A 51,938-nucleotide genomic window follows, 5' to 3' on the forward strand; every position below is an offset into this window, starting at 1 on the left:
CTGTTATTTATGGAGATGCTTTAGAAACAGGGGATCAAGTAAAGGAATATGGCACATTTGATGTTATTTTTATTGATGCAGCAAAAGGACAATATCGCCGCTTTTTTGATATCTATGAGCCGTTATTAAATCCTGGCGGTGTCATTATTTCAGATAATGTACTATATCACGGCCTTGTGACGACAAAGGAACACATTGAAAATAGACGTACACGCGGTTTAATTAGACGAATTAAAACGTATAACGAGTGGCTCATGAATCATGAAGGGTATGATACAACCATTTTCCCAATTGGTGACGGAGTAGCAGTGAGTAAAAAGAGAGGGTGACAGGCAATGAAAAAACCTGAATTGTTAGTAACGCCAAAAACAGTGGCAGATATCGAACCACTTGCAAAAGCAGGCGCAGATGCAGTGATGATTGGTGAGCAAGAGTTTGGCTTACGTTTAGCAGGCGAATTTTCTCGCGAAGATGTAAAAGAAGCGGTAGCAATTGCACATGAAAACAATATGAAAGTATATGTCGCAATGAATGCGCTGTTCCACAATGAGAAAGTAGAGGCTTTAAAAGATTACGTTTCATTTTTACAAGAAGTAAACGTAGATGCCGTTGTATTTGGAGACCCAGCTGTATTAATGACGGTGCGTGAAGTTGCCCCAAATATGAAAATGCATTGGAATACAGAAACAACAGCAACGAACTGGTTTACATGTAATTACTGGGGACGTAAAGGTGCAAAACGTGCTGTGTTAGCTCGTGAATTAAGCTTAGATGCAATTGTTGAGCTAAAAGAACATGCAGAAGTAGAAATAGAAGTACAAATTCACGGTATGACATGTATGTTCCAGTCGAAGCGTTCTTTAGTAGGAAACTACTTCGAGTATCAAGGTCGTGAAATGGAAATCGAGAAGAAGAAATACGAAGAAAACATGTTCTTGCATGATGCAGAGCGTAACAATAAATACCCAATTTATGAAGATGAAAACGGTACGCACATTATGAGCCCAAATGACATTTGCTTCATCGACGAGTTAGAAGAGTTAATTGATGCAGAAATTGATAGTTTAAAAATTGAGGGTGTATTAAAAAGCTCTGAGTATATCATTGAAGTGACAAAGAAATATCGTAAGGCGATTGATTTATGTGTAGAAAATCGCGACGCATATTACGATGTGAAAGACGACTTATATAAAGAGATTGAGGAATTACAACCAGTAAATCGTCCGTTAGATACAGGGTTCTTCTTTAAAGAAACGGTTTATTAAAATAGGAGGTAACGCATATGAGTTTTCAAGAAATTTCACGCGTCATTGACGGAAAGCGTGTTATTGTAAAAAAACCTGAGCTATTAATGCCCGCAGGAAACCTAGAAAAATTAAAAATAGCTATTCATTACGGCGCAGATGCTGTATTTTTAGGAGGACAAGAATTTGGTCTTCGTTCGAATGCAGGAAACTTCACGTTAGAAGACATGGCTGAAGGCGTTGAATTTGCAAAGAAATATGGTGCGAAAATATATGTAACAACAAATATCTTTGCTCATAATGAAAACATGGATGGGCTAGAAGAATATTTAAGAGGGATTGAAAAAGCAGGTGTAACAGGTATAATCGTTGCAGACCCTCTTATCATCGAAACATGTAAGCGCGTAGCTCCTTCTGTGGAAATTCATTTAAGTACACAGCAATCATTATCAAACTGGAAAGCGTCCCAGTATTGGAAAGAAGAAGGATTGCACCGCCTTGTACTTGCTCGTGAAGTAAGCTATGAAGAAATGAAAGAAATTAAAGAAAAAGTTGATATTGAAATTGAAGCATTTATTCATGGTGCGATGTGCATTGCTTATTCTGGAAGATGTACATTAAGTAATCATATGACAGCGCGTGACTCCAACCGCGGTGGTTGCTGTCAGTCCTGCCGCTGGGACTATGATTTAATTCAAACAGTATCGCAACATAAAGAAGCGCAAGAACTTTCTCTTTTCCAGGAAGAGGATGCTCCGTTTGCAATGAGTCCAAAAGACTTAAACCTTATCTTATCAATTCCGAAGATGATTGAAATCGGAATTGACAGCTTGAAAGTTGAAGGGCGCATGAAATCTATTCACTATATTGCAACTGTAGCAACTGTATACCGTAAAGTAATTGATACGTACTGTGCAGATCCAGATAACTTTGAATTTAAGCAAGAATGGTTAGAAGAGCTTGATAAATGCGCGAATCGTGATACAGCTCCTGCATTCTTCGAGGGAGTTCCAGGGCACTTAGAACAAATGTATGGAAATCATAGTAAGAAAACAACGTATGATTTTGCTGGTTTAGTGTTAGATTATAATGAAGAAACAGGCATTGCGACAGTAGAGCAACGTAACTATTTCAAGCCAGGTCAGGAAGTTGAGTTCTTTGGACCGGAAATTGAAAACTTTACACAAACGGTGGAAAAAATTTGGGATGAGGATGGAAACGAATTAGATGCAGCGAGACATCCGTTGCAAATCGTGAAATTCAAAGTGGATCGACCAGTGTATGTGAACAACATGATGCGAAAAAGCATAATTCAATAAGAAAGAGTGGTAGTTGAATGGGGACGAACAAGCCTGTTGTAATTGGAATTGCTGGTGGTTCAGGATCAGGTAAAACAAGTGTAACAAAAGCAATTTTTGATCAATTTCAAGGTCATTCCATTTTAATTTTGGAGCAAGATTATTATTACAAAGATCAAAGCCATTTGCCAATGGAAGAGCGTTTAAAAACAAATTATGATCATCCATTAGCATTTGATAATGACTTACTAATTGAGCATTTACATCAGTTGCTTTCATATAAGGCGGTTGAAAAACCTGTATATGATTATACATTGCATACACGCTCAGAAGAAATTATTCCAGTAGAGCCGAAAGATGTAATTATTTTAGAAGGGATTCTAATTTTAGAAGACCCGCGTCTTTGTGATTTAATGGACATTAAAGTGTTTGTTGATACAGATGCTGACCTTCGCATCTTACGTCGTATGCAGCGTGACATTAAAGAACGTGGTCGTACGATGGACTCTGTTATTGAACAATATGTAAATGTTGTGCGTCCAATGCACAATCAATTTATTGAGCCTTCTAAGAAATTTGCGGATATTATTATCCCAGAAGGTGGACAAAATCATGTTGCAATCGATATTATGGTCACAAAAATCGCGACAATTCTTGAAGAAAAAGTGAATTTGTAATAGCATAGTAAAAGATGTTCGATAGGAAGGGATTTTCTCCCTTTTTATCGAATACAATGAAACATGCAAACCTCACCCATATCTAGGTGAGGGCATATTTATATTAGCTTTCCATACATATCTTTTTGATATAAGGAAGAATTAAGGAAATACGGGGTTGTATGTGACAACTCCGCTAGTGCTGCCTGTACTAGAAACCTCCGCTATTTTATAGGGCGGGGGAGTTTTCATATGGAACTCCTCTTTTTTTCGGGGGATCGGTATATAAAAGGAGTGGAAAACATGGCAACAGAAAAAACATACCCTATGACACTTGAGGGAAAACAAAAATTAGAACATGAGCTTGAGCAATTAAAAACAGTAAGACGTAAAGAAGTTGTAGAACGTATTAAAATTGCGCGCAGTTTTGGTGATCTTTCTGAGAACTCTGAGTACGATGCAGCAAAAGATGAGCAAGCATTTGTAGAAGGGCGTATTACACAACTTGAAAATATGATTCGCAATGCAGTTATTATTGAAGATAACGGTGAAGAATCTACAGTTGTAACGTTAGGTAAAACTGTAATATTTAAGGAATTACCAGATGGAGAAGAAGAAGCATATACAATCGTTGGTAGCGCAGAAGCAGATCCATTTGAAGGTAGAATTTCTAACGATTCTCCAATCGCAAAAAGCTTACTAGGAAAGCAAATTGGCGAAAAAGTTGCAATTCAAACACCAGGTGGAGAAATGCAAGTAGAGATCGTCTCTGTAAAATAATAAAAAAGGTTCGCTCTTTTGAGTGAACCTTTTTTATTTTCCCCACATTAACGGTCCCACATTTCAAGATTCACAGTGTCAAGTCTTATATCAAATTGTCCATAATAGTGTGTGTAGTCAATAAAGTGAAACTTTAATCAGTGGGGGTTTTCTTCATCCCCTACCTATCTTCTTCGCTTCTCTTCTCTCTCAATCTTGAGGTGGAGGTCTTACTGCTCACGAATAGCAGGATAAAAACTATACAAGAAAAATTTAAACTCTAATAATAGTTTGTTTTGTATAAAAGGAATGACACCTCGTCTAAACTGAAAAGACGAGGTGTTTTTTATGAAAATCAAGCGGAGAATAATTATCATCTTATTATTTTTTATGTCCATTATATTATTACTAATTGGTAGGTTAGTGCAAATACAGCTTATAGCTACTGAGTCATTTACAAATAGACATATTAATTTAATAGAACAGAGTGTTAAGCAACGTACCCAAGCAGTCACAGTGGACGATGGCAGGGGACATTTTATTGATCGAAATGGAGAAAGTATTGGAGAAGAAAGATATCCAGTTTTACTTGTCTTTCCATTTTTACAAATAAGCAATGATATGTTAGAGAAAATAGCCCATATAATTGGTGTAACTCGCAAAGATATTCAAGTACAGATGAAAAGTAGAAGTAAACCATTTATATTTCAAAAAGATGATCGTCCATTTCCATTAACAAAAGAGCAAATGGAAATGGTGAACCGTACTAGTATGTTAGGTATGGTAGCAACTGAAGTAAGAATGCAACGAAGCCGAGAAGCAGAGCACTTGATAGGTGTAGTCGGAGAAAATGAGAAAGAATATAAAAAGCGCTATGAGAAATTAAAAAAGTTATCTAGCGAAACCCCAATCGGTATTTCTGGATTACAGCAGTCATTTGATGAGTTTTTAATGACTGACGGTGAAACGAAAGTGCTGTATCAAATAGATGGACAAGGGGAGCCGATTTTGGGAGAACGTGCGAAATATACAGCGCCTGGAAACCCCTTTTATCCAGTTACGGTTCAAACAACATTAGACAAATGGTTGCAGCTAAAAGCAGAAGAGCTTGTGAAAAAGCATGGATTACAAAAGGGTGGAATAGTATTATTGGATGTCCAAACGAGTGAAATTGTAGCAATGGTGAGTAAACCATCATTACATACAAATAGCAAGGAAGCTTATAAGCGGGGGGCGAGTAATCAAATGCTTATCCCTCATTTTCCTGGATCTGTTTTTAAAACAGTTATTGCAGCAGCTGCTATTGAAGAAGAAATACTTACAGCAAAGCGAAGGTTCGATTGTAATATGGACCTTTATGGAGAAGGAGAAGCCGACCGATTGATGGGAAAGCTATCGTTTACAGAGAGCTTTGTGCGCAGTTGTAATCGTACGTTTGCAGAGCTTGGACGCGAATTGTTACAAAAAGATAAAATGGTGATTGAGAAGTATGTCGAAGCGTTAGGAGCGTCTAAAAGTGTTGGATGGGAAGGAAATGTTTTTCATACGACTTCATTTCGACAGCTTGTAGAGGAGAAAGAGGGAACGATTTGGCGTGATGAAAGAGATAAAAGCGTCCGAAAAGCAATTGCACAGACGGCAATCGGTCAAAAGGACGTTCGCTTATCACCGCTAGCTGTTGCGAATATGATGGCAACCATTGCAAGGGGCGGTGGAAAGAAAGAGGTTAAAGCTGTTCGGGACATTACATATAAAAATGGAACGAAAGTATTTCGTTTTGAAGATCATGTATTACATGGGAAAACACTGAAAAGAAATACGATTAAGAAAGTACAGCAATTGTTAAGAAGTGTTGTAACGGCACCGAATGGTACAGGATATGTGTATCAATCATTACCATTTACAATAGCGGGAAAATCAGGAACTGCACAAACAGGGAAAGGGAATGATGAAAATCGTTGGTTTGCTGGTTATTTTCCGTATGAAAATCCTCGGTATGCGTTAGTTGTCGTGGATTTAGAAACGAATAGGAAAGACAATGTGGTAACACGCATTTTTACTGATTATGTGAAGGCGATTGCTAAGAGGGAACAATAGCGAAAGTGATAAGAAATATTTTCATTTTGAGAAAAAGTGGTCCTACTCCTTCAACCTTTGGGCATTTGATGTTACAATAACAAGTATGAAAATTGTCATGGAGGTTTGAATAATGGCAGGAACTAGATTTCAACAAAAACAACAAAGGCGTCGCCAAAATGGTATATTGAATATTGCAATTGGTATCGTGTTATTAGCGGTAGTAATTGTAGCATATCAACTATTCTTTACTTCTGATAATACAGAGCAGGCTGCTTCTAGTGATAAAAAAGTAACGCAGCAAACTGAAAAAGAAAAAGAAGCCGTGAAAAAGAAAGAGAAAGAAGAAGCAAAAGCAGCGGAACAAAAGAAAAAAGAAGAAGAAGCTAAGAAGAAAGAGGAAGAAGAAGCGAAAGCAAAAGAGAACGAAAAAGTATCCGCAGAGAAAACAATTCCACAAGCGAAAGAAGCATATACAAAACCAGCTTGGAAACCAGTTGGTACTGAGCAGGGGCAATCACCTGCAATGACATTCCAGAAAGGAAGCGTTGACTGGAATGAGATGAATAAAGCGATTGCTTATGCAATTGATATCCCAGTGGAACAGTTGGTAATTCAACGTATTGGAAATAACGGAAAACAGAAAGCATACGGCAGAGTAACAGATAAACAAACAGGAAACAAATATAATGTAAATATTGATTGGGTAGAGAATGAGGGCTGGAAACCAACGCTTGTTCAAACCCTGAACTAAAAAGGAGAGAGGTGATAAAGCCTCTCTCTTTTTTTAGCGTGATTTTTTCAATTTAAAGTGAACAACAGCGCTATAATATGGTCGTTTGCTTTCAGGATCCATCATCATTTGATACGAAACGTGATGCACCTCTAACATCAGTGCCTTATTATTATCAACTTGTTCATTAACTTTCTTTTCTAGCAATGCTAAGCTAGCTGCCTCAAAAAACTCAACTTTATCTTCTATCATTTCGAATGTAAACGACATGAAGAACACCTCTTTCTGCATGTTCATAGTATAGTTTATCAAAGAAAACTAAGAAATACCATGTGCATTTTTGTTGACTTTTTGACGGATCAGGAATATTATACTGATAAATCCGATAAGAAAAAGGGGGATTTTCTATGGGGACAGAATTTAATGAACTATTTGATCAATGGGCTCATACGTACGATTCTTTCGTACAGGGCGAAGATATACAATATAAAGAAGTTTTCGCTCATTATGAGGAGATTTTAGAGGATGTTGTAAATAAATCTTTTGGTAATGTTTTAGAGTTTGGTGTTGGTACCGGCAACTTAACAAATAGATTATTAGCTGCTGGTCGCACCGTTTACGGGATAGAGCCATCAAAAGAAATGCGTACGATTGCCAAGCAGAAGCTTCCGAAAGAAGTATCGATTACAGAAGGTGATTTTTTGAACTTTGTCACTCCTTCGCATGTGGATACAATCGTCAGCACATATGCGTTTCACCACTTGCTTGATGAAGAAAAAAATGTAGCAATTGCGAAGTATAGTCAATTGCTAAACAAAGGTGGTAAAATAGTGTTTGCTGACACGATATTTGTAGATCAGGAAGCATATGATAAAACTATTGAGGTTGCACAGCAGCGAGGGTTTTATGAGCTAGCAAATGATCTACAAACGGAATATTATACGCGTATTCCAGTCATGCAATCTATTTTTGAAAACAATGGCTTTCATGTCTCATTTACTCGCATGAATCATTATGTTTGGGTAATGGAGGCAACGAAGCAATAGAAAGAGGGATTAGATTGAGAATTGCTGTAATTGGAGCAATGGAAGAAGAAGTACGTATTTTACGTGACAAGTTAGAACAAGCGGAAACAGAAACAGTTGCGGGTTGTGAATTTACGAAAGGTACATTAGCAGGACATGAAGTAATCTTGTTGAAATCTGGTATTGGTAAAGTAAATGCAGCGATGTCCACGACGATTTTATTAGAACGTTATCAGCCGGAAAAAATTATTAATACAGGTTCAGCTGGTGGATTCCATCATTCTTTAAACGTAGGCGATGTTGTCATTTCAACAGAAGTTCGTCATCATGACGTAGATGTAACAGCATTTAACTATGAATACGGTCAAGTACCAGGAATGCCAGCAGGATTTCCAGCCGATGAAGAACTTGTTGCATTAGCTGAAAAATGTATGCAAACAGCAGAAGGAATTCAAGTTGTTAAAGGTATGATCGCAACAGGTGATTCTTTCATGAGCGATCCAAACCGCGTTTCATTTATTCGTGAGAAGTTTACTGATCTGTATGCAGTAGAAATGGAAGCTGCGGCAGTTGCACAAGTATGTTATCAATATCAAGTGCCATTTGTTATCATTCGTGCACTTTCTGATATTGCTGGTAAAGAATCAGATGTTTCGTTCGAGCAGTTTTTAGATCAAGCAGCTCTTCATTCTACAAACTTTATCGTAAAGGTATTAGAAGAATTAAAGTAATGTAGCAAAAAGGCAACTGTTTCATATAAAGAAAATACATACAGTTGCCTTTTTCTTTTGAGGGGTTAGGTAAGGAGGAAATACGATGAAAGTGTATCGCAGTATTCACGACCTAATCGGACATACACCACTCGTTGAGATTACGCGCTTTTTACTTCCAGAAGGTGTTCGGATTTTTGCAAAGCTTGAATTTTTCAATCCAGGCGGCAGTGTGAAAGATCGATTAGGGCGAGAATTAATTGAGGATGCTCTTGCCAAAGGGCTTGTAAAGCCAGGGGGAACCATTATTGAACCGACTGCTGGCAATACAGGAATCGGACTGGCACTGGCAGCACTTGAGCATGATTTACAGGTTATCGTTTGCGTTCCAAAAAAATTTAGTATTGAAAAACAAGAACTTATGAAGGCTCTTGGTGCAACAATTGTTCATACACCAACGTCACAAGGAATGACAGGTGCTATTGCAAAAGCAGAAGAACTTCTAAAAGAAATTCCAAATTCGTATTCTCCATGTCAATTTGCAAATGAAGCAAATCCACGTGCATACTATAAAACATTAGGGCCTGAACTGTGGGAGGCACTAGATGGGCATATTGATATATTTGTCGCTGGTGCTGGAACCGGCGGAACATTTATGGGAACAGCATCATATTTGAAAGAGCAAAATCAACAAATTAAAACAGTCATTGTTGAACCAGAAGGCTCTATTTTAAATGGGGGCGAAGCCGGTTCTCATGAGACAGAAGGAATTGGGCTTGAGTTTATACCACCATTTCTTATTCCAACATATTTTGATGCCATTCATACGATTTCAGATCGTGATGCGTTTTCACTTGTGAAACAACTGGCGCAAAAGGAAGGGCTCCTCGTTGGCAGTTCTTCGGGAGCAGCACTACATGCAAGCTTATTAGAAGCTGAGAAAGCAAAGCCAGGAACAAATATCGTAACCATTTTTCCAGATAGCAGCGAACGTTATTTGAGTAAGAACATATACAAAGGATGGGAATAAAATGAGAACAAAAGCAAAGTTAATTCAAGGTATTCACATCGGATAACGTAACTAAGACAGGAACAAATATTGTAACCATTTTTCCAGATAGCAGTGAATGCTATTTGAGTAAGGATATATACAAAGGATGGGAATAAAATGAGAACAAAAACAAAATTAATTCATGGTATTCATATCGGAGAACCTTCAACTGGAGCTGTAACCGTACCGATTTATCAAACGAGTACGTACAAACAAGAAGGTGTAGGAAATCATAAGGGATATGAATATTCACGTACAGGAAATCCAACTCGTTCAGCTCTTGAAGAAACAATTGCTGTTCTTGAAAATGGTTATGCGGGATTTGCATTCGGATCAGGCATGGCAGCAATTACAGCAGTAATGATGCTTTTCTCTAAAGGAGATCACGTTGTTTTAACTGATGATGTGTACGGTGGAACGTACCGCGTCATGTCAAAAGTATTAAATCGCTTTGGGATTGCACATACATTTGCTGATACAACAAACTTAGAAGAAGTAAAAGCAGCGCTTCTTCCAAACACAAAAGCAATTTATGTTGAAACACCGACAAACCCGCTTTTAAAAATTACGGATATTAAACAAATTGCAGCACTTGCTAAAGAACAAGGTTTATTAACAATTGTTGATAATACATTTATGACACCGTATTGGCAAACACCAATCTCTCTTGGTGCAGACGTTGTACTTCATAGTGCAACAAAATATTTAGGCGGTCATAGCGATGTTGTTGCTGGGGTAGTAGCTGTAAATAGTGCAGAGTTAGCAGAAGATCTTCACTTTGTACAAAATTCAACAGGTGGTATTTTAGGACCACAGGATAGCTTTTTATTACTACGGGGCTTAAAAACATTAGGAGTGCGTATGGAAGAGCATGAAGTAAATGCGCGTGCAATTGCTGAGTTTTTACAAAATCATCCGAAAGTAAATAAAGTGTATTATCCAGGGCTTAGCACTCACCATAACCACAACTTAGCGGCAGAACAAGCGAAGGGATTCGGTGCAATTATTTCATTTGATGTGGATAGTCAAGAAACATTAAACACTGTACTTGAGAAGGTACAATACTTTACACTTGCTGAAAGCTTAGGAGCAGTAGAAAGCTTAATTTCTATTCCTTCGCAAATGACGCACGCTTCTATTCCAGCAGAACGCCGTGCAGAGCTAGGAATTACAGATACATTAATTCGTATTTCAGTGGGAATTGAGGACGGGGAAGATTTAATTGAAGATTTAGCACGAGCGTTATCATAAGGGAACAAGCACTACGAAATAAAGTAGTGCTTGTGCTATATAATTTCAAATAAAAAAACAATATAAAACTATTTTTTTAGATGGTCGAGAGCATCTGGTCATGCATAGAAGCGGTTAGGGCCTTTTTCTGCTACATGCGCAGTTAAAACCAAAGAGAGCAAGTGAGTGCAGTTTCCTTTTTTCTGCATAACAGCAAATTATATCTTGAAAGACGAACATATATAATTTGTGAAACATTTCACAAATTGGACACACACATATATAAATATCTGGTGTATAGTAAAACACAGGAAGCGAGATGCTTCGCATAAAATTATGTGAAATATTTCACAAACAATGAGATTCATGTAGAAAAGGTAGTTCTATTTTTTTAAGCTAACAGGGACATATTTAGACCCCTAGGGACTTTAAAAGTCCAACAGCAGAATAGGAGGAAATTACATGGTAGTCAAAGAGAAAGTTGTAAATGAAATGCAAGAAGTAACAGACATGATTGAAGCGTTAGCAAAGAACGGTCAAAAGGCTTTACAAGCATTAGAAGGGTTTACACAAGAACAAATTGACAACATTGTACATCAAATGGCACTTGCGGGTGTGGATCAACATATGCCACTTGCAAAAATGGCTGTTGAAGAAACGGGCCGCGGTGTATATGAGGATAAATGTATTAAAAATATTTTCGCAACTGAATATATTTGGAATAGTATAAAAAATGATAAAACAGTGGGGATTATTCGTGAGGATCCACATGAGGAAGTAATAGAAATTGCAGAACCAGTCGGTGTAGTTGCTGGGGTAACGCCAGTAACAAATCCAACTTCAACAACGATGTTTAAAGCGATCATTGCGATAAAAACGAGAAACCCAATTATTTTTGCATTCCACCCTTCAGCGCAAAAATGTTCTATCGCAGCTGCAAAAACAGTACGCGATGCTGCAGTAAAAGCTGGTGCACCAGAGAATTGTATTCAATGGATTGAAAAGCCTTCTGTGGAGGCAACAAAACAATTAATGAATCATGAAGGGATAGCACTTGTTCTAGCGACGGGAGGAGCTGGAATGGTAAAATCAGCATATTCTACTGGTAAACCAGCCTTAGGGGTAGGTCCAGGTAACGTTCCATGCTATATGGAAAAATCAGCGAATGTAAAACGCTCTGTAAATGATGTGATTTTATCAAAAACGTTTGACAACGGTATGATTTGTGCTTCTGAACAGGCAATTATTGTAGATAAAGAAATCTATAATGATGTGAAACAAGAAATGATTGCAAATAATTGTTACTTTGTAACAGAAGAGGAACGAAAAAAATTAGAGAAGCTTGTTATTAATGAGAATACATGTGCAGTAAATAGTGATATTGTTGGAAAATCCGCACATTACATTGCAGCATTAGCAGGGATTACAGTGCCTGAAGACACAAAGATGCTTGTAGCTGAAATTAAAGGAGTCGGTGCAGCTTATCCGTTATCTCGTGAAAAATTAAGTCCAGTATTAGCTTGTCTAAAAGCGAATTCATTAGAAGAAGGATTACAGCATTGTGAAAATATGTTAGAGCTTGGCGGGTTAGGACATTCTGCTGTAATTCATTCTACAAATAAAGAAGTACAAAAACAGTTTGGATTACGTATGAAAGCATGTCGTCTTATTATAAATGCTCCGTCAGCACAAGGTGGAATTGGTGATATATATAACGCTTTCATTCCATCGCTTACACTTGGATGCGGATCATACGGAAAGAACTCTGTTTCTCAAAACGTAACGGCAACACATTTAATGAACGTAAAGAGACTTGCAAATAGAAAAAAGAATATGCAGTGGTTCAAGTTGCCACCAAAAATTTATTTTGAAAAACACGCTACGCAATATTTAGCAAGTATGCCGAACATTTCACGCGCATTCATTGTAACAGATCCTGGAATGGTGCAGCTTGGGTATATTGATGTAGTGACGCAATATTTAGCTCAACATAGAAATGATGTAAAAGTAGAAATATTCTCTGAAGTAGAACCAGATCCGTCAGATGAAACTGTATTTAAAGGTGCAGAAATGATGAGAAGCTTCAAACCAGACGTGATTATTGCTCTTGGTGGCGGATCGGCGATGGATGCAGCGAAAGGAATGTGGCTCTTTTATGAGCACCCAGAAACAGAATTCTTTGGTATAAAACAAAAGTTTTTAGATATTAGAAAACGTACATGTAAATATCCAAAACTAGGAGACAAGGCGCAGTTTGTTGCGATTCCGACAACATCTGGAACAGGTTCAGAAGTGACACCATTTGCGGTTATTACAGATAAAAAGAACAATATCAAATATCCGCTCGCTGATTATGAATTAACACCAGATGTTGCCATTGTGGATCCGCAGTTTGTTATGACAGTACCGCCGCATATCACTGCTGACACAGGAATGGATGTTTTAACACATGCAATTGAAGCGTATGTATCGATTATGGCAAATGATTATACAGATGGATTAGCCTTAAAAGCAATGGAGCTTGTGTTTAAATATTTACCACGTGCATATAAAGATGGCAATGATGAAGAGGCTCGTGAAAAAATGCACAATGCATCAGCAATGGCTGGTATGGCATTTGCAAATGCATTTCTTGGTATTAACCACAGCTTAGCACATAAATTAGGACCGGAATTCCATATTCCGCACGGACGTGCCAATGCCATTTTAATGCCGCATGTTATTCGCTATAATGCAATCAAACCAAGAAAACATGCACTATTCCCAAAATACGAGTACTTTGTTGCAGATGAGCGCTATGCACATATTGCAAGAATGCTTGGACTTCCAGCGCGTACAGTGGAAGAAGGCGTAGAATCATTAGTACAAGCTATTATCGCCCTTGGAAAAGAATTAAATATTAATATGAGCATCGCTGGCCAAGGTGTTGAAAAAGAAGCATTTGAAGCAGTTGTGGATGTACTTTCTGAACGAGCATTTGAAGATCAATGTACAACAGCAAATCCAAAATTACCGCTTATTTCAGAATTAAAAGAAGTGTATATGCAAGCATATAAAGGTGTGTAAGTTAGAAAGAGCCGTACTATTACGGCTCTTTTTCTTTTCAACATTTAAGCCACTGCTATACAGAACAAAAAGTGACTTGTACTCGCTTTCTTTGTCTTCATATGGCACGTGGCAGGAAAAGGAATTGACCGCTTCTCTGCATGGCTAGATACTCTCGCCCCTTAAAAAGAAAAGGTTTTTATCCCTTTTTTCAATTTGTATTCATGGAAAACTTCCCCCTCATTGGCTGTATTTACTTGCCTACGAAACGATGAAAATATGATACAGTGAAAAGGAGGAGTGAGTGAAGAATGAAAGAATTACAGCAAAAAATTGCTGATTATATTCGTTTCGGTCAAGTCATGTTAGCACTAAGTGGATTTTTAATGCTCGGTTTAATACTCCCAAATGGACAAAGAGAAGCGGTGCAAATGTTTGCTATGATGGGTGTGATTGCTGCTTTTTTAGGCGGCTCATTTTATTTTTTCTACCGCGTGAAAGAGCTGCGTGACAAGTTAGAGGAGAACGAGCATGAACAGCCACTATAAATAGAAACGTTACTTAAAGAGTGTCTTTGAGTAACGTTTTTTTAGTTAACACTTGAATGTCGGCGTAAGATGTAATGATAAAATCAGCATACGGTGTTAACTCTTCTATTGCATGTTTGTGATTTGCAATCCCTACAGCAATACTCCCCGCCTCTTTGGCCATTTTTACATCTACAACAGTATCCCCAATCATAATAAGTTCATTTGTCTCAATGCCAAGTTGTGTACATGTTTTTATAATCATCTCTGGGTTCGGTTTTCCGCATGTTACATCTTCTGGAGTAAGGAGAAAATGCAGAGATGGCACGTCAAGAAGTTCAATACACTTTTTTGTTCGTAATTTATTATCTGATGTTAAAATGCCTGTATAAATTCCTTCGCTTTGCAAGGAACTTATACAATCAGCTGCTCCTTGAATCGGATGAAAAGCTTTTTCGATACATAACTCTTCATCGCTTTCTTTAAAAATAGCAACGGCAAGTTCTTTACAGCGATGCCATGGATATTTTGTAATTTGATATAACAAGCTCGCGGTAACAATGATTTCATCACTTTCAGGGGCAACTGCTAATAATCCTTTAAAATCAACTTGATCAGGATGTACGAAACCAACTGCTTTTTCCCAAAGCGACTCGTATCCCTCTCCGGCGATTTGTGAAAATTTATGTTTTCTCAGTCTATCAATTTCATACCAAAACGGGATAGCTTGAAATAACGTACCGTCCTTATCAAAAGCAACAGCTTTTGCACGAATAATTTCTCCTGAAATTTGAATTTTTCCCATATTTAAGGTCACTCCATTTATAATAGATATATAACTTACTATATACTGTACATTCTGAAATGCGTTACAGGTCAAGGGGGAGATTCAAAATTTCTACAATTGAAGATATCGCCAAATTAGCTGGGGTTTCGAAAGCGACCGTTTCTCGTGTAATCAATCGTCATCCGTATGTTCGAACAGAATTAAGAGAAAGAGTGCAAGCGATTATTGATGAAAAAAAATATGTCCCTGTAGCGGTAGCAAAAGATTTACGACGCCTTCAAACGAATTTAATCGGTGTAGTAGTACCGAATTTATACCATCCATTCTTTAGTCAATTCATCCAAGAAGTAAGTAATGTTTTAAAAGAAGATTGTTATGACGTTGTGATATTACAATCAAATTATGCACCAGAGAGGGAAAGAGAATTTATCCATTACATAAGAACGAAGAAGCTAGATGGGCTTATTTTTGCGACACTTTCTTTGCCGATAGAGGAGGTCGAATGTGTAAGTACTTCAGGTGCGATTATTATATGTAATGAGCATATAGAAACAGAATTGATATCAACAGTTCAATTTGATGAAGAACGGGCGGGATATTTAGGAACAAAGCATCTTTTAGAAAAAGGATATACACGCATTGGATTTTGTTACGATACATTAAAAAGTAAGGCGCAGCGAAAAAGGTATAAAGGATATAAAAGAGCTTTATGTGAGCATCATCTATCATTGCGACAGGAATGGATATTTCCTAATTGTTATGGATTAAAAGATGGGAAACGGGTGCTACAGATGATGCAATCTATGAAAAATGCCCCCGATGCGATTTTTACAGGTAGTGACGAAATAGCTGCTGGAATGATTATGGAAGCACAGCGAATGGGAATTTGTATTCCGAAAGATTTTGGTGTGATTGGATTTGATAATCAAGAAATTTCGATGATGATGAATCCGAGTATAACAACTATTTCTACCTCGATTGCAAGTATGGCAAGGTATTCTATTATTTTATTGCATAAACAATTACAGGGAAAACATGTGCAACAGATACAATTACCTATTTTAGTTATAGAAAGAGAATCGACAAGAAGGGAGGAAGGATATGTTTCATACAGACCGTGTACAGTTTCGTAAATATACAATGGAAGATTTAGATTTTTACGCTTCTTTATGGGGGAATGATCAAGTAATTCGTTACATCGGGAAAGGGACTCCCAAAACGTATGAACAATGTAAAAAAAGTCTTGAGAGCTGGGTTTTACCAGGATACGAATGTGGAATTGGTTTATTTTTAATGTTACATAGAGAAACGGGAGAACCAATGGGACATGCCGGACTTGTTAAGCAACGCGTTGATGGAAAAGAAGAGATTGAAGTTGGCTATTGGCTTCTTCCAGAGTACTGGGGAAATGGATTTGCGAAAGAAGCGGCAGCAGCTTTTCGCGATTATGGCTTTCAAGTATTAAAGCTTCAGAAACTTATTTCTCTTGTTAATCCGAATCACCCAGCTTCTATTTTTGTAGCAAGAAAGACAGGTATGGTTTATGAGAAGACAGTTGTATTCCATGATATGGATGTTCTCGTATATGCAATGAAACGAGCAGGTGAGTGAAAGAACAACCTGCTCGTTTTATGCTATTTATAAAAAGCGCTGCAAACAAATTTGTTTACAATGCCTCAATATACATGTTTTCGATTTTCAGTATGGCTTGAAATAAGGAGAAGTGCAGCTTCATCACCAATATTACGAACGATATGTGGTACACATGCGCTCCAAGAAAACGAATCTCCTTCTTCAATGATGGCAATGTCCTCTCCATGTTGTACTTCTAATTTTCCGCGCAAGACAAGATGGCATTCTTCACCTTCATGAGCATTCGGTGTGTTTTCTTTCGGAAAGCCGACAGGAATTTCTACTAATGATAAACGTAGTCCGCCTTGCTCGGCTACATGTTCAATTTTTTGTTGATCTTTTCCATAAATACTATATTTCCGTTCTTCTTTTTTTACAATTTTCATCCGATCTTTTTGCTCTAACAATAAATAAGGAAGAGGAACATTTAAAAAATGAGCGATTGTTTCAAGAGTAAGAATAGACGGAGATGTTTTATTGTTTTCCACTTGACTCATAAATCCTTTAGAAAGCCCTGTTCCTTCACATATTTGCGCAATTGTAATTCCTCTGCGCTGGCGAATTTCACGTATTGTCGAACCGATATTCATAAAAACCGTGCTCCTTTTTAATAACAGATATTTGTATCATAGCAAATCTTTTTTATTTTTTCTCAATAAAAATTAATTGACGAATAAAAAAAATTATTGTATGTTTTGTAATGTAAATAAAAGTTTTATATAACGAAACAAAAGGAGAGTAAAGATGAATCAATATATTGGTAATTTAATTATTCGAGTTGTATTAGGAATTATATTTTTTGCTCATGGTTTAAAAAAATTTCAAGCAGGAATCGATAATATTGCAGGTTGGTTTACAAGCATTGGTTTACCAGGTGGTCTTGCATATGGCGTTGCAACAGTCGAGGTAATTGGCGGTGCGCTATTAATTATCGGCTTAGGTGTAAGATACGTAGGATTATTATTTGCACTTATTTTAGTTGGAGCAATTGTAAAAGTGAACGGACCATTTGGCTTATTAGGCGATGGAAAACATCCAGGATATGAATTAGACTTAGCGTTATTAACAATGGGTCTTTATTTATTTGTTGTAAAAGCAGAAGGTTTTGTGGATCGCTACTTAAAAGCTACGATTTTGAAAAAAGACTAATTTAAACTAGAAAATAGTATGAATTTTTGATGTTACCTTAATACAGAAATTTGTAGTGTAATTTGGTCATCATATTCTGTTCATTATGAAATGTAGAAAAGGAAGCCTGAGGTAGGCTTCCTTTTCTACATTCTCTTATCGTACTATCGCTTTTTCATTCTGTAAAAACATCTCATCAAACTGCTTTGCCATTTCAAAATCGAGTGTTGTTAATCCTTTTGCATTCCAGGATGACAATGTGATAATAACTGCTTTATACTGAATTAAGATAAATGGATGGTGATTGCGTTCTTCAGATAGTTTGGCGGCTTCAGAAACAAATTCGACACCTTTTAAGTAGTCGGAGAACATGTATTTTCGTTCAATCCATTTTTCGTCCTTTATTGTCCATTTATCCAACTTCATTAACTCTTCTTGTACTTCTTCATTAGTTAGTCGTTGCATTATTTTTCACATCCTTTATTGGGAGTAAGGCAAGTCCGTTATTAATTAATCGCTGCACCGCTTCATTATTTGTAAAGGAAGAAAGTTGTTGTAATAATGTTGCGCGTTCTGGGATCTCTACTTTATGCCCCGCTAACAACTCTAAAATTTCAAGGCGCAGTAGCCATTCTTGTTTATAAAATCGTTCTAGTGCGTGATAAATCGCTGCAAGCTGTTCTATATGCTGTTCATGTAGTGAACTTTCACCCCGAATGTTGCGAACTGTTTCGTACATGCTTTCTAGTTCTGATTGCATACGCGGTGCGGGTGTTGCTTCTTCTTCGTCATCCACCGGGAAGAATGCTACTGGATCTGCTGCCCCGGGGAATACAGAAGTAATAGCCGAACCAACTGCCATGTCAAATGTACCCCATGATGTATCAAATAATAAGCGGTCTTTCAGCGTTACAGTACAGTTTGTAAACGAAATGACAGCGACTTTTTCTTTATTTCTAATCATATCGCTTACTATTCCTGTGACATGTACACCGCTTTTAAAAATAAGCTCGGCTTTATGACCAATAACGATTCCTAATGCACGTAATTCTTCATCTGTACAAGATTCTAATGCAATATCATGTTGTAATAGTCCAATTGGTGTACCGAAGCCGTCTTGATGTACAGCTGTGGAATGATTTTGTAATTGCGCATGGTGAATTGCTAATGCAGTTGGACTATTTGTTTTCATATAAATTGCTTCGCCGTTTTCATCTTTTACGATTTCAGCGAGCGTTCCTGTAATTTGTAATCCACTGTTTAGCTCGACTGTTGCTGTATTTTCAGAGCGGAGCGCTTTATCTAAACTCTCTGTACCGCCTAGTTTGAATGCCATCGTTTCTGAGAATGCTTCAAGTGAATCAATAAGCTCTTCAAACGACTGACAAACAAAGAGTTGCGGCTGCATTTTCGTTACATCGTAAGTCGTTTGAATGCATGCTTCAATTGAGAAAGGTACTTTTTTGACTGCATCAGTTAAACAATACTTACTTTCACCAACAGAGGAAAGGAGACCGGCGCCGTAAATTTTCGGGTTTTGTAGATCGCCAATTAGCCCGTATTCTACTGTCCACCAAAATAGACGTGAAATTTGTTCTGCTTCTGATAGGCCGGAAATATGTTTTTGTTTTTCTACTACTTCTTTTTCCGCTGCCACAATTTCTTCTTGTGTAGATGTTCTGCTTTCTTTTACAATCGTTAATTGGCGAACTGCTTCAAATAATTCGTGTTCTTCTTTTGTAGAAAAAGCTTTAGCTCCAATCATTCCGAACAATTTCACGTACTTTGCATATGTAGGGTCGAGTAAAATTGGAGCGTGACCAGCTGCTTCATGAACGATATCTGGAGCTGGTGTATACTCAATATTTTCCACTTTACGAATATCTGTCGCGATGGGCAGAAGTCCGTGTCCTTGGAAGTCAAAGAATGCTACACCAGGAATCAATCCGTCAATTGTTACAGCGCCCCAACCACTCGGTGCTAAACAATCATTCATTTCTTCTACTTTTGGAATGGCATCTATGTTAATCCCGGAAGATTGCAATCCATTTACATAAGCTGGATGTGCAACGTCTTTTAAAAAGTTATGATTTTGTCTCATAATGTAGCGCCATACGGCATGATCAACTGGTGTGTATTGATCGTAATGCTGCTTTGATACATACGGTTTTAAATGTGATGGAATTTCTGTTTTTTTTGTCATATATACATCCTCCTTTTAAGTGAAAAAATAAGATGTTACATGTTGTACACGCATCGATCCTTTCAAAATGATGTAAGCGCTTTTAATTTTATCACAAGATTCCGAATTGTTTAACATTTCTTTTGGCGCAAATAAAAAAAATTGTAGTACTAACCCACTTGTGATTTTTTAGGTGAACGTGATAAAGAGTTGTTTTTAATAAATTTTGTATACTCTTCGGTTGAGTAGCGAAATGCTATAAGAAAAAGGTAGGGGATAATTATGGCAATGGAGCAAGAGATAGTATCATTATTAATACACGGGGCAACAATCTTTTTATTGTTATCTTTTGTTATTGCTGCACTGTTATGGTGGAAAACAAAATGTAGTGTATATGGCTGTTTTTTTAGTCATCTTATATTTCTAAGTTTTGGGATTGCAGCTTGGGTACATATTTTACAAGAACCGTCTGTTGGAGAGGGGGGTGAGTCGGAATATAATTCACTTTATATTGGACTTGCCGGCTCATCATGGGGAATTAGTATGCTATTTTTCATAAAAGGAATGCAGAGAATTGCAAAGCTTATAAAGTGAGGTATTCATATGCTTAAGAGTATGTTTCAGTTTTTTATATTTGTTTTTGTTTTCTTTGGCGCGGTTTCAAGTAGTTATGCGGAAAGTGTGCCAGTACAAGTTGCTTTTATTCGTAATCATAATCTTTGGATAAAAATAAACGGAAAAGAAAAGCAGGTAACAAAAGGAGAACATATCGCGAATCCAGAGTGGTCATATGATGGAAAGTGGCTTGCTTATGTAAAAGGAAAAGAAGCAAACCGGCTTGAATTATATCGAATTTCAGATGGGAAAAAGGTGATACCTTTCCAAGCGGATGCAACAAACCATCAATGGTCACCAAAGCAAAATATCATCGCTTTTCAATCTGGTGGTGTTTTGAATATATACGATGTAGAAAAAACACAACAGGGTTTTGAGAATGTATCAGTAGGGGTTGGAGATTATGGCTGGTATCCTGATGGGAAGAAATTTCTCGTTTCTTCTATGTCTCATTTACTACCAACAGGATGGACAGGTGCTGAGTTATTTCAAGTACCACTTAATGCAAATTTAGATCGAAGTAAGGTTAAACACTTTTACACCTTACCGAAAGAATCACCACAATTTTTTGCAATTGTAGCAAGTTTATTCCAATGGTCACCTGATAGAAAATGGATTTCCTTTTTAGCAACACCAACTGCCTCTTGGTCAATGGATAGTAATACTTTATGTATAATCGGAGCAGATGGAAGTCGGTTTGAAGCAGTTGATCACATGTTGATTCAACCAAAATGGTTTCAATGGGCCCCATCAAAAAATATTCTTGCATACATAGAAGGAGAGGGGCGTTTTATCGTCGAAAATAAACATTTAAAATTAAAAGAACTTCCTGCTTTTAAGCAAATTACTTTTACTCCAAAAGGTTATGTTGATTGGGATTTTATTTGGAATAATAATACTTTGATTACAATTTCCAGAGCAAAGGAAGCGAAGTGGTCCAATGATCCAAAAAAACGTCCCAAGCCTTCACTATATCAAATCAATGTTACGAATGCACAGCAACTTCAAATAACAACCCCATCAAAAGGATACGGAGATTATTATCCATACTATATTACACACACAAATCAAATCATATGGATACGCTCTAACGGAGAGCAATCTGATATGTGGATTGCCAATGCAGACGGTTCACGAGCGAGAAAATGGATTCACAATATAGACGAAGCAGCAAATTATTATGAGAAACGAGATTGGGAAAATGTTGTATCGGTACAAGAATAAATATATGCGTTCTCTGTTTGCAGAGACGCATATTAAAAGAGTGTATAGTTTGGCATAGATTTTTCGGCATTTATGCAGCGTTGTATCCATTGAACTTCATATTGTGAATGAGGTAAAATCCGATGCTGTAAATGACCGATATGAAAGATTTTTTCTGATAGACACCAATTTACACATAATTTGTATAAGTCATAATGTAATGGATCATCATCCCAATACACAGGAATCTCTTTTATATTTGCTTGCCAATATAAATATGCACGGGTATGACCATCTGTAAAAATAATTTTATTTTCTAATTTTTTTACGGGTAATGGTGTATGAAAAGCAAATGCCGATGGTGAAAAAGTCTGTTGCAATCTCATGATTTTGTCATTGCTTAGAAACAATTGACTCGGCTGTACTTTACATATATCGATAAAAAAAGAATTCATTTCGCATCACCTAAGTCTATTATAAAATTTTCGCCATATAGTATTCATTTCTCGGCTGTCCATCAACAACTACACCATGCGCAGCTTCACCTTCAATCACAAACCCCATCTTTTTATATAGTGCAATCGCTATCTCGTTATGAGACATGACAGTTAATTCAAGACGCAGTAATTGTTGTGTGCGAGCCCACATTTCAATTTCGTGAAGTAATTGTTTGCCGATTCCTTGACCTGCATACTGCTGGAGCACACCAATGACTAAATATGCAGTGTGTTGCTTTCGCCTTACTGCTCCACCGCGAGCGATTATATATCCAACAAGTTGCTCATCTTTCTCAGCTACTAAAAGTGTTGAATTATATGGAGAGAGAAGAGATTGAATCATAGATTTTTGCTTCTCAATCGTAAAGTTCCGCTCATTCGGCTCAAATAACATAAAATCTGTTTCTTGATCAATGGTTTGACATAGTTTCAAAAAGGGAGCTGCGTCTGCTTCTGTAATTTCGCGAATCATTGTTATCACTCATTTCTATTTTTATGTAACGTATTACATTCGTTGGATAGATGGTAAACTCCTGTGAGAATGGAACGATCTAACTATGTTTCTCCTTTAAATTTATATATACGTTGCTCCTCTCTTTTACATAAAGAGAGGATTTTTTTGTAAAGAGGAGAAGGATAACAGTGAAGAAGGGAGTTCATTTCAATACAAGAAAGGGATTTTAATGTGAATATTATTTTTGTAAGGCACGGAGAAGGAGAGCATACAAACGATCTGCTAGATAGTTTGTGGATAGAGCATCCATCTCTTACGGACAAAGGGAGAGAACAAGCATTAGCACTGCGGGAAAAACTTCCCCTACATGAGAATGATATATTGATTGCAAGTCCCACGTTTCGAACATTGCAGACAGCTACGCTATGGAGTGAGCAAGTTGCTTGTAGGAGGGTTGTTCATCCGTATATTTCCCCTCGTATTTTTCCATATCGAGAAGGAGCAAGAACATTGCCTTGTGACAAGATGTTAAGTCAAAAGAACATTCAACAGTTATTTCCGCAATTTTTATTAGCAGAAGAACGGAATGAAGAGTTATGGGAAAACGGGATTAATACGATTACAGAGGCTGCATTTTGTACAGCTGCTCATAGTTTCATAGAATGGTGTAAAACGTTAAAGTCTTCACGTGTGATAATCGTGTCTCATGATGGAACGATTACAGCATATAGGCAATATGTGATGAAACAAGCATTAACAAGGGAAGACTTTTTAGAGGAAACAGGGATGTATGAAATTCAATTATAGTAGAAGTAAATGTTGCATGAACAAGAGGAGATAACTGTATTTTATATTTGAGTTATCCCTCTCTAGGGGTAGTAAGACCCCCACCTCAAAATAGAAAGAAACAGAAAAAGGTAGGTGAGGGGTAAGTGTTTATAAGATCTTTTTCATGGAATAAGAAAATTTCGCATTGAGAAAATAATTTTTTATAAATAGTAATGAAAATCATTATCGTTTGTGGTATTATAGGTTCAAGTTTTTATTTGCAAATAAAAGTAGTTATATAGCGTACGTTTAAAGTATTTTGTCAAAATTGATAAAAAGCATTCATAATGAATGAACCAAAAACTGGTTACGAATGTTGTTGTATTCATGTAACTTATTTAATTACAAAAATCAGGAGGACTGTATGGTTATTCAGTTTTTAAGAGAGAATAAAGCCGTTTCCTTTTTATTAGCAGTAGTGCGTATTTATGTTGGATATACGTGGCTTATGGCAGGGATGAAAAAGTTAACAGGTGGTGGATTTGACGCAACAGGTTATTTAAAAGGAGCAATTGAAAAAGCATCAGGAGCTCAGCCAGCAGTGCAATCATGGTGGGCATCCTTTTTAAAAGAAGTAGCAATTCCAAATGTAGAGCTATTTAATTTTTTAGTTACATGGGGAGAAATTTTAGTTGGAATAGGGTTAATTGTTGGTTGTTTAACGAAAACAGCTGTATTTTTTGGTCTTGTAATGAACTTTTCCTATATGTTTAGTGGGTCAACGGGTGTGAATCCACAATTAGTAATTTTGTCTATGTTGATTCTAGTTGCAGGTTATAATGCTGGCAAATTTGGTGTAGATGGATTTATTTTATCAAAAATTTTCAATAAAAAATCACGAAATTATAAAAAGCAAGCAGCCTAGTATATAAAAGGGTATCTCATCATGAGATACCCTTTTAACGCGTTTGTGGTGATTTTGCTATAAATAAACTAAGAATGAGCATCGTAATTGCTGATAGAAAGAAAATGATGATTCCTAAAAAGGCTGAACCGAAATAAGAGTCATCGTTTGGAAGACTCATAAAGTAGCCGAAAAAAAAGAGGTTTGGAATTACGCCAATTAAACCGATAATAAACATATTCCAAATCGGCTTGTGGGTAACATATTGGCGGTACTTCTGTAATAATCGAATCCATAATATAAAGTAACCGATCCCTGATAGGAATAAGAAGAGTATTATAATCGGACCAAATAAAAGAGTGAAACTACCTTTTATTTCAATGGAACTAAATATCCAAACAAATCCAATTAATAGAGCACCTGATCCAAGCATATAGCATAAGTTATAAATGCTTAAATACAATCCATTTTTATATGAATTATTTTTAGTGGATCTCAGCAATACATCTCCTCCTTTTTCCCCCGATTGTATCACAAGTTTTCTTTTGTTAGGAATTTTTGTAAAAAATTATAACTTAGTAGGATACTTCGTGAAAAACTCATCAACATACTGTATAAACTCTTTCGGCTGTTGACGAAACGGTGCATGTTCGCCTTCTTCGATAATATGAAATGTACTGTTTTTTAAGAATTGGTGATACGTTTCGCCTTTTTGCCAAGCAACGCTTTGATCATGTCTTCCCCAAATAAGTAACGTTGGTAATTGGATTTCATCTGCGTTAATGCGTAAACGACGCGGCCACATTTTACCGAGTTCATCATGGTGTGCTGTATCGTCACGATTGTTCTTTACTTCTCCTTCGCGAAATTCTTTCGGAGTAGAAACTGTACTTAAATCATTTGATAATTTTGGTTTTGGAGATCCTTTCCCGTGCTGTAAAGTTTCTGCTCCTATTGCATCCGATAAAATAAGGTGAGTTACTGCATCTGGATATAAGTATGTTAAATTTAAAGAAATTTCCCCGCCCATAGAGTGTCCTAATATAGCGAATGTATCATAGCCTAATTTTTTCATTAATTTATAATATAAGTTTGCTTGGTTTGGGAAGGAGTAGCGAAAATCCATCGGTTTTGAAGAATGACCGAAACCTAAAATATCAACAGCGATAACAGTATGATTTTTTCCTAAATCGGGATAAATATCACTAAATCCATTTGATGAACCTCCAAAGCCGTGAAGCATAAGTAAAGGTGGTTTATTTTTACCGATTTGTTTAAAGTAAATAGTTTGTCCATCAATTTCAATCATTTTTTCTTTCGTTTCTAGTTTTGTTTCAATTGTTTCTTTTACTTGTGTTGCTTTTTCTGTTTGTTTTTCGATTGTACTGCAGCTCGTTAATGTTGTGAGGACAAAACAGCTGAGCATGTAAAGCTTCCATCGTTTCAAAATGTTTTCCCCTTTCTAGCATAGCGCTGCATCCAGCATGGCATATATAAAATCTCGCTTACCAGGGAGGGTTTCTCCGTTTTTTATCATGAAAGGAGAGAGCAGCGTTTCTTCAAACTCAAATGGTAACAGTTTATCTCTAAAGCTTTTTTGTATATGTGGAACATCAATGCGAACAGTTCCATTCCATTGGTTACATATGGATAGCAGTAAATGCAAGGCATCCTCTCCGTTGCTAGCGATAAGTGGAGTAACACATAACGTATCTCCTTTTCGGATACATAACGCGAAAGCTTCAAGTCTATCATTTCTTTCGACTTTTAATGAAAGGTGTGCTCTATGTAACAGCTTTGAATATAGATCAGGGCGATAAGCGCCGCTTGCTTCGTAATCGAATTGAATAAGTGTATTAAGGTCCTCACTTGTGATTGTACGAGTAGCAAAGGAACCCGGTTTTGCTGTTGTTCTATTTCGTTCCAATCGATGAATGGAAGTAACTGTGTTAAATCCATATGTATGATATAAAGGCGTACCAGCATCCGTTGCAATGAGTGTAACAGGTTGCAATGGGGGAGCATTTTTTAAACAAATATCTAGTAAAGAACGTCCTAATCCCCTTCGCTGAAAATCCGGATGAACAATAAGCATACCAATAGAAGTAAACCCTGTTTTATATGGAAAAACAGCAATACAAGAGACGAGCCGTCCTTCGTTATCATGACCAAATAAATTACCGACGGAAAGGTACGTCTCGAATTGCCCCTTCATAAATGAAATATTGTGTAACCATCCTACAGCATCGCAAAGAGATAAAAGCTGTGAAATATCAGAGTGATTTAATATTTTTACTTTCATATATCATCCCCCCTTAAATTTCCATATGTTAATCCATTTTAGCATATGAATTCAAAACATTCCGTTTACATGAAAAAATAATGCTAGGCAAAGAAATAAAACGACAAAGAAATGCACATTGTAACGATAATCACCAACAATTAACAAAACATTTACATTTTTCTAATTTCCCCTTAACAGTTTTCCCTTACATTAGGTAATGGGGATTGAATTAACTAATTAGGGGGACTTATAAAGTGAAAAAATTTATGAAGAAAGCATGGCCATTTGCAGTTGTTTCATCGTTAGCACTTACTTCGGTTGTTACATGGAATATGACACGTTCAGAGGTCATTAAAGCAGATGAAAAAGAGAGTGATGCAAAGATTAAAAATGTAATTGTCTTAATAGGAGATGGGATGGGCCCTTCTTATATGACAGCACATCGTTATATGAAAGATAACCCAAAAACATTTGAGATGGAGCAAACGGAATTTGATAAACACCTTGTAGGAACACAGGTTACATATCCAGAAGACGAGCATCAAAATATTACAGACTCAGCTTCTGCTGCTACTGCAATGTCATCAGGGATTAAAACATATAATGCAGCTATAGCAGTGGATAATGACAAAACAAACGTAAAGACAGTACTAGAGCAAGCGAAAGAACGCGGGAAATCTACAGGATTAGTTGCAACTTCTGAAATTACGCATGCAACACCAGCAGCTTTCGGTGCACATGATGTAAGTCGGAAAAACATGGATGCCATTGCAAATGATTACCTCGATGAAAAAATTAATGGTAAGCATAAAGTAGACGTTCTTCTTGGCGGCGGTGTAAATAACTTTGTAAGAAAAGATCGCAATCTTACAGAAGAATTTAAAAAAGATGGTTATAGCTATGTAACGGATCGTCAGCAATTATTAAATGATAAGAGTGACCAAATTCTTGGTTTATTTGCACCAGGCGGTTTTGATAAAATGATTGATCGCAATGATAAAGCGCCTTCTTTAGCAGAAATGACGAACGCAGCGATTGAGCGTTTAAATAAAAACAAAAATGGTTTCTTCTTAATGGTAGAAGGTAGCCAAATTGACTGGGCTGGTCATGATAATGATGTTGTTGCAGCGATGAGTGAAATGGAAGACTTTGAAAGAGCATTTAAGGCAGCGATTGAGTTTGCAAAAAAAGATAAACATACATTAGTTGTAGCAACTGCTGATCATTCTACTGGCGGCTTCTCTCTTGGAACAAAAGGCGAGTACAATTTTGATGTAAAACCAATTAAAGCAGCAAAACGTACACCTGACTTTATGGCGGCTGAAATCGCTAAAGGGGCAAGTGTTGAAGAAACATTGAAAAAGTATATTGATTTAGAATTAACAGCAGAAGAAATTAAATCAGTAAATGATGCTGCAACGTCAAAAGATGCGACAAAAATTGATAATGCAATTGAAGCGATCTTTAACAAGCGCTCTTATACAGGATGGACAACGGATGGTCATACTGGTGAAGATGTTGGTGTCTATGCATTTGGACCAGGAAAATATTTATTTGCTGGCGTTCAAGAAAATACAAACTTAGCAAAACGTGTATTTGATATTATAGGCGGCGGTGACCCAAATAAAGGTCGACGCTAATATGGAGAAAAAGTGGGGCTTCTTTGCCTTGCTTTTTCTTTTTCATTTTGGAGGAGAGAGATGAAACGAATACTAAAGAGATTAGGGATTGTAGGGATCATAAGTCTTCAATTATGCGGATGCAGCTCACAAGAAAAAGTGCAAAAAGATACAATGAAAAAGGAAGAAACGGTTTATAAAGAAGAGAAAAATAAAAAGGTGACAACGCCTATACCGGAAAAAGAAGAACAAGCAATTAAAAAGTTAATAGATTCCTATATTCAAACAATAAATGAGAAAGATTTTGAAGGACATATGGCACTCTTTTCAACGAAATCATTAGGATTAGAAGATACAAAAGCACAAAAACAAGCAGAGTTTAAAAATAAGAATAAAAAAATTGACCTATTGGATTTTAATGTAGAAAACTTTGAAGGAGAGTATGCTGTTATAAAAACAAAAGAGAAAGAAGAATCCATTCAAAGGAAATTGCGTTACACCGTAGGAAAAGAAAATGATGTATGGAAGATAGAAGATGTTCGTGTGATGGGGGAAGGGTAAAGTGAAACTTCCATCAGTGGGGGATCTTACTGCCCACGAATAGCGGGATAAAAAGAAGTTCTCCAAATAGAGAACTTCTTTTACACAGGTAATAAAATGCGCTCGGAACACGCTTCAATTTCATCGATATCTTGACGGATAGATGCCATCTTATTATCAAGTTCTTCAGCTTTCATAGCAGCATCATGTAATTCGTTTTTTAAATACTCAGGGATATTTCCTTCATATTTATAGTACATTTTATGTTCTAAACTTGCCCAGAAATCCATTGCTAGCGTACGTAATTGAATTTCTGCAAAAACATCTTGTGTTCCAGAATTTAATGCTAATGGATACTTAATAATCATATGGAGACTTTTATAGCCATTTGGTTTTGGTGTATTAATATAATCTTTAACTTCTACGATTTCCATATCTGTTCGTTTTTCAATCAATTTTTTTAAATAATAAATATCTTCCACGAAACAACATGTAATTCGAATGCCAATGATATCGAATAAATGCTGTTGAGCGTTTTCAACAGTTGGTGTTAAGTGTTTTCGTTCTAGCTTTTTAATAATACTTTTTGGTTGCTTTAATCGTGTTTTTATATGTTCAAACGGGTTGTAGTCTTCTAGAAACTGAGCTTCCCGGTTCATAATTTCGAATTTTGTTTTCAGTTCTTCAAGAGCAAATGTATAAGGTAATACAAATGCTTTCCAATAATTAACTGTTGTTTGGTTATAATCCATTTTCTACACACCTTTTTCTTATTTGGAAAATAAGGTTGCTTACACTAAATACCATATCATATACGCACATGCTGCGAATGATGAGATCATAAAGCGATAACGTGTTTTCATGAGAGGTCCCTCCTTTGTTATGGAATTTATTGTATGTAAACTCTGTATACTCTTATACTAATCGATTGATGTGAATTTCGTATGAACAAATTGTTTCAGTTTGTTGTCTTTTTTGAATCGTTTACAAAAAAATAAGGAGCATGGTGTTTTTTTAATATGGAATTGACAAAGCGTATAATAAAGTTTGTGATATAAATCATAACGATTTCGTTTTACGAAACGGAATGAAATTTTTAGGAGTCACACACTTATGCGCGTAAATATTACATTAGCTTGTACAGAATGCGGTGACCACAATTATATTACAAAGAAAAATAAACGAAATAACCTAGAATGTATTGAACTAAAAAAGTACTGTCCACAATTAAAACGAGTAACATTGCATCGTGAAATGAAGTAAACGACTAGGGATTTTAGTTATTTTTTTGTTGGATAGGGATTACGACCTTTATTAGGTAATCAGCTATAATTTCGCAAATTCCTACTAATTCCATTTATGAAAAATAAAGATAATTTTGTGTGATATGATATAAATGTATTTTTTACCATAGGAGGATTATGATGAATCAAGTAGATAGGAAGAGAGTGCAACAAGTAGCGCATATCGTTGAAATTCCACATGATTATACACTTGTTGTTGATGAGGAAAACCTAAATGGAGATGCTCATTTATTATGGTGGGAAAAACGGGAGAACCCTGAAGGATACATTCAAGTTTGTTTATGCAAAGCAACAGGAGAGTTAATGGAATTATCTATCCATAAAGAAGGTGTTACAAAGCAGCTAAGTATAAGTAAAGAGCAAGGAAAAAGCATTGCGGATGCATTCTTGCAGCAGCATGCACCGCATACATATAAAGAATGTACGGTTATTTATATAAATGAAAGAAAGGCAAGTATAGTGATTGAATATAGGCAGGAAGTAAATGGCTATTCGTTGCCTCGAACAGGTTTTGTAGTAGAAGTTGATTTAGATGGGAATGTTATTAAATTTAGAAACGAGGGCATAAAGGAAAAACCAATGTGGCCGAGTTCTATTGTAGAGAAAGAAGTTGTGACAAAGCAGTTGAAGCAAAGGCAGAGTATGGAGCCTGTCTTTATCCAGCTTTCGAATTCGTTGTTTGAATGGGAGGATGGCGAAATAGAAGAAGGTTATTATCTTGTATATGAACCGATTCCTGCACATGCTTTTATTGATGTACATACTGGAGAAGACTGGCATGATCGTAATCATTATGTGATTGAAACAAAAGAATTGCCAGCTTTAAGTGAGAAACCGCAACTAGAAGAAAATATTGATTGGTTATTGAATATTGATAAGAATGTCATGACGAAAGTACGTGAAGAAGAAGGAGAAACAGAGAAGACAATTGTTTGGGCGAAGTTACCAGATAAACAAGAGGACGCAGAAGAAAATGACAAATCTTTCGATGCGTACTGGAAGAAACAGTTTCATATGTTCCAGTATGAAATGTCGGTTATCGTGAAAATGGATAAAGAAACAAATGAGTTGCTTGCATATTATGAACGGGGAAACGACGTAGGAAACCCTGTATTAACTCGTGAGCAGTGTTTTGAAAAGGCGCTACAATTTTTAGGGAAGGTATTTCCAAATTACGAACAATATCTTCGTGTTTGGAGTAATCAAGATGATCCTGATGAAGAAGATCCAGGGCACTTTCATTTTTACGTATATGTAAATGATGTTCGAATAGAAGGTGAGTTGGTACGCGTCGTTGTGGACGGAGAAACCGGCCACATAAGAGCGTATAGTGGTACGTCGCAAAGTCTTATTCAAAAGCTGCTCACTTATGATAAGGAAGTGAAAGTGAGTGGAAAGCAAGCGTTAGAGCGGTATTGTCAATGGCTTCGGGCAGAATTAAGGTGGTTTGAGGAAAGTGAACAAGAGCCTCCACAGTATCGACTTATTTATAGTCAAACAACGGCAGAAAACAATAAAGAATATAATGGGGATTATAGCAATAGACGAGAAATTCGCTATATAGATGCGAGTACAGGAAAAGCAATTTGGTGGAAAGTTTGAAACAAATACATTTAAATAATGAATGTTTTTCGTTTTGTCCATAAAGCTGTACAGACACAAACAACCACTCGCCCACATACATATAGTAAAGACCACTATTTTTGCGGGGGTGAAGAGGTTGAGTCTGTTCGCCGCAATTGGATATATGATTCGTGAAATGTTTGTATTCGTATCGTATGTCAAAAATAATGCATTTCCACAGCCATTGTCGCCTGATGAGGAAAGGAAGTACCTGGAGCTTATGGAGCAAGGGGATGCGCACGCAAGAAATCTCCTCATCGAACATAATCTGCGTCTTGTAGCACATATTGTGAAAAAATTTGAAAATACAGGAGAAGATTCAGAAGATTTAATTTCCATCGGTACGATTGGCTTAATTAAGGCAATCGAAAGCTATTCGCAAGGAAAGGGAACGAAACTAGCAACATATGCAGCTCGTTGTATTGAAAATGAAATCTTAATGCATTTACGCGTATTAAAGAAAACGAAAAAAGACGTTTCTCTTCATGACCCAATTGGACAGGACAAGGAAGGGAATGAGATTTCCTTAATCGATATTTTAAAATCAGAATCAGAAGATGTAATCGATACGATTCAACTAAGTATGGAGCTTGAGAAAATTAAAGAGTATATTGACATATTAGATGAACGAGAAAAAGAAGTGATTGTAAACCGATTTGGTCTTGGTATGGAGAAAGAGAAAACGCAGCGCGAGATTGCGAAAGCACTTGGTATATCAAGGAGCTACGTATCACGTATCGAGAAGCGGGCATTAATGAAGATGTTTCATGAATTTGTTCGTGCAGAGAAGGAGAAGAAGGGGAAATAGTAAATAAGAAAAGTGCTTGCTTTTATTCGAAAGCAGGCACTTTTCTTATTGGATAAAACGAAACTCCTATGATAAATCCATGTTCACGGTTGAAAATGATGGGTTCTATCTGTAATATTAAAAGGTGCTAATAATTTATGATATAGAAATAAGAATAGGAAAAACTACATGTAAGGGTCTTATTACAACATTATATATCATGGTAGGGGGTTTCGCAGTTTGCGACGTACGTTATATCGATTATTGATTGAACTTACAAACGGTCGTTTTACGTCCTATATATTGCGTAAATTTGCACAGTCTCGTTTAAGCTCAATGATTATTCCATCTTATGCGAAGGTATTTCAAATTAAACAAGATGAGATGGAGAGGGGTTTAAAAGAGTATCAAACGCTTCATGAATTATTTACGCGTAAATTAAAAGAGGGCAAACGATCAATTGATACAGAAGAGTCTGCTATTGTGAGTCCGGTTGATGGCGTTTTTGCAGATTATGGTCCCATTAATGAGACAAAAATGTTTGAGATTAAAGGAAAACAGTATTCAATTGTAGACATGCTTGGTACGGATGAAAGGGCAACGCGTTACGCAGGTGGTACATACATGGTGATTTATTTAAGCCCAAGCCACTACCATCGTATTCATAGTCCGCTTTCTGGTACAGTGACAGAGCGTTTTGTACTTGGAAGGAAGTCATATCCTGTTAATGCAGCAGGTATGAAATATGGAAAAGATACGTTGTCTAAAAACTATCGCTCTGTAACAGAAATAGAGAGCGAAGGCGAGCGGATGGCGCTTGTTAAAGTAGGTGCAATGTTTGTAAATAGTATTGAACTGTTGCATGAGAGAGAAACTATGCAAAAAGGTGAAGAGATGGCCTATTTTACATTTGGCTCGACAGTCGTGCTATTATTTGAAAAAGGTATGGTTGAAGTCATTCAATCATTAGCTAGTGGACAAGAGGTTCGTGTTGGTGAGAAAGTGGCAACTCGATTATAAAAGAGCCGTCTTATAAGATGGCTCTTTTTACAGGTGAAGCAGTATCTATTTTTCTCACGTAATAAAGGGGATCTTGTTCAACTAATTATCAGTGGTTAAATGTGACCGACGGAAGTTTTACTGTATATATGCTTAAGACGATTTTAAAAGCTTGTCCTCTAATGAGCGTCTAATGATTTCTTGTTTAATAAGTAAAATGAAGTCAGGATTTAATTTTAGTTCTTTTGCTTTATAATAAGACTCAGTGAGTAATTCAGTAGATAACTGTTCCATATGTTTCGCCGTCAAGGCGGTTCACCTCCTGCGAAAAAGGAAATTTGTCTCATTTAATGTACCAAAAATTGTCTTATGTCACAATCTGTTGGTTATCCACACTCTATCGTGGATAAGGTGTGTAAGAATTGTTGATAATTTTTGAATTAACTGAATTTGACAAGAGGGAAATTGTGTACAAGTTTATCCACAGATGCATAATCGAAAAATGCTGTCGAAAAATTTTCTCCAATTTTAACGGACAGTAGCTGTTAGATGATTTATCCTGCTTTAACAGAAAATCATGAGAAGAATGACTTCCTGTAAGAGCCCGATAAGTTCAGCTAACCATTTTGAGAGAAAACCGTTCTCAAAATGGAAGTTGAACTATATAAAACTCCTCAAAGAGGTGAAAGAGATTGAGTTTATTTTTACCGAATGAATACGTGAAAAACGTGTATCATATTCAGCCTGAAGAATTGAAAAACCGAGGTGTAAAAGGAATCATTACTGATTTAGACAATACCTTGATTGAATGGGATCGTCCGAATGCGACACCGCAATTGGAAGAATGGTTTGCGAAAATGAAGGAACACGACATTCAAGTGACAGTTGTTTCGAATAATAACGAACAACGTGTAAAAGATTTTGCTGATCCACTAGGTATTCCGTTTATTCATAGCGCCCGTAAGCCACTTGTTCGTGCTTTTAAACAAGCGCTAATGAAAATGAATCTACGTGCGGAAGAAGTAGTTGTAATTGGAGATCAAGTATTAACAGATGTGCTTGGTGGCAATCGTGTTGGGTTGCATACGATTTTAGTTGTTCCAGTTGCAAAAACAGATGGATTTATGACGCGCTTTAATCGGAAAATTGAGCGTAGAATTATGCGTAACATGAAGAAAAAAGGTTTAATTAATTGGGAGGAATAAAGTTTGACTGAGACGTTTAAATGTATTGGATGCGGCGTTGCCATCCAAACAGAAAATAAAAATGAAGTTGGTTATGCACCCGCTTCTTCGTTAGAGAAAGAACATATCATTTGTCAGCGTTGTTTTCGCTTAAAGCATTACAATGAAATCCAAGATGTGTCATTAACAGATGATGATTTTTTACGCATTTTAAATGGGATTGGACAATCTGATGCATTAGTTGTTAAAATTGTTGATATTTTTGACTTTAGTGGAAGCTGGCTTCCTGGCCTGCATCGCTTTGTTGGAAATAATAAAGTACTTCTTGTCGGTAACAAGGCAGATTTAATTCCAAAATCAGTAAAGAAGGAAAAGCTTACACATTGGATGCGATATAGTGCAAAGCAACTGGGCCTAATGCCAGAAGATGTTTTCTTAATTAGTGCAGCAAAAGGTCAAGGTATTGAGGAGCTTGCAAGTGCAATTGAACAATATCGTAATGGAAAAGATGTTTATGTTGTTGGATGTACAAACGTTGGGAAATCAACGTTTATTAACCGTATTATTAAAACGTTTAGCGAGGAAACGGAAAATGTCATTACGACATCACATTTCCCAGGTACAACGCTGGACTTAATTGATATTCCGCTTGATGAAACGTCATCTTTATATGATACACCAGGTATTATTAATCATCATCAAATGGCGCATTACGTTGGGAAACAAAGCTTAAAAATAATTACGCCAACAAAAGAAATTAAGCCGATGGTCTTTCAACTGAATGAAGAACAAACGTTATTCTTCGGTGGACTAGCACGATTTGATTATATAAGTGGCGGTCGTCGTTCGTTTACTTGTCATTTATCTAATCGTCTTACGATTCATCGTACGAAGCTTGAAAAAGCAGATGCATTGTATGAAAAGCATGCCGGAGAATTATTAAATCCGCCAACACCAGAAGAACTTGAAAACATGCCTGAGCTTATAAAGTATGAGTTTACCATTCGTGAACCAAAAACAGATGTTGTATTTTCAGGTTTAGGATGGGTGACGGTGAATGAAGCTGGTGCAAAAATTGCAGCACATGTACCAAAAGGAGTTAGTGTTTCATTACGTAAATCTTTAATTTAAAGTGGTGAGGACTTGTGAAACAATTATATGGTGTAATTGGAAACCCAATTGGACATTCCTTATCACCGCTTATGCATAATGATGCATTTGCTCATTTAGAAATGGATGCACATTATCATGCTTTTCTCGTTCAAGAGAGTGAATTAGGCGAAGCGGTGAAAGGATTGAAGGCACTTGGAGTTGTTGGGTTTAATGTGACAACACCGCACAAAGTTTCGATTATGCAGCATTTAGACGAAATTGATCCTTTGGCAGAACAAATCGGTGCGGTAAACACAGTGCTTCATAAAGAAGGAAAATTAATTGGCTATAATACAGATGGAATAGGGTATGTTCGTTCATTGCAATCTATTAGTAAAGAGCCATTAACGAACAAACGTATTTTACTGCTCGGAGCTGGCGGGGCGTGCCGTGCAATTTATTATTCACTTGCAGATGCTGGTGTGAAAGAGATTGACATTGCAAATCGTACAGTAGAGAAAGCAGAGCAGCTTATTGCAGATTGTAGAAGTGAAGTCGTGTCTTTGGGGCTTTCCTTAGAAGAAGCAACAGATAAGCAAGCACTGTATGATATTATCATCCATACAACGACAGTAGGGATGCATCCTCATGTCGAAGATACACCGCTACGCATTCGGAATTTGAAAAAAGGAAGCATTGTATCTGACATTATTTATAATCCGTTTAAAACAAAGTTATTGCAAGACGCGAAGGCGCATGGAGCGATTGTACAAAACGGCATTGATATGTTTGTTTTTCAAGGCGCACTTGCATTTGAAATTTGGACGGGACGTTTGCCAGATATAGAGCGAATGAAACAAATAGTAATGAAAAAGCTTGGAGGCTAAACACATGTTAACAGGAAAACAAAAACGATTTTTACGTGCAGAGGCGCATCATTTAACGCCAATTTTTCAAGTTGGTAAAGGCGGCGTAAATGAAAATATGGTAAAACAAATTGCAGAAGCGCTAGAAGTACGCGAGTTGATAAAGGTTAGTGTACTGCAAAACTGCGAATTTGATCGCCATGAAGTAGCAGAAGAACTTTCGCAAGGTGCAAACGCTGAACTTGTACAGGTTATCGGAAGTACAGTTGTCTTATATAAAGAATCAAAAGAAAATAAGCGTATTGTGTTACCAAAAACAAAGTAACGATTTCTAAAAGTTAGTTGAACCAATCGAGTTCGTATAGGCTTCTCATTTTGTCATAAATGAGAACTACCACTTATAAGGACGAGGTAAAGGGGCGTTTTCTTTGAAGAGAATCGGGATTATTGGCGGGACATTTGACCCACCGCATAATGGACATTTGTTAATTGCAAATGAAGTGTATGATGCATTGGGACTTGATGAGGTCTGGTTTTTACCAAATCAAGTCCCCCCTCATAAACGAGATAAGGATGTTACAAGTGTACGTAATCGTTTAGAAATGATTCATTTAGCAGTTGAACAAGACAGGTATTTCTCTATTTGTTTAGCGGAACTGGAACGTGAAGGTCCGTCTTACACATATGACACTATGTTACAATTGACAAAGGAGCATCCAGACGTTCAATTTTATTTTATTATTGGCGGGGATATGGTGGAGTATTTACCAAAATGGTATAACATCGATGAATTGTTAAAGCTCGTTACATTTGTCGGTGTTGCTCGGCCTGGTTATACACTTTCTACGCCTTATGACATTGTAACGATAGAAATTCCGGAATTTGCTATTTCTTCTTCGCTTCTTCGCGAACGTTTTACAAAGAAGAAGACGTGCAAATACTTGCTTCCTAAAGGGGTACAGGAATATATTGAGAGGAATGGGCTATATGGATCGTAAACGGGCACTTGAAATTGTGAAACAGCAAATGCATGAAAAGCGTTATATTCATACAATTGGTGTTATGGAAACGGCTATTGAACTTGCAAAGCAATATGGTGTTGATGAAAAAAAGGCAGAAATGGCAGCGATTTTTCACGATTATGCAAAGTGTAGACCGATTTCAGAAATGGAAGAGATTATTAAGCGAGAAAATTTGCCAAAAGATTTATTACTTTATAATAAAGAATTATGGCATGCGCCAGTTGGGGCATATTTAGTAGAACGAGAAGTCGGTATTACAGATGCTGACATACTACAAGCTATTACGTATCATACGAGTGGACATGAACAGATGACGAATCTTGATAAAGTGATTTACGTGGCAGATTATATTGAACCTGGTCGTAAGTTTCCAGGTGTTGAAGAAGCGCGGAAGCTAGCGCGAGAAGATCTCAATCAAGCGTTATTATATGCTTTAAAGCATACGATACAATTTTTAATGGAAAAGAATCAAACGATTTATCCATTAACATTTCAAACGTATAATGCAGTCATTAAGGAGGACCTTACGAAATGAAGGACAGAGAATTATTAATATTGGCAGCGCGAGCAGCTGATGATAAAAGAGCAGAAGATATTGTTGTGTTGAACATGCAAGGGATTTCCCCGCTTGCTGATTATTTTGTAATTTGTCATGGTAACTCAGATAAACAAGTACAAGCAATTGCTCGTGAAGTAAAAGAACAAGCACATGAAGTACAAGTTGATGTAAAACGTATGGAAGGCTTTGAAGAGGCACGTTGGGTACTTGTTGATCTTGGTGATGTTGTTGTACACGTATTCCATAAAGATGAGCGTGATTATTATAATTTAGAGCGTCTATGGGGCGATGTACCGCGCGAAGATGTTACAGAAGAGTTAGGTCAATGAGATACGAACAATTTGCATTGTTATACGATGAACTAATGAATGATGTCCCATATGAAAAATGGGTGGAATTTACGGAACAAAGCTTGGGGCAAATTGGTAAAACAGATGCGAAAATTCTTGATGTTGCTTGCGGAACAGGGAATGTTACGTTACCTCTTGTACAAAAAGGATACGATGTAACAGGGGTAGATTTATCAGAAGAAATGTTAACAATTGCTCAGCAAAAGTTAGGTGAAGAAGGACAATTTATTCCTTTTTATCAACAAGATATGCGTGAGTTAGATGTTCCAGGCGAGTTCGATTGTGTAACAATTTTTTGTGATTCGTTAAATTATGTACTAGAAGAAGAGGGCATCCAAGAGACATTCCGACGTGTGTATCATCATTTGCGCCCAGATGGTTTGTTTTTGTTTGATGTGCACTCTCTTTATAAAATTCATCACGTATTTCAAAATGAAACGTATACAATGAATGAAGATGAAATCTCTCTTATTTGGAACTGTTTCCCAGGTGAAGGGCCAAATAGTGTGGAGCATGATTTGACATTTTTTGTACGAGATGAAGAAGAGGATGTGTATCATCGGTTTGATGAATTGCATATGCAGCGTACATATCCTGTTGAAGAACTGACGAAGTGGCTTGAAAACGCCGGTTTTACTGTTCTTCGTGTAACAGGAGACTTCGAAAGAATAGAAGTCACAGAACAAACAGAGCGAATCTTCTTTGTCGCTACAAAAAGTGCATAATAAAAAAGCAACCATTCTCGGTTGCTTTTTTATTAAATAGCAAAAAATAAAATATTTTATGAAGGAATATAGTTGTTTTTGTCGTAAAAGATATATTAATGTTTATTAAATTGCTGTTCTATGTGCTCTACATCCTCTTCATACTTTTCATGTGTTCGTTTTAACACCTTGTTAAACAAATCTCCAATATGTTCGTCTAAGACGCGAATCCCTTCTCCTGTTATACCTCCTTTTACGCAAACTTTCTCTTGTAAAGTTGGTAAGGTGAAAATTTGCTTTTCTAGCAGTTTTCCCATCCCGATAATCATTTCACTCGTTAAAATAGTAGCTTCTTCACGTGTAATATTTGTTTCCTCTACAGATGCGTCAATAAAGCGTTGTAATAAGTAACTGAAAAATGCTGGGCCGCAGCTTGCGATATCGGATGCTACTCTTGTGATATTTTCTTCAATGATGATAGGTTTAGAGATTTTTTGAAACAAGTTCAATATACATCTTTGCCATTCTTGTGAGCAGTTTTTTCCGAATGTGCATAAAGAGCCCCCGGCTAATGCGCGATTTGTAATACTCGGAATAATACGAGCAACGTGACAAGATACAATTGTTTCTAATTGCCCGGTAGATATGGGACTTGTAATAGAGATTAGACATTTATCGTTGGTAAGAATTGAAGCATGCTTTGTCAAAATAGTGTGTATGTCTAATGGTTTTACACAAATAAAAATGAGTTCAGAGCGTTCGATTACTTCTTGGATTGTTTTTGCTATATGAATAGAAGGATACTTCTCTTTTATATGATATGCTTTTGCGAAAGTACGATTAATGATGGTAAGACACGAAGGTTTGACAGCACGGGCTTCGATACATGCATCAATAAGTATATTCCCCATATTTCCTGTTCCTATTATTCCTATGTTCAATGTTTCATCCCCTCCTTCGTAACATCTTTCTCCTAAACAATATGAAGTTTATATTGAATTTATGAATTAGAGGTGCAAAATGATGATGATGAATTTGCCCAGAAAGTGGCTCGTTTTGTTTGCGGCAATTTGTGTTGTCAGTATCTTATTTGTATGGCAAACAAAAGGAGGACAAGAACAATCGGCAGTGAAAGTGAAAGTGGAAGCGAAATCGAAAATAGAAGAAAGAAAGGAGAAAACAAAGATAACAGAATCTAAATTGCAGTCGAAAACGATTATTATTGATACGAAAGGAGCTGTGCATCGTGAAGGTGTATATGAATTACAAAGTGGAGCGCGGGTGAAAGATGCCGTTGAAAAGGCAGGAGGATTTTTACCAGAAGCAGATGTAACAAAAGTAAATTTAGCACAGCTTGTACAGGATCAAATGGTGATTTATGTGCCGAAAAAAGGAGAGCGAAATTCTACTGTGAATGAAGCAACTTTGTCAGAAGGGAAAATACAAATAAACACAGCGACAAAGGAAGAGCTTGAAAAAATATCGGGCATTGGTCCTAGAAAAGCAGAAAATATTATCAAGTATCGTGAGCAGCATGGCCTCTTTCAAAAAGTAGAAGATTTATTAGAAGTCGATGGAATTGGTGAAAAATCACTGGAAAAAATGAAAGGTGAGATAATTGTTCATTAAATAAACATTGACGACTTTTTTCTTATTTCGCTACACTATAAATAGATTTCAAAAGTAGGTGAAGATAATGGAACGAGTTTCTTGGGATCAATATTTTATGACACAAAGTCATTTATTATCACTTCGCAGCACGTGCACAAGACTTGCGGTTGGCGCGACAATTGTGCGGGATAAACGTATTATTGCTGGGGGTTATAATGGGTCGATTGCCGGCGGTGTGCATTGTATAGATGAAGGCTGCTATGTCATTGATAATCATTGTGTGCGTACAATTCATGCTGAAATGAATGCGCTATTGCAATGCGCGAAATTTGGTGCGAAAACAGATGGAGCGGAAATTTATGTTACCCATTTTCCGTGTTTGCATTGCTGTAAAGCAATTATTCAAAGTGGTATTACAGCCGTGTATTACGCGCAAGATTATAAAAATCATCCGTATGCACTTGAGTTATTTGAACAAGCAAATGTAAGGATAAAACATGTTCCTCTTGCATTTGACGTAACAACATTAGAAGAACAACAAAAAATGCGAGAGTTAAAACAGTTTTTGTCTTCGGTACAAACTGATGAAATGACGTTAGAGCAGTTGCAACAAGTATTACTACAGGCAAAAAATATGGTGTAAACCGTGAGGTGAGTACGTGTTGCGCGGGCAATGGATTTGCGTTGCAATCTCAGTTATCTTTGGGGTTGCAACAGCTTATTCCTCTTTTACTATCGTCCCTTTTCTTATCTTTGGTTGTTATTGTGTAGTTTGTTTTTCACGTACCTCTCTTCGGATGCTCTCCTTGATTATCCTCGCGTTTGGTCTTACCTATGTATACGCGACTTATGTAGATGCGCAAAATGATTCGGTGCTTTCTTTTCGGGAAGCAGATGTAATAGGTACAATTCAAAGTACCCCGATTATAAATGGAAATCGTCTTTCTTTCCAGTTGCAAATGGACAATGATAAAACAGTTCAGTTGTTTTACAAAATTCCTTCTCGTGAATTAAAAGAAAAATTGAAGCAGTTAACCCCTGGTATGTTGTGTACGTTTACTGGTACGTTGAAAGAACCACCATCTCCTCGCAATTTTTATGCGTTTGATTATAAGGATTATTTATATAAACAGCATATTCATGCCTTTTTTGAAGTGAAATCGCTTTCGAATTGTGTGCAAAAAGATATGTCGTTTGTTCATTGGTTATTTTCGATGCGACAAGCAACTGTTTCTTATATAGGAGAGACTTTTTCGGGGCAGTCAGCAGCTTTTATGAATGCTTTATTGTTTGGTGATCGTCAATATATGTCGTTTGAAGTAGAAGAACAGTATCAACAGTTTGGACTTGTTCATTTATTAGCGATATCAGGATCGCACATTGTCTTGTTAACTGCAATATGTTATTTTGTATCCCTTCGAATTGGTATGACGCGTGAAAGCACAACGATGCTTCTGCTTGTTTGTATTCCGTTATATATGTTTTGTGCAGGGGCTTCACCATCTATTGTTCGGGCATCTATAGCAGCTGTTATTGTGTTTGGAGCTCTTACGCGAGCAGTGAGAGTGTCCGGGATGGATGCTTTAAGTATGACAGTAATAATTATGCTTTTTTATGATCCGTATGTATTGTTTGACATTGGGTTTCAATTTTCATTTGTTGGAAGTTTTTCTCTTTTATTATCTTCATCACGTTTGTTGGCGAATGAAAATGGTATAGTGAAAAATTCTATATACCTTTCCGTTATTTCTCAATTGACAAGTATACCTATTTCACTTTATCACTTCGGTTATGTATCTCCTTACAGTATCCTTCTTAATATGATTTATGTCCCGTTTTTATCTTTACTTGTTTTACCGGTTTGTATCGTCATTCTTGTATGTCTTATATGTCTTCCTATTGTGTCTCAATGGTTAGCAGATTTATTGTCCCTATGTATAAACGTATCGAATATAATGCTGCAAATGTGCGAAGCCTTACCGTTTGTACGCCTTATCTTTGGACAAACCCAGCCATTTCTCGTTGCTTTATATTGTATAAGTATTGTAACCGTTCTTTTATCATGGGAAGGGCTAATGTGGAGAAAATATCGCCTACTGTTTCTATCGAGTTTTTTTCTCCTTAGTACATGCCACTATGCCTTTCCGTTTGTAAATGCAAACGGAAGTGTTACTTATATTGATGTCGGACAAGGGGATGCTATTTTGATTCGCCTTCCATATAATCAGGGGACGTACTTAATCGATACTGGTGGAACACTTCCGGTAAAGAAAGAAGAATGGCAGCAGAAAAAACATGAATTTTCTGTTGGGCATGATATTCTCGTTCCTTTTTTACAAAAAGAGGGTGTGAGAATGATTGATAAATTAATTGTGACACATGGAGATATGGATCACATGGGAGCAGTGCAAGAGGTAATACAATCTATTGCGGTAAAAGAAGTAGTGTTAGGGAAGAAAATAAAATTCTCTTTGCTTGAACAACAAATACAGCAGTTTGCTATGCAAAAGAATGTGCCTGTTCGAATTGTAGAAAAGGGAGATAGCTGGAAGGCGGGAGAGACGGTGTTTTCGGTATTATCACCAGAAGGAGAGGAAAAAGAAGATAATAATCAATCTATTGTACTTTGGACAAAAATAGGGGGATTAACATGGTTGTTTACGGGTGATTTAGAAGAAGCTGGTGAGAAGCGCTTTATACAATGGTATCCAGAGCTGCATGCAGACGTTTTAAAGGTTGGGCATCACGGAAGTAAAACGTCATCTTCAGGGCAGTTTTTAGATGCTGTTCAGCCGAAAAAAGCCATTATTTCTATTGGAGAAAAAAATCGTTATGGACATCCGCATATTGAAGTGTTAGAGCGTTTAAAGGAACGTGGAATTGAAGTGTGGAGAACTGATGAACAAGGGGCAATTTCTTATGTTTTTCGAGGCGATGCGGGAACATTTCACAGTAAGTTAACATATGATGAAACACAGAAAAAAAGAAGACTGCCACATGCAGCCTTTAAGAACCGATAAATTTAACGACTGTTGCGATGATAAATAAGGTGGTAAAAAATCCGAATGAAACGATAAAGCCTACCCCTGAGTCGACAGCGTCATTACGCTTACTTTGAACGTTTTTTTCAAATTCATTCATCTCTGAATCCCTCCCAACATTCCACTATAGTATAAAATATTGTCAGAAAAAAATCTACAATTTATCCAGTTATTCGTAACTCGTAATCTTGCCATTGATTTAAAATTCGAAATATTTAACTTTGATAGTTGGCAAAGTCTCTTTTCAAGATTTTGAGCGGTGGGATAATTCCGATTCAAGCTTGATTGGTTCAATGCTTTTCCAAGTGTGCTAACAGTTGTCATTCATAACTCGCAAGGAAGGTGCAAACAATAAAATTAAGGTGGTCACCGTTATGAAATAAGGTTCCCGGGGCTTATTTTGTAACGTTTTATATAGATCAAGGAACGGGTGGCTGCCTGTTCCTTTGGACTTGTAAAACAGCAGTTGTCACATTACTATAAGTATATAAAGTGTTAGGGAGTAGGAAATGACATGAGTGATATACATAAAAAAATAAAGAAAAAGCAATTTGCTTCGTTATACTTGTTATATGGAACAGAGGCATATTTTATAAATGAAACACTTCGGCTTTTGACATCAGAAGCGTTAGCTGAGGAGGATCGTGAGTTTAATGTCGTTACGTATGACTTGGAAGAATCATATATAGAGGAAGTTGTTGAGGACGCAAGGACGCTTCCTTTTTTTGGAGAACGTAAAATTATCGTTGTAAAATCACCGTTGTTTTTAACATCACAAAAAGCCAAAATTGAGCAAAACGTCAAAGTGCTAGAAGAATATATTGCTGAACCTTCGCCATTTTCGATCCTTGTGTTTATTGCTCCGTTTGAAAAATTGGACGAGCGTAAAAAAGTTACGAAGCTCTTGAAAAAAACAGCGGATGTAGTAGAAGCAAATGCTATGCAAGTGCAAGATGTACGTAAATGGATTATAAGCCGTACGGAAGAAATGCATATTCAAATAGAAGAAGCGGCAGTTAGTTTGTTATTAGAGTTTGTTGGAAGTAATGTAACGATGCTTGCTAAGGAAATGGATAAACTAACATTATATGTGGGAACAGGCGGTGAAATTACGGCAAAGCTTGTCGCAGAACTCGTTCCAAAGTCTGTTGAACAAAATGTATTTTCTTTAACAGAAAAGGTAGTAAAAAAAGATATTGCAGGTGCGATGCGTATTTTAGAAGGGTTATTCACACAACAAGAAGAGCCGATTAAACTGCTTGCGCTTCTTGTGAGTCAATTTCGTTTGTTATATCAAGTGAAAGAACTTCAGCAGCGTGGTTATGGGCAAAATCAAATTGCATCTCACATCGGTGTACATCCGTATCGTGTGAAGCTGGCTATGAATCAAACAAATTTTTTCTCGTTTGAAGCGTTAAAACGAGTGATTCACGAACTTGCTGAGGCAGATTACAATATGAAGACAGGAAGAATGGATAAACGTCTTGTGCTAGAATTTTTTCTTATGCGTTTAAATCATATTGGATAGTGGAAAAATGTTCATGTAAACATCTGCATGAACATTTTTTTTTTGTAAATAAAAAACGACCCATACGGATCGTTTTTAAACGCCTTACGCGTTTACTTGTTTCGCTAAGCGAGATTTTTGACGAGATGCAACGTTTTGGTGGATAAGACCTTTACGAGCTGCTTTGTCAAGTTTTTTAGAAGCTACTTTGTATGCTTCTTTTGCTGTTTCAAGATCGTTATTGTTAACTAAAGCTTCTACAGTTTTAACAGCTGTACGCATGTCAGACTTGATAGAAGCGTTATGTGCACGACGCTCTTCACTAAGTTTAGCACGTTTGATAGCAGATTTAATGTTTGCCATATATTTCACCTCCCTGGTGCAATCGAGTGACTCGATTCTTACATAGAACAAGTGATATTCTATCAAACGGAGAAGAGAATTGCAATAGTGGGAACGATGAAATTTCAATATAGGAAAAGAATGTCTGAAAATAAATTGGGGAATTCTAATAAATATTATTATAAATAGTGGAGGAGATTGTATGAACGGACCGCTTGATTTAAGTAAATATGGGATTCGAACAGATCTTGCATTAGAAGCCCACCAAATGCTGCAAGAGAAGCAAGAAGAAAAAACAGCGATTCAAGGTGTAATTGTAAAAGAGCGCGAAGAAGAAGGGATTACAATTACAAAGGTGACAATCGATGAAAGTGCCGCTCCGACGATGGGAAAGAAACCAGGGAATTATTTAACTTTAGAAGTGCAAGGAATTCGTCAGCAAGATACAGCGCTGCAACAAAAAGTAGAAGGGATTTTTGCAAAGGAATTTTCGCACTTTCTAAAAGAAATTGGAATAAGTGAAGAAGCAAGTTGCTTAATTGTTGGTCTAGGTAATTGGAATGTAACGCCGGATGCTTTAGGTCCAATTGTTGTAGAGAATGTCCTTGTTACGCGCCATTTGTTTCAGCTGCAGCCGGAAAGTGTTGAGGAAGGGTTTCGGCCTGTCAGTGCAATTAGGCCGGGGGTTATGGGGATTACAGGTATTGAAACGAGCGATATGATTTATGGGGTCATTGAAAAGACGAAACCAGATTTTGTAATTGCGATTGATGCGCTTGCTGCTCGTTCTATTGAACGAGTAAATAGTACCATCCAAATTTCAGATACTGGTATTCATCCTGGTTCTGGTGTTGGGAATAAACGAAAAGAATTGAGTAAGGATACGCTAGGTATACCGGTGATTGCAATTGGCGTTCCGACCGTTGTAGATGCAGTTTCAATTACAAGTGACACAATTGATTTTATCTTAAAGCATTTTGGGCGTGAGATGCGTGAGGGTGTAAAACCATCTCGTTCTTTACTCCCAGCCGGTTTTACATTTGGTGAAAAGAAGAAACTGACAGAAGAAGATATGCCAGATGAAAAAAGCCGCAATATGTTTTTGGGAGCGGTTGGTACGCTAGAAGAAGAAGAGAAGAGAAAGCTAATTTATGAAGTGCTAGCCCCACTAGGACATAATTTAATGGTAACACCTAAAGAAGTGGATGCGTTTATTGAAGATATGGCGAATTTAATTGCGAGTGGCTTGAACGCAGCTCTTCATCATCAAGTTGATCAAGGCAACACAGGGGCATATACGCATTGATTGAAAAAGGAGAAATAAGAAGTGGGGCAGTTTACACGCAAATGCATCATTGTCGTTGTGAGTGCATTTTTTATAACGTTAGCCGGGATGCAAGTTGCCAATAGTGGATTGAAACGAATGAAGGGCTATAATAATCCCACATATGAGCAAATTGCTCACATAACAGGAACAAACTACGGGGATATAGAAAAAATAATTCCTGGAAATGCATTTTCCGTTGAAGAAAAACAAGCGCAACTAGAAAAATTAAAAAGCTTTAATATGCTCGAAAGTATGGGAAGAGGATTGACTTCTTTGGTGCAAAATGTTATTCGTAGCATAACATGTACCATAGTTGATAAAATAAAAGGTATATTTCATTAATTTAAAGTATAAAAAAGCGGCTATCTTACGTACGAGTAAGGTAGCTTTTTGGATTTTTAGGAAAGGTTTGTCTATTGTTTACAAATTGCATATGATAATAGTAAGAGTACTTGCTTATATCGTAACACCAGTTTTCATTGAATCTTTTTCCTTGTATTGATATAATCAGTGCTAGTGTATATTGGCGAGATTAGTAGGAGTGATAAATAGATGAACAAAGAAGAAAGAGCAAAAAGGCAGTCTAAAATTCGTAACTTTTCCATTATTGCTCACATTGACCATGGGAAGTCCACGTTGGCAGACCGTATTTTGGAGAAAACAAATGCGTTAGCACAACGCGAGATGAAAGCACAGTTGCTTGACTCCATGGATTTAGAGCGTGAGCGCGGGATTACAATTAAATTAAATGCAGTACAATTAACGTATAAAGCGAAAGACGGAGAAGAATATATTCTTCACTTAATTGATACACCAGGACACGTCGACTTTACGTATGAAGTGTCTCGTAGTTTAGCGGCTTGTGAAGGTGCGATCCTTGTTGTGGATGCGGCGCAAGGAATTGAGGCTCAAACATTAGCAAACGTATATTTAGCACTTGATAATAACTTAGAAATTTTACCGGTTATTAACAAGATTGACTTACCAAGCGCTGATCCAGAACGTGTTCGTCAAGAGGTAGAAGATGTAATTGGATTAGATGCGTCTGAAGCGGTTCTTGCTTCTGCAAAAGCGGGTATTGGTATTGAGGAGATTTTAGAGCAAATCGTTGAAAAAGTACCAGCTCCAGCAGGTGATTCGGAAGAACCATTACAATGTATGATTTTCGACTCTTTATATGATCCATATCGCGGTGTAATTGCTTATATCCGTGTTGTAAATGGAACGGTAAAAGTTGGCGATAAAGTACGCATGATGGCAACGGGTAAAGAGTTTGAAGTAACAGAAGTTGGTGTATTCACACCGAAAACAACACAACGTAAAGAGTTAACAGTAGGTGATGTAGGGTTCTTAGCAGCATCGATTAAAAATGTTGGCGACACGCGTGTAGGTGATACGATTACACATGCAAAACGTCCAGCAGCAGAACCTTTGCCGGGGTATCGTAAATTAAACCCAATGGTATTCTGTGGTTTATATCCAATTGATTCGGCACGTTATAATGATTTACGTGATGCATTAGAAAAGTTAGAATTAAATGACTCTGCTCTTGAATTTGAACCAGAAACGTCTCAAGCACTTGGATTTGGTTTCCGCTGTGGATTTTTAGGCTTACTTCATATGGAAATTATTCAAGAACGTATTGAACGTGAATTTAAAATTGATTTAATTACAACAGCACCAAGTGTTATTTATAAAGTATATTTAACAAACGGTGAAGACATGATAGTTGATAACCCATCTAACATGCCAGATCCGCAATCTATTGATCGTGTAGAAGAGCCGTATGTAAAAGCATCTATTATGGTTCCAAACGATTATGTTGGAGCAGTTATGGAAATTTGCCAAGGAAAACGCGGAACATTTATTGATATGCAATATTTAGATGAAACACGCGTTACTTTGACATACGAAATTCCGCTTTCTGAAATCGTATATGATTTCTTCGATCAATTAAAGTCGAATACGAAAGGATATGCATCCTTTGATTACGAGTTAATTGGCTATAAACCATCTAAGCTTGTGAAGATGGATATTTTATTGAATGGTGAGCAAGTTGATGCACTATCCTTTATTGTGCATCGTGATTCAGCATATGACCGCGGAAAAGTGATTGTAGAAAAGTTAAAAGAGTTAATTCCAAGACAGCAGTTTGAAGTGCCTATACAAGCGACAATCGGAAATAAAGTTGTGGCGCGTTCTACAATTAAAGCGATGCGTAAAAACGTATTAGCGAAATGTTACGGCGGTGACATTTCTCGTAAACGTAAACTTCTTGAAAAACAAAAAGAAGGTAAGAAGCGTATGAAGTCTGTTGGTTCTGTAGAAGTACCACAAGAGGCATTTATGGCTGTACTGAAAATGGATGATAACTAATAAAAAGAAGCCGTACAAACGGCTTCTTTTTATTTAGGGAGCAGAAATCAAAGTATTTAAAGTTTTGGTTAATATTTAGACATCTTTGTATCTCTCCTTTACAATAGTGATGAAGCTTTTGATTGTAAGAAGAAAAGTTATTTGGGGAAGAATGCGAATAGATAAAGTTCGCATAGGATTACAGAAGTAAATAAACCTCCGAAATGCGGAGGTTTTCTTTTTAGAAAGGTAGGAACAGAATTTGATACAAGCTGCATATATTCATATTCCGTTTTGTCAGCATATTTGTCACTATTGTGATTTTAATAAAGTGTTTATTGAACGTCAGCCAGTTGAACAATACTTGCAATATTTAGAGAAAGAAATTGTGAATACAATCAACAAAACGTCTTTTAAAGAAATGAAAACGATTTTTGTTGGTGGAGGAACGCCAACAGCGCTAAATATGGAACAGACAAAGCAATTGCTAGACATTATTAATCGTCGTTTACGTCCGTTTGCGCCAAATTGTGAACTAACTTTTGAAGCGAATCCAGGAGATTTACCAAAAGAGAAATTAAATCTTCTACTAGAAGGCGGTGTAAACCGGATTAGTTTTGGTGTTCAAACATTTCGTGATGAATTATTGAAAAAAATTGGACGGAGGCATACGAGAGAAGATGCGTTTATAGCGATTCGTGAGGCGAAGGAAATAGGTTTTGCAAATATTAATGTTGATTTAATTTATGCATTGCCTGGTCAAACGATAGAAGATGTGAAAGAAACGTTAGAGATTGCATTTACACTTGGGGTTCAACATTTCTCTGCGTATTCTTTAATTGTTGAACCGAAAACGGTCTTTTATAATTTAATGAACAAAGGAAAGTTGAGACTTCCAGGTGAAGACAGTGAAGCTAAAATGTATGAAATTGTGATGGATGCCATGGAAAAGCATGGTTACCAGCAGTATGAAATTAGTAATTTTTCGAAAGAGGGCTATGAAAGTAGACATAACCTCACTTATTGGAATAATGAAGAATACTTCGGTTTCGGAGCGGGTGCTCATAGTTACGTAAATGGCGAGCGGATTCAAAATGTAGGTCCACTAAAGCAATATTTTACGAAAATTGATGAGACAGGTTTGCCCTATTTAGATGTTCATACAGTAACGACACAAGAAAAAATGGAAGAAGAGTTATTTTTAGGGCTTCGAAAAACAGCAGGTGTTTCAAAAGTAGAATTTAGCAAAAAATTCGGCGTAGAGATGAACGACATCTTTGCAAAACAATTACGTCATAATAAAGAACATGAATTGCTTCAAGAAACAAACACTCATGTCTGTTTAACAAGAAAAGGGAAGTTATTAGGAAATGAAGTCTTTCAATCATTCTTGGTGGATTAAACGCTGTATCCCGCTCAAACAGACGGTACATAGAGGTAAATCGAGAAGAGAAACCGTCTGTTTGAGCCCGATTGGCAGGGCTAATTAGTAGCAAAAAAAAACGCTGCTAAAAGTTTCACCTTATCTCATCACGTTTCCGTTGACAATTCAATAGCAACTTTGGTAAGTTAGTAATAGATTTAGCACTCGAAACATAAGAGTGCTAACAGAGGTGATGATGAAATGCTTACGGAACGTCAGCTCTTAATTTTACAGACGATAATTGATGATTTTATCGGATCAGCACAACCTGTTGGATCAAGAACATTATCTAAGAAAGAAGTAATTACATTTAGCTCAGCAACAATTCGAAATGAAATGGCTGACTTAGAAGAATTAGGGTTTATTGAAAAAACACATAGTTCTTCAGGGCGCGTTCCTTCTGAAAAAGGGTATCGCTTTTATGTAGATCATCTTCTTGCACCGCAACATTTGCCTAGTGAAGATGTTGTACAAATTAAAGACTTGTTCGCTCAAAGAGTTTTTGAAGCAGAAAAGCTTGCGCAGCAATCCGCGCAAATCTTGTCAGAACTCACGAGTTATACGGCAATTGTTCTTGGGCCAAAAGTTAGTGCGAATAAGCTGAGAAATGTACAAATTCTTCCACTTGGTCATCAAACAGCGGTTGCAATTATTGTAACTGATACAGGACATGTGCAAAGTAAAACCATCACAGTTCCAGAATCTGTTGATTTGCAAGATTTGGAAAAAATGGTTAACATTTTGAATGACAAGTTGTCTGGGTGTACCGATTTCAGAACTGCATAATAAAATTTTTAAAGAAATTGTAATGGTTTTGCGTCAGTACGTTCATAATTATGATAGTGTCATGAAGATGTTAGACGGTACATTCCAAT

General features: G+C 36.8%; 57 protein-coding genes and 1 pseudogene (1 of these 58 running past the window's edge). 43 read left to right on the forward strand and 15 right to left on the reverse strand.

Features of this window, described 5'->3' with window-relative positions; translation table 11 throughout:
• The 7 genes from AB1280_RS23885 to AB1280_RS23915 all read left to right on the forward strand — a co-directional run.
• Positions 1–329, forward strand: the 3' portion of a protein-coding gene (locus AB1280_RS23885) for an O-methyltransferase (RefSeq protein ID WP_272186729.1). It extends 319 nt beyond the left edge of the window; the window shows 329 of its 648 coding nt (coding positions 320–648); its start codon lies beyond the left edge, outside the window; its stop codon occupies positions 327–329.
• 6 nt (positions 330–335) lie between these two features.
• A complete protein-coding gene (locus AB1280_RS23890; RefSeq protein WP_272186730.1) occupies positions 336–1,265 on the forward strand; it encodes a peptidase U32 family protein in 930 nt (309 codons plus the stop codon).
• 17 nt (positions 1,266–1,282) lie between these two features.
• Entirely contained in the window at positions 1,283–2,563 is a 1,281-nt protein-coding gene (locus tag AB1280_RS23895; protein ID WP_272186731.1) for a peptidase U32 family protein, read from the forward strand.
• 17 nt (positions 2,564–2,580) lie between these two features.
• On the forward strand, positions 2,581–3,219 hold the full coding sequence (udk, locus tag AB1280_RS23900) for a uridine kinase (protein ID WP_272186733.1): 639 nt from the start codon (positions 2,581–2,583) through the stop codon (positions 3,217–3,219).
• A 282-nt stretch (positions 3,220–3,501) separates the two neighbouring features.
• On the forward strand, positions 3,502–3,978 hold the full coding sequence (gene greA / locus AB1280_RS23905) for a transcription elongation factor GreA (RefSeq protein WP_020060861.1): 477 nt from the start codon (positions 3,502–3,504) through the stop codon (positions 3,976–3,978).
• Between the two features lie 327 nt (positions 3,979–4,305).
• Positions 4,306–6,054, forward strand: coding sequence for a penicillin-binding transpeptidase domain-containing protein (locus AB1280_RS23910; RefSeq protein ID WP_429757220.1), 1,749 nt, complete (start codon positions 4,306–4,308; stop codon positions 6,052–6,054).
• Between the two features lie 109 nt (positions 6,055–6,163).
• The gene (locus AB1280_RS23915) at positions 6,164–6,787 is read left to right on the forward strand and encodes a YrrS family protein (protein ID WP_272186995.1); all 624 of its coding nucleotides are present in this window, start codon (positions 6,164–6,166) and stop codon (positions 6,785–6,787) included.
• A gap of 33 nt (positions 6,788–6,820) precedes the next feature.
• On the opposite strand, the gene AB1280_RS23920 is transcribed toward AB1280_RS23915, so the two are convergent.
• The gene (locus AB1280_RS23920) at positions 6,821–7,036 is read right to left on the reverse strand and encodes a YrzA family protein (RefSeq protein ID WP_272186735.1); all 216 of its coding nucleotides are present in this window, start codon (positions 7,034–7,036) and stop codon (positions 6,821–6,823) included.
• Positions 7,037–7,173: 137 nt separating this feature from the next.
• Here AB1280_RS23920 and AB1280_RS23925 point away from each other — a divergent pair, with 137 nt between their 5' ends.
• The 6 genes from AB1280_RS23925 to AB1280_RS23950 all read left to right on the forward strand — a co-directional run bounded on the left by AB1280_RS23925 (position 7,174) and on the right by AB1280_RS23950 (position 14,375).
• Positions 7,174–7,812: a class I SAM-dependent DNA methyltransferase gene (locus tag AB1280_RS23925; protein WP_272186736.1), complete on the forward strand. Its 639-nt coding sequence runs from the start codon at positions 7,174–7,176 to the stop codon at positions 7,810–7,812.
• 14 nt (positions 7,813–7,826) lie between these two features.
• Positions 7,827–8,522, forward strand: coding sequence for a 5'-methylthioadenosine/S-adenosylhomocysteine nucleosidase (mtnN, locus tag AB1280_RS23930; RefSeq protein WP_272186737.1), 696 nt, complete (start codon positions 7,827–7,829; stop codon positions 8,520–8,522).
• Positions 8,523–8,607: 85 nt separating this feature from the next.
• On the forward strand, positions 8,608–9,531 hold the full coding sequence (locus AB1280_RS23935; protein ID WP_272186738.1) for an O-acetylserine dependent cystathionine beta-synthase: 924 nt from the start codon (positions 8,608–8,610) through the stop codon (positions 9,529–9,531).
• Positions 9,532–9,669: 138 nt separating this feature from the next.
• A complete protein-coding gene (locus tag AB1280_RS23940) occupies positions 9,670–10,803 on the forward strand; it encodes a bifunctional cystathionine gamma-lyase/homocysteine desulfhydrase (protein WP_429757221.1) in 1,134 nt (377 codons plus the stop codon).
• A gap of 441 nt (positions 10,804–11,244) precedes the next feature.
• Positions 11,245–13,848, forward strand: a complete 2,604-nt coding sequence (gene adhE / locus AB1280_RS23945; RefSeq protein ID WP_272186740.1) for a bifunctional acetaldehyde-CoA/alcohol dehydrogenase — start codon at positions 11,245–11,247, stop codon at positions 13,846–13,848.
• Between the two features lie 290 nt (positions 13,849–14,138).
• Positions 14,139–14,375, forward strand: coding sequence for a YrhC family protein (locus tag AB1280_RS23950; protein WP_429757222.1), 237 nt, complete (start codon positions 14,139–14,141; stop codon positions 14,373–14,375).
• Between the two features lie 13 nt (positions 14,376–14,388).
• On the opposite strand, the gene AB1280_RS23955 is transcribed toward AB1280_RS23950, so the two are convergent.
• The gene (locus tag AB1280_RS23955) at positions 14,389–15,159 is read right to left on the reverse strand and encodes an HAD family hydrolase (protein ID WP_429757223.1); all 771 of its coding nucleotides are present in this window, start codon (positions 15,157–15,159) and stop codon (positions 14,389–14,391) included.
• 59 nt (positions 15,160–15,218) lie between these two features.
• Here AB1280_RS23955 and AB1280_RS23960 point away from each other — a divergent pair, with 59 nt between their 5' ends.
• Positions 15,219–16,274 (forward strand): LacI family DNA-binding transcriptional regulator, encoded by a 1,056-nt coding sequence (locus tag AB1280_RS23960; protein WP_429757224.1) that lies wholly within the window; start codon positions 15,219–15,221, stop codon positions 16,272–16,274.
• Positions 16,243–16,752 (forward strand): GNAT family N-acetyltransferase, encoded by a 510-nt coding sequence (locus tag AB1280_RS23965; protein ID WP_429757225.1) that lies wholly within the window; start codon positions 16,243–16,245, stop codon positions 16,750–16,752. The genes AB1280_RS23960 and AB1280_RS23965 overlap by 32 nt, the downstream gene beginning before the upstream one ends.
• A 65-nt stretch (positions 16,753–16,817) precedes the next feature.
• Here the strand turns inward: AB1280_RS23965 and AB1280_RS23970 are convergent, their stop codons facing one another.
• Positions 16,818–17,363: a helix-turn-helix domain-containing protein gene (locus AB1280_RS23970; protein ID WP_272186745.1), complete on the reverse strand. Its 546-nt coding sequence runs from the start codon at positions 17,361–17,363 to the stop codon at positions 16,818–16,820.
• 154 nt (positions 17,364–17,517) lie between these two features.
• Between AB1280_RS23970 and AB1280_RS23975 the strand changes: the two genes are divergently transcribed.
• Complete coding sequence (locus AB1280_RS23975; RefSeq protein ID WP_429757226.1) at positions 17,518–17,922, forward strand: DoxX family protein; 405 nt, start codon at positions 17,518–17,520, stop codon at positions 17,920–17,922.
• Positions 17,923–18,057: 135 nt separating this feature from the next.
• Here the strand turns inward: AB1280_RS23975 and AB1280_RS23980 are convergent, their stop codons facing one another.
• Positions 18,058–18,369: a 4a-hydroxytetrahydrobiopterin dehydratase gene (locus tag AB1280_RS23980; RefSeq protein ID WP_272186996.1), complete on the reverse strand. Its 312-nt coding sequence runs from the start codon at positions 18,367–18,369 to the stop codon at positions 18,058–18,060.
• Positions 18,350–20,104 carry an aromatic amino acid hydroxylase gene (locus AB1280_RS23985; RefSeq protein WP_429757227.1) on the reverse strand — a complete coding sequence of 585 codons (1,755 nt, stop codon included), beginning with the start codon at positions 20,102–20,104 and terminating at the stop codon, positions 18,350–18,352. Before AB1280_RS23985 ends, AB1280_RS23980 begins: the two co-directional genes overlap by 20 nt.
• Before the next feature lie 261 nt (positions 20,105–20,365).
• Between AB1280_RS23985 and AB1280_RS23990 the strand changes: the two genes are divergently transcribed.
• Positions 20,366–20,677, forward strand: coding sequence for a hypothetical protein (locus AB1280_RS23990; protein WP_429757228.1), 312 nt, complete (start codon positions 20,366–20,368; stop codon positions 20,675–20,677).
• A 9-nt stretch (positions 20,678–20,686) separates the two neighbouring features.
• Entirely contained in the window at positions 20,687–21,922 is a 1,236-nt protein-coding gene (locus AB1280_RS23995; protein WP_429757229.1) for a TolB family protein, read from the forward strand.
• A gap of 32 nt (positions 21,923–21,954) precedes the next feature.
• Here the strand turns inward: AB1280_RS23995 and AB1280_RS24000 are convergent, their stop codons facing one another.
• Both AB1280_RS24000 and AB1280_RS24005 read right to left on the reverse strand, forming a co-directional pair.
• On the reverse strand, positions 21,955–22,356 hold the full coding sequence (locus AB1280_RS24000) for a hypothetical protein (RefSeq protein ID WP_272186750.1): 402 nt from the start codon (positions 22,354–22,356) through the stop codon (positions 21,955–21,957).
• Positions 22,357–22,375: 19 nt separating this feature from the next.
• Positions 22,376–22,870, reverse strand: a complete 495-nt coding sequence (locus AB1280_RS24005; RefSeq protein ID WP_429757230.1) for an N-acetyltransferase family protein — start codon at positions 22,868–22,870, stop codon at positions 22,376–22,378.
• Between the two features lie 213 nt (positions 22,871–23,083).
• On the opposite strand from AB1280_RS24005, the gene AB1280_RS24010 reads away from it, so the two are divergent.
• Positions 23,084–23,659 carry a histidine phosphatase family protein gene (locus AB1280_RS24010; protein WP_429757231.1) on the forward strand — a complete coding sequence of 192 codons (576 nt, stop codon included), beginning with the start codon at positions 23,084–23,086 and terminating at the stop codon, positions 23,657–23,659.
• A 385-nt stretch (positions 23,660–24,044) separates the two neighbouring features.
• Positions 24,045–24,545, forward strand: coding sequence for a DoxX family protein (locus AB1280_RS24015; RefSeq protein WP_429757232.1), 501 nt, complete (start codon positions 24,045–24,047; stop codon positions 24,543–24,545).
• Between the two features lie 34 nt (positions 24,546–24,579).
• Here AB1280_RS24015 and AB1280_RS24020 read toward each other — a convergent pair whose 3' ends face one another.
• From AB1280_RS24020 to AB1280_RS24030, 3 genes are all read right to left on the reverse strand, one after another.
• On the reverse strand, positions 24,580–25,026 hold the full coding sequence (locus AB1280_RS24020; RefSeq protein ID WP_429757233.1) for a hypothetical protein: 447 nt from the start codon (positions 25,024–25,026) through the stop codon (positions 24,580–24,582).
• Between the two features lie 66 nt (positions 25,027–25,092).
• Positions 25,093–25,971, reverse strand: a complete 879-nt coding sequence (locus AB1280_RS24025; protein WP_272186755.1) for an alpha/beta fold hydrolase — start codon at positions 25,969–25,971, stop codon at positions 25,093–25,095.
• 15 nt (positions 25,972–25,986) lie between these two features.
• Positions 25,987–26,826, reverse strand: coding sequence for a GNAT family N-acetyltransferase (locus tag AB1280_RS24030; protein WP_429757234.1), 840 nt, complete (start codon positions 26,824–26,826; stop codon positions 25,987–25,989).
• Positions 26,827–27,062: 236 nt separating this feature from the next.
• Between AB1280_RS24030 and AB1280_RS24035 the strand changes: the two genes are divergently transcribed.
• Both AB1280_RS24035 and AB1280_RS24040 read left to right on the forward strand, forming a co-directional pair.
• Positions 27,063–28,448, forward strand: coding sequence for an alkaline phosphatase (locus AB1280_RS24035; RefSeq protein WP_429757235.1), 1,386 nt, complete (start codon positions 27,063–27,065; stop codon positions 28,446–28,448).
• A 60-nt stretch (positions 28,449–28,508) separates the two neighbouring features.
• Positions 28,509–28,988 (forward strand): hypothetical protein, encoded by a 480-nt coding sequence (locus AB1280_RS24040; RefSeq protein ID WP_429757236.1) that lies wholly within the window; start codon positions 28,509–28,511, stop codon positions 28,986–28,988.
• 80 nt (positions 28,989–29,068) lie between these two features.
• Here the strand turns inward: AB1280_RS24040 and AB1280_RS24045 are convergent, their stop codons facing one another.
• Positions 29,069–29,719 carry a GTP pyrophosphokinase gene (locus AB1280_RS24045; RefSeq protein WP_272186759.1) on the reverse strand — a complete coding sequence of 217 codons (651 nt, stop codon included), beginning with the start codon at positions 29,717–29,719 and terminating at the stop codon, positions 29,069–29,071.
• Positions 29,720–30,080: 361 nt separating this feature from the next.
• On the opposite strand from AB1280_RS24045, the gene rpmG reads away from it, so the two are divergent.
• The 4 genes from rpmG to AB1280_RS24065 all read left to right on the forward strand — a co-directional run bounded on the left by rpmG (position 30,081) and on the right by AB1280_RS24065 (position 33,701).
• A complete protein-coding gene (rpmG, locus tag AB1280_RS24050) occupies positions 30,081–30,230 on the forward strand; it encodes a 50S ribosomal protein L33 (protein WP_429757237.1) in 150 nt (49 codons plus the stop codon).
• A gap of 161 nt (positions 30,231–30,391) precedes the next feature.
• On the forward strand, positions 30,392–31,873 hold the full coding sequence (locus AB1280_RS24055; RefSeq protein WP_429757238.1) for a YcdB/YcdC domain-containing protein: 1,482 nt from the start codon (positions 30,392–30,394) through the stop codon (positions 31,871–31,873).
• A 118-nt stretch (positions 31,874–31,991) separates the two neighbouring features.
• Entirely contained in the window at positions 31,992–32,702 is a 711-nt protein-coding gene (gene sigK, locus AB1280_RS24060) for an RNA polymerase sporulation sigma factor SigK (RefSeq protein ID WP_272186762.1), read from the forward strand.
• Positions 32,703–32,921: 219 nt separating this feature from the next.
• Complete coding sequence (locus AB1280_RS24065; RefSeq protein ID WP_429757239.1) at positions 32,922–33,701, forward strand: phosphatidylserine decarboxylase; 780 nt, start codon at positions 32,922–32,924, stop codon at positions 33,699–33,701.
• 132 nt (positions 33,702–33,833) lie between these two features.
• On the opposite strand, the gene AB1280_RS24070 is transcribed toward AB1280_RS24065, so the two are convergent.
• Entirely contained in the window at positions 33,834–33,989 is a 156-nt protein-coding gene (locus tag AB1280_RS24070; protein ID WP_139207688.1) for a sporulation histidine kinase inhibitor Sda, read from the reverse strand.
• A gap of 383 nt (positions 33,990–34,372) precedes the next feature.
• Here AB1280_RS24070 and AB1280_RS24075 point away from each other — a divergent pair, with 383 nt between their 5' ends.
• The 8 genes from AB1280_RS24075 (at position 34,373) to AB1280_RS24110 (ending at position 39,478) form a co-directional block, all read left to right on the forward strand.
• Positions 34,373–34,885 carry a YqeG family HAD IIIA-type phosphatase gene (locus AB1280_RS24075; RefSeq protein WP_272186764.1) on the forward strand — a complete coding sequence of 171 codons (513 nt, stop codon included), beginning with the start codon at positions 34,373–34,375 and terminating at the stop codon, positions 34,883–34,885.
• A 3-nt stretch (positions 34,886–34,888) separates the two neighbouring features.
• Entirely contained in the window at positions 34,889–35,995 is a 1,107-nt protein-coding gene (gene yqeH / locus AB1280_RS24080) for a ribosome biogenesis GTPase YqeH (protein WP_272186765.1), read from the forward strand.
• A gap of 14 nt (positions 35,996–36,009) precedes the next feature.
• Positions 36,010–36,843, forward strand: coding sequence for a shikimate dehydrogenase (aroE, locus tag AB1280_RS24085; RefSeq protein WP_429757240.1), 834 nt, complete (start codon positions 36,010–36,012; stop codon positions 36,841–36,843).
• A 4-nt stretch (positions 36,844–36,847) separates the two neighbouring features.
• Complete coding sequence (gene yhbY / locus AB1280_RS24090; protein WP_429757241.1) at positions 36,848–37,147, forward strand: ribosome assembly RNA-binding protein YhbY; 300 nt, start codon at positions 36,848–36,850, stop codon at positions 37,145–37,147.
• A 103-nt stretch (positions 37,148–37,250) separates the two neighbouring features.
• On the forward strand, positions 37,251–37,820 hold the full coding sequence (locus AB1280_RS24095; RefSeq protein ID WP_272186768.1) for a nicotinate-nucleotide adenylyltransferase: 570 nt from the start codon (positions 37,251–37,253) through the stop codon (positions 37,818–37,820).
• Positions 37,810–38,379, forward strand: a complete 570-nt coding sequence (yqeK, locus tag AB1280_RS24100; protein WP_272186769.1) for a bis(5'-nucleosyl)-tetraphosphatase (symmetrical) YqeK — start codon at positions 37,810–37,812, stop codon at positions 38,377–38,379. Before AB1280_RS24095 ends, yqeK begins: the two co-directional genes overlap by 11 nt.
• Entirely contained in the window at positions 38,376–38,732 is a 357-nt protein-coding gene (gene rsfS / locus AB1280_RS24105; protein ID WP_272186770.1) for a ribosome silencing factor, read from the forward strand. The genes yqeK and rsfS overlap by 4 nt, the downstream gene beginning before the upstream one ends.
• Entirely contained in the window at positions 38,729–39,478 is a 750-nt protein-coding gene (locus tag AB1280_RS24110) for a class I SAM-dependent DNA methyltransferase (protein WP_429757242.1), read from the forward strand. Before rsfS ends, AB1280_RS24110 begins: the two co-directional genes overlap by 4 nt.
• 95 nt (positions 39,479–39,573) lie before the next feature.
• Here AB1280_RS24110 and comER read toward each other — a convergent pair whose 3' ends face one another.
• A complete protein-coding gene (gene comER, locus AB1280_RS24115; protein ID WP_429757243.1) occupies positions 39,574–40,398 on the reverse strand; it encodes a late competence protein ComER in 825 nt (274 codons plus the stop codon).
• Between the two features lie 82 nt (positions 40,399–40,480).
• On the opposite strand from comER, the gene AB1280_RS24120 reads away from it, so the two are divergent.
• The 3 genes from AB1280_RS24120 to AB1280_RS24130 all read left to right on the forward strand — a co-directional run bounded on the left by AB1280_RS24120 (position 40,481) and on the right by AB1280_RS24130 (position 44,088).
• Positions 40,481–41,086, forward strand: a complete 606-nt coding sequence (locus AB1280_RS24120; protein WP_429757244.1) for a helix-hairpin-helix domain-containing protein — start codon at positions 40,481–40,483, stop codon at positions 41,084–41,086.
• A 67-nt stretch (positions 41,087–41,153) separates the two neighbouring features.
• The gene (locus tag AB1280_RS24125; RefSeq protein WP_429757245.1) at positions 41,154–41,711 is read left to right on the forward strand and encodes a ComE operon protein 2; all 558 of its coding nucleotides are present in this window, start codon (positions 41,154–41,156) and stop codon (positions 41,709–41,711) included.
• Positions 41,712–41,730: 19 nt separating this feature from the next.
• Positions 41,731–44,088 (forward strand): DNA internalization-related competence protein ComEC/Rec2, encoded by a 2,358-nt coding sequence (locus AB1280_RS24130; protein ID WP_429757246.1) that lies wholly within the window; start codon positions 41,731–41,733, stop codon positions 44,086–44,088.
• Here AB1280_RS24130 and AB1280_RS24135 read toward each other — a convergent pair.
• On the reverse strand, positions 44,075–44,209 hold the full coding sequence (locus AB1280_RS24135) for a YqzM family protein (protein ID WP_020062228.1): 135 nt from the start codon (positions 44,207–44,209) through the stop codon (positions 44,075–44,077). The two genes, AB1280_RS24130 and AB1280_RS24135, sit on opposite strands and share 14 nt — an antisense overlap.
• Before the next feature lie 414 nt (positions 44,210–44,623).
• Between AB1280_RS24135 and holA the strand changes: the two genes are divergently transcribed.
• Positions 44,624–45,637, forward strand: a complete 1,014-nt coding sequence (holA, locus tag AB1280_RS24140) for a DNA polymerase III subunit delta (protein ID WP_272186776.1) — start codon at positions 44,624–44,626, stop codon at positions 45,635–45,637.
• Between the two features lie 84 nt (positions 45,638–45,721).
• Here the strand turns inward: holA and rpsT are convergent, their stop codons facing one another.
• Positions 45,722–45,979 (reverse strand): 30S ribosomal protein S20, encoded by a 258-nt coding sequence (rpsT, locus tag AB1280_RS24145; protein WP_020062230.1) that lies wholly within the window; start codon positions 45,977–45,979, stop codon positions 45,722–45,724.
• Positions 45,980–46,160: 181 nt separating this feature from the next.
• Here rpsT and gpr point away from each other — a divergent pair, with 181 nt between their 5' ends.
• The 5 genes and pseudogenes from gpr to hrcA all read left to right on the forward strand — a co-directional run.
• Complete coding sequence (gene gpr, locus AB1280_RS24150; RefSeq protein ID WP_429754505.1) at positions 46,161–47,264, forward strand: GPR endopeptidase; 1,104 nt, start codon at positions 46,161–46,163, stop codon at positions 47,262–47,264.
• A 21-nt stretch (positions 47,265–47,285) separates the two neighbouring features.
• Positions 47,286–47,627, forward strand: coding sequence for a DUF3679 domain-containing protein (locus tag AB1280_RS24155; RefSeq protein WP_429754506.1), 342 nt, complete (start codon positions 47,286–47,288; stop codon positions 47,625–47,627).
• Positions 47,628–47,837: 210 nt separating this feature from the next.
• On the forward strand, positions 47,838–49,661 hold the full coding sequence (gene lepA, locus AB1280_RS24160) for an elongation factor 4 (RefSeq protein ID WP_272186779.1): 1,824 nt from the start codon (positions 47,838–47,840) through the stop codon (positions 49,659–49,661).
• Positions 49,662–49,902: 241 nt separating this feature from the next.
• On the forward strand, positions 49,903–51,042 hold the full coding sequence (gene hemW, locus AB1280_RS24165; RefSeq protein ID WP_429754507.1) for a radical SAM family heme chaperone HemW: 1,140 nt from the start codon (positions 49,903–49,905) through the stop codon (positions 51,040–51,042).
• Between the two features lie 222 nt (positions 51,043–51,264).
• Positions 51,265–51,938 (forward strand): annotated as a pseudogene (gene hrcA, locus AB1280_RS24170) (heat-inducible transcriptional repressor HrcA); the annotation flags it as partial.

The organism is Bacillus sp. S10(2024) (assembly GCF_050473865.1).
Taxonomy (GTDB): Bacteria; Bacillota; Bacilli; order Bacillales; family Bacillaceae_G; genus Bacillus_A.

Bases quoted from the DNA above. Each gene is read 5' to 3' on its own strand.
- AB1280_RS24120 (WP_429757244.1), top strand. From the start codon at position 40,481: ATGATGATGAATTTGCCCAGAAAGTGGCTCGTTTTGTTTGCGGCAATT.
- AB1280_RS23985 (WP_429757227.1), bottom strand. From the start codon at position 20,104: ATGACAAAAAAAACAGAAATTCCATCACATTTAAAACCGTATGTATCA.
- lepA (WP_272186779.1), top strand. From the start codon at position 47,838: ATGAACAAAGAAGAAAGAGCAAAAAGGCAGTCTAAAATTCGTAACTTT.
- AB1280_RS23895 (WP_272186731.1), top strand. From the start codon at position 1,283: ATGAGTTTTCAAGAAATTTCACGCGTCATTGACGGAAAGCGTGTTATT.
- AB1280_RS23925 (WP_272186736.1), top strand. From the start codon at position 7,174: ATGGGGACAGAATTTAATGAACTATTTGATCAATGGGCTCATACGTAC.
- AB1280_RS24005 (WP_429757230.1), bottom strand. From the start codon at position 22,870: ATGATTCGCGAAATTACAGAAGCAGACGCAGCTCCCTTTTTGAAACTA.
- AB1280_RS23970 (WP_272186745.1), bottom strand. From the start codon at position 17,363: ATGAATATCGGTTCGACAATACGTGAAATTCGCCAGCGCAGAGGAATT.
- AB1280_RS23975 (WP_429757226.1), top strand. From the start codon at position 17,518: ATGAATCAATATATTGGTAATTTAATTATTCGAGTTGTATTAGGAATT.
- rpmG (WP_429757237.1), top strand. From the start codon at position 30,081: ATGCGCGTAAATATTACATTAGCTTGTACAGAATGCGGTGACCACAAT.
- AB1280_RS23965 (WP_429757225.1), top strand. From the start codon at position 16,243: ATGTTTCATACAGACCGTGTACAGTTTCGTAAATATACAATGGAAGAT.
- yqeK (WP_272186769.1), top strand. From the start codon at position 37,810: ATGGATCGTAAACGGGCACTTGAAATTGTGAAACAGCAAATGCATGAA.
- AB1280_RS24045 (WP_272186759.1), bottom strand. From the start codon at position 29,719: ATGGATTATAACCAAACAACAGTTAATTATTGGAAAGCATTTGTATTA.
- AB1280_RS23920 (WP_272186735.1), bottom strand. From the start codon at position 7,036: ATGTCGTTTACATTCGAAATGATAGAAGATAAAGTTGAGTTTTTTGAG.
- AB1280_RS23955 (WP_429757223.1), bottom strand. From the start codon at position 15,159: ATGGGAAAAATTCAAATTTCAGGAGAAATTATTCGTGCAAAAGCTGTT.
- AB1280_RS24110 (WP_429757242.1), top strand. From the start codon at position 38,729: ATGAGATACGAACAATTTGCATTGTTATACGATGAACTAATGAATGAT.
- AB1280_RS23910 (WP_429757220.1), top strand. From the start codon at position 4,306: ATGAAAATCAAGCGGAGAATAATTATCATCTTATTATTTTTTATGTCC.
- greA (WP_020060861.1), top strand. From the start codon at position 3,502: ATGGCAACAGAAAAAACATACCCTATGACACTTGAGGGAAAACAAAAA.
- AB1280_RS24015 (WP_429757232.1), top strand. From the start codon at position 24,045: ATGGTTATTCAGTTTTTAAGAGAGAATAAAGCCGTTTCCTTTTTATTA.
- yhbY (WP_429757241.1), top strand. From the start codon at position 36,848: ATGTTAACAGGAAAACAAAAACGATTTTTACGTGCAGAGGCGCATCAT.
- AB1280_RS24000 (WP_272186750.1), bottom strand. From the start codon at position 22,356: ATGAATTCTTTTTTTATCGATATATGTAAAGTACAGCCGAGTCAATTG.
- AB1280_RS24030 (WP_429757234.1), bottom strand. From the start codon at position 26,826: ATGAAAGTAAAAATATTAAATCACTCTGATATTTCACAGCTTTTATCT.
- AB1280_RS23950 (WP_429757222.1), top strand. From the start codon at position 14,139: ATGAAAGAATTACAGCAAAAAATTGCTGATTATATTCGTTTCGGTCAA.
- AB1280_RS24055 (WP_429757238.1), top strand. From the start codon at position 30,392: ATGAATCAAGTAGATAGGAAGAGAGTGCAACAAGTAGCGCATATCGTT.
- holA (WP_272186776.1), top strand. From the start codon at position 44,624: ATGAGTGATATACATAAAAAAATAAAGAAAAAGCAATTTGCTTCGTTA.
- udk (WP_272186733.1), top strand. From the start codon at position 2,581: ATGGGGACGAACAAGCCTGTTGTAATTGGAATTGCTGGTGGTTCAGGA.
- AB1280_RS24125 (WP_429757245.1), top strand. From the start codon at position 41,154: ATGGAACGAGTTTCTTGGGATCAATATTTTATGACACAAAGTCATTTA.
- gpr (WP_429754505.1), top strand. From the start codon at position 46,161: ATGAACGGACCGCTTGATTTAAGTAAATATGGGATTCGAACAGATCTT.
- rsfS (WP_272186770.1), top strand. From the start codon at position 38,376: ATGAAGGACAGAGAATTATTAATATTGGCAGCGCGAGCAGCTGATGAT.
- AB1280_RS23995 (WP_429757229.1), top strand. From the start codon at position 20,687: ATGCTTAAGAGTATGTTTCAGTTTTTTATATTTGTTTTTGTTTTCTTT.
- AB1280_RS23990 (WP_429757228.1), top strand. From the start codon at position 20,366: ATGGCAATGGAGCAAGAGATAGTATCATTATTAATACACGGGGCAACA.
- AB1280_RS23940 (WP_429757221.1), top strand. From the start codon at position 9,670: ATGAGAACAAAAACAAAATTAATTCATGGTATTCATATCGGAGAACCT.
- AB1280_RS24135 (WP_020062228.1), bottom strand. From the start codon at position 44,209: ATGAATGAATTTGAAAAAAACGTTCAAAGTAAGCGTAATGACGCTGTC.
- AB1280_RS23960 (WP_429757224.1), top strand. From the start codon at position 15,219: ATGCGTTACAGGTCAAGGGGGAGATTCAAAATTTCTACAATTGAAGAT.
- AB1280_RS23890 (WP_272186730.1), top strand. From the start codon at position 336: ATGAAAAAACCTGAATTGTTAGTAACGCCAAAAACAGTGGCAGATATC.
- AB1280_RS24040 (WP_429757236.1), top strand. From the start codon at position 28,509: ATGAAACGAATACTAAAGAGATTAGGGATTGTAGGGATCATAAGTCTT.
- adhE (WP_272186740.1), top strand. From the start codon at position 11,245: ATGGTAGTCAAAGAGAAAGTTGTAAATGAAATGCAAGAAGTAACAGAC.
- AB1280_RS23935 (WP_272186738.1), top strand. From the start codon at position 8,608: ATGAAAGTGTATCGCAGTATTCACGACCTAATCGGACATACACCACTC.
- rpsT (WP_020062230.1), bottom strand. From the start codon at position 45,979: ATGGCAAACATTAAATCTGCTATCAAACGTGCTAAACTTAGTGAAGAG.